This window comes from Parabacteroides sp. merdae-related_45_40, from assembly GCF_001915675.1.
Map to the genome: position 1 here is coordinate 1 of NZ_MNQY01000045.1, position 57,671 is coordinate 57,671.

Genomic DNA, 57,671 nt, shown 5'->3' on the forward strand with positions numbered 1-57,671 from the left:
GATTACAGATAGTGATAGAAGCGTGATATATAAAACAGGTATCTATCACTTTAGATACGCACTGATTATCAAGACTCACACGACATTTAGTGATAGAGTGACAGATGTTCATGAAAAAACATCCAAGAAATCACCCCATCCCGACTACTGAGCTTCAACAAAGTTGCACTAAAATTAGATAAATTAACACAGGCATTGTATTTCATTGCCTATTGCCCTTTTCCCAGTTTTTCGACAGATACAAAATCATGTTCTGTGCTGATGAGAATATGCATAACCACAAAACTTTCAGACAAATATGCAATATTATAAAAATAAGATTATTTTTTGACCACCCATGCACAGAAAGAGATATAAGTTCTATCAGAACTCATGTATTTATGAAGAAATGTATCTGATAAGTGTGAATATTGTACAAAAATAGAGTTGAATGATAAGCCGCAAATTACTTCTTGTGCTTAAAAAGGTTCAAAAGTCTGATATTGTCTGATGCTTGTTGATAGCCTGTAAGTCTGAATTGTTAAAAATGAGTGCCGTATGAACTTTTTTAATAAAAAAACATACAACGAAATGAAAATTTCATACCTTTGACCCGGATATGAGATAATTAAAAACCATAGTTCTGATAGAACTAAATTACAAAAACACAGAAAAACGCTATAAAAATATGCAAAATCTAATGAGCATGATCTAATAAAGACACTCAACAGATGTAAGCCGTTTTCGTGGTATGTATTATTTCTTTTAAATATATACTCTATGTTGAAAAAAACTAAATTAGTAAGTCTGATGCTACTGGCAGGAACTTTAGCTGTTCCAGAAAGTGCTTTTGCCGAAATTACTCCGGAAAGGCCGTCAGTAAGTCTATCCCAACAAAATGGGAAAGTAGTATGTGTGGTGGAAGATTCGTTCGGCCCTGTGATCGGAGCTTCAGTTGTTGTAAAAGGAACAACCAACGGAAATGTGACAGACATGGACGGCAAAGTTGTTTTGGAAAATTTGAAGAAAGGAGATGTTATTCAAATTTCTTACATTGGATACGCGACACAGGAAATAACCTATACAGGACAACCGTCAATCCCTGTAACATTAAAAGAAGATACCCAGGCGCTACAAGAAGTAGTAGTAGTAGGTTACGGTACACAGAAAAAAGAGAATTTGACAGGTGCTGTGGCAGCTGTTGCCGGTGATGTACTAGAAAACCGTCCTATAACAAATGTTGGACAAGGATTACAAGGTGTTGTTCCAAACTTAAACGTCACCATGAGTAAAGGTGGTGCTCCTGGTAGTAGCTCTGACTTTAATATTCGTGGTAACAACTCGATTAACGGTGGTAGCCCTTTAGTGTTAGTTGATAATGTTCAAATGGATGCCAACCTTGTTAATCCGGAGGACATCGCGTCTATTTCTGTTTTAAAGGATGCCGCATCTGCTGCTATCTACGGTGCCCGCGCTGCTTATGGCGTTATTTTAATTACAACAAAGAAAGGTAAAAGTGAACAAAAACCTCAGATTTCCGTATCAGCAAGTGGTTATTGGCAGAGCCCTGCATTAAGGATGCACAATATCAACTCTTTGGAGTATCTGGAAATGAGAGATATTGCTGCCGCCAATAGCGGGATGAGTTCCTTGATCACTCCGGGACAATTAGACTATGTAAAGAAATATATGGATGGCTCTTATAAGTATTCAGAATATTTCGATCAGTCGCAAGATCAAAGTCGATGGATTTATTGTGGCAACACTGATTGGTTTAATGAATTGTACAAAACAAGTTTCTCTCAACAATATAATGTAAACATTAGTGGTGGAGACTCAAAAACAACTTATTACGGCTCTGTCGGATTTGCTGACCAGAATGGTATTTTAAAAACAGCTGATGATAATTACAAGAAATTTAATGCGACACTGAATCTTTCTTCACAACTGACAAAGTGGTTGCAGGTCAGTGCCAAAATCGCAGATAATTATTCAACAGAGGATCACCCCATTACCAACTCTACAGCAGGAATCGATGCCTATGGAGGTATGTTGAAAAATGACTTAAGCCCGTTAATGCCTGTACGTTTTGGCCATACAGGAAGACTCGTTTATAGTCCTGGCGCAGCAGCCATCAATGATTCTAACTTAGGTATCCAAACTTCAGGCGATTATATCTATAAAGAAGAAGGTATTAACAACTATTCAGGTCAGAACGGGAACACAAATCCCGCTGCTGTAGGAGATTTAGGCGGATATACCAAATATAAAATCAACGATTTATGGTTGACAGGTGCTGTAAAAATCACTCCTTTGGAAGGATTGGTTATCAATGCTGATTATACATATAATATTTATAGCAAGAATGCATCAGAGGTTCAACGGACATTTACAGATTATACGGCTGTAGCTGGAACAGAAGCTCTTTATGGTTGGACAAAGCCAAGTTATGCAAATTATACTACAAATGAAGATTACTACTATGCATTCAATGCATTTGCAGAATATTCTAAATCATTTTTAGAAAATACGCATAACTTTAAGATTATGGCCGGTTATAACCAAGAAAAGAAATCCAACAAAAAATATAATGCAAAACGTACCAATCTGATTGTTGAAGATATTCCTGACTTGGATTTGGCGACAGGTGAACAAAGCATGTCTTCAGAAGATACATATTGGGCAATTAATGGTTTCTTCTTCCGCTTCAATTACAATTACAAACAACGTTATCTACTCGAAGTTAACGGCCGTTATGACGGTTCATCCAAGTTTGCAAAAGATCATCGTTATGCATTCTTCCCATCTGTTTCCGCAGCATGGCGTATCTCAGAAGAAAATTTCTGGCAGCCGTTAAAAGGTTGGTGGAATGATATGAAAATCCGTGGTTCTTATGGTTCATTGGGAAATCAGGTAATGGATGATCTAGGTAATTTCCCATATTTAGCAACATATGGGACGAATTCTTCCTACAATTATTTGATTAACGGCTCCAAACCTGTTATTGTAAAAGCACCGGGGCTTGTCGCTCCTGATTTTACTTGGGAAACAGTCACTCAAATGGACTTCGGTTTTGATGCTTCATTTCTGAATAATCGACTGACGGGAACATTTGACTGGTATCGTAGAAATACAAAAGACATGTTGGTAGCCGGAGCAACTTTACCTGCAACATTGGGCGCCAGTGTTCCTAAAAGTAACTCTGCTGACATGAAGACCATAGGCTGGGAACTTTCTTTAGGATGGAATGATCGATTAGAAAATGGATTTTCTTATTGGGTAAAAGGTGTTTTGTCTGACTATCAGGCGACTATTACCAAATATGCCGGAAATGACGCAGGTTTCTATTCACAAAGTGATGGTGATGGTAAATATTATGTAGGACAAAAGATTGGTGAGATTTGGGGATATCACTCAAACGGCCTTTTCCAATCAGACGATGAAGCTGCAACAATAGACCAAAGCGAACTTTATGCTGGAAAATGGGGTGCGGGTGATGTAAAATACGAAGACTTAGATAATGATGGTAAAATCACAAAAGGGGAAGAAACAATCTATAACCCGGGTGATAAGAGCATCATAGGTAATAAAACACCTCGTTATCAATTTGGTATTACCGTTGGATTTGATTATAAGAACTTCGATTTCGAGATGTTTTGGCAAGGAACAGGAAAACGTGACTATATGTTGAGTGGCGCTCAGTTCTGGGGATTCACTAGCCAATGGGATGTTCCATATACTCCGGCCCTTGATTATTGGACAGAAACAAATACAGATGCTTATTTTCCAAGACCAGGATGGCAAAATGGCGGTAACAGAGTCACAAGTGACCGTTATTTACAAAGTGCAGCTTACGGGCGTTTGAAGAATTTGACGGTAGGTTACACAATTCCGAAGAATCTAACGACAAAGTGGGGCATTTCTCGTTTGAGATTATATGTGACAGGAGAAAACCTACTCACTATCACTCCTCTGAACGATGCCTTCGATCCCGAAACATTGGGAGGAATGACATACCCGATTAATCGAAAAGTTGCAATTGGATTAAATTTAACACTGTAAAAAACGAAAGATGACAATGAAAACTAAACATATCTTATTAGGATTAAGTCTTGGATTGTTAGGAGGATTTACGGCTTGTGACGTGACAGACCTCAATCCAAAAGACAGCATTACCGACAATAGCTACTGGAATACAGTTAGCGATTTGGAAAATTATGCCAAAGGCTTTTACATGAACCTGACAGGAAAAGGTTTAAGGGCAGATGGAAGTGAAAATTTGGATGATTTAAATACTCTTGATGAAAGAAGTGACAATCGTCTGGTCGCTTCTCCCGACCAATGGTTGTTCAACGAATGGGTTATACCTTCTGAAGCAAATTTCGATTCAAAATGGTATTGGAACAATATTCGTAATCTAAACTATTTTATGACTCGTTACCAACGGGTAAATGCGACAGAATCTGAAGTAAATCCGGTTGTTGCCGTAATTCGCTTTTTCCGGGCTTTCGATTATTTCGATAAAATCAAGACATTTGGAGATGTTCCTTGGTATGAAAAGGATTTGACAACTGCCGATATTGACGAATTGTATAAAGCACGTGACGACCGTGACTTTGTACTAGGGAAAATTATCGAAGATCTGGAATTTGCAATTGAATGGTTACCGGAAAAAAGTGCAGCAGAGGTAGGTGCTTTACATAAAGATGCCGCTCGTACATTTTTAGCCCGTGTTTGCCTACATTATGGAACATATAAAAAGTATCATAATGTTTCGACATCACCTACATCTCAGGAATTATTACAAAAAGCGGCGACTCTTGCCAAAGAAGTGATGGATAGTGGTCTTTACGATATCGTACAAGGCTCGGATGCCGGAGCAAACCAGTCTGCTTTTGCCGATTATCCCTTGTATTATGCAAACCAGTTTACACAAGAGGATTTAACGACTAATAAAGAATGTATTTTAGCACGTGTTTTCGAAGCAGACGTATTGACTCATAATCTTGCTCGTGGTGGAGGAGTCGGCCTTTCTAAAGATTTTGCAGAATCATTCCTTTGCAAGGACGGTTTGCCTATTGCAAACAGTAGTGAATACAAGGGAGATGAAACACTGGATGATGAAATGGCAAACCGCGATCCTCGTATGTATCAGATTATAGACAGTAAATATCGTCCATATACGGTCAAAAGCAATGGTATGCGTGTAGTAAATTCCGGTATTGATGATAAAAAGGAATTTAGTCCGTCTGAAGAACCAGGAACAAATATCCATTCAGCTCCGGGATTAACCGGGACTGCCACAGGATACTCACCTATCAAACTGGTGTCAGCAAGCCAGAGCCAACAAGATGCAGTGAAAACATCTTCTTACGACTGGTTTGTTTTCCGTTACGCAGAAATCCTGCTGATCTACGCTGAAGCCAAATGCGAATTAGGAGAATGCACACAGGCTGTTTTGGATGAGACGATTAATAAATTGCGCGACCGTGTTGAGATGAAACATTTAACAGTATCTCCAGTAGCCGATCTGAATCCGGTTGATTATGGGTATTCTATAACTCCGTTGTTATATGAAATCCGCCGTGAACGTCGTATTGAGTTGGCTTTGGAAGGTTTCCGTTATGATGATATCATGCGTTGGAATGCGATGAAACTATTCGAAAATCCTAAAACATATCTAGGCATGCGTATTACAGATAAAGTAAAAGCGTTATACCAACCTGAAGTATTTGAAGGATCAACAGCCCGTGATTTAATCGAATATAATGGTAAAACTTATATCCGCATGTATTCTGGTAAAAGTTTGAACGAAGCCGGCCGTAAATGGACAGGAAACGACAAGCGTCTGTACTATCCTATCCCAACAAGTCAGATTACATTGTCTGCAAGCCATGGTTCTCTTCTAAAACAAAATCCGGGTTGGGAATAAATCTCATACAAGAGGGAAGGTTAGCCTTCCCTCTTTATTTCCCTCAATAAAATATAATGAGAATATATTACTTATCTTATTGTCTGCTGGCTAACAGGACGTTTATATTACAACCCTATAGAATATATAGAGAGTTACACACATCATAAATGTTCCGAAATCAGGCATGTATACAGTAGATGTTCAAAACGGGATTTTATATGAACAAGAAAGACTTAATATTAAATATTCTTTTATTTATTAGTCAAATAATAGTCTTTTATTATTTCTTCTGCTATTTATTCCCTTTTAAGGAACAGCTACAAATGTTTCAATTTACATCACAGTACCTAACTGAAACACTGAAGCAGGCTGGTGGTGTCGCTATTTATATATCGGAATTTCTCTCTCAATTCTATGTGGTATTTTGGACAGGACCTATCATTTCTGCTCTACTTTTAACTTTAGTGGCTTTATTATCATCATTAATACTGAAAAAGATTAACTCACGAAACGATTTACCTCTTATTTTCCTGTTACCCTGGCTATCTTTACTAATTATTAGTTTAGACTATGATTATTATGAACAAGGAACTATTGCTTATTTATTTTTATTGCTTTTTCTATGGCTATATACAAACATAAAAACACGAATAAAATTTATTTATGGCATTTGCATCATTCCTATTTTATATGGAATAGCAGGTCCTATCGTACATTTATTTGCTATATCGGCATTGTTCTTTGAGTTTTTAACCAATGGAAAGAAAAAATATATTAGTATTATTTATTTGTTGATTGCCGCACTTTCAGCAATTGCAGGTACTTACTTAGGATATAGTAGAAATTTAACTTTAGCGTTTTTACCAGAGGCTTATTGTAATCCACTACAAACAGTATCCGGGATATATTATGCATGGTATGCATTACCTATGACAATGCTTCTGGTTGCTTATTTGAAACGATACAAAGAACCCGTTTCTCTAAAAGGGAAATGTATATGGGAAGGGGCACAATGGGCAATCATGTTTCTATTGGTCTATCAAGGTATCTTTCATTTTGGGAAATTGGATGCACAGCATTCCATGAAGCAGGACTATTTGCTCCGGACGGAACAGTGGGACCTTGTTATCAGTGAATTTAACCATGATGTATTGTCTAAACGCCGAATGTGCGGTTTAAACTTAGCTTTGGCACATAAAGGCCAACTTTCAGAGAGATTGTTAGATTATCCTCAACACGGTATTGAAACCTTGATGCTACATTGGGATCAGTCGATCTATACAGCACAACTGCATAGTGATCTGTATTATTGTATGGGAATAATAAGCGCAGCACAAAAATTCGCTTTTGAAGCGTTTGTCAGTTCTCGTTCTTCCGGTAATCCCCGGATGTTGAAAAGGCTGATAGAGACAAATCTGATAACAGGGTCCTATCCGATTGCGGATAAATATATTCAATTGTTGGAAAAGACTTGGTTCTATAAGGATTGGGCTACTGCTCACCGTCGATTTCTTTACAATGATAAAGCAGTCGAGGAAGATAAAATTTTAGGAATGAAACGTCGCTGTTGGAAGGCCGAAGCCTCTGCTGCAAAACTATATACAGATCCTGTCAGTTCATTAATAAACTTGCTCCTGGCTTGTCCGGATAATAAAGCAGGATTAGCATATTTGACTTCGTTTTTACTGTTGAACAAAGATATTGAAACTTATAAAACCTTGCAGGAGAGCTTGTACCGTTCTCCCGCCTGGCGCGATATGACGGAATGCCAGCAGGAGGCAATCGTGATTTGCAGTCCCAATGATCCGCACTTCTGGTTAGAGCATGGGGTGAGCATCAAAGTAAGGAACAGAGCGATCGCTTTTATGCAGAAAGTGCAAGATATTTCCCGTTCGGGGCAGAATCCTGCGGTCGCTTTGGCTTCCGAGTATGGCAAAACGTATTGGTACTATTATATGTTTAATATGATGGACAAATGAAACAATTGTTTTTTTGCATATTCCTTTTGTTGTTGGAAGGATGTTCTTCCAACCAGCCACCTGTCGTCTCCGGGCAGATAGATGAACTGCTGGCCATCTATCCGGATTATATTGACGTAACCATACCGCAATCGATCGCACCTTTGAATTTTGCCGTGCAAACGGAAGGGAAAGCATGCGCGGTATTTACAACCGAAGGATATGCATTTACCGTTTACGCCTCCAACGGAGCCTTTTCCATTCCCGATACAGACTGGGAAAAGTTATTGACTGCGGCAAAAGGGAAACAGGTAGAGGTATCTGTCCTGACAGAAGAAAAAGGGAAATGGAATGCCTTTCTTCCGTTTCATATCCGGGTTTCCGAAGACCCGATCGATCCGTATATCGCTTACCGCCTGATCGATCCCGGTTACCAGCTATGGAACGAGATGGGAATCTATCAACGCGAATTATCCTCTTTCGATCAGGAACCGATTCTGGAAAACCGCCTGACGGATAATAATTGCATGAACTGCCATTCGTTTTGCATGCAGGACCCGGACAAAATGCTGTTCCATGTCCGTGCAAAGTATGGCTGTACCGTGTTTGTGGATGGCGACCGGATAGAAACGTTCGATACGAAAACCGATCGGACGATATCGGCATTGGTCTACCCTTCCTGGCATCCTTCGGGAAAGTTTGTTGCTTTTTCCATCAATAATACAACCCAGGATACGCATCCGGTACATCGTACAGAAGTATATGACAAGGCATCGGATGTAGTCGTCTACGATGTAGAAAAACAGGAAATCGTCACGACTCAAGCACTATTCTCAAAAAAACATTTTGAAACATTCCCGACTTTTTCACCGGATGGAAAACAACTTTACTTTTGTTCCGCCCCGGCATTGAAAGTTCCGGGCGAATTGCGTGACCTTCGTTATAGCCTTTGCCGCGTTTCTTTTGATCCTGAAAGCCGGACTTTCGGTTCTGTTGTCGACACGATCTTTCAAGCGGAAACAGAAGGGCAAAGCATTTTGTTTCCCCGTGTCTCGCCAGACGGAAAATATCTGCTTTGTACAACGACATCTTACGGAACCTTCCCTATCTGGCACAAAGATGCGGATCTATGCATGTTCGACCTGAGCACGGGTGCGCAAGTTCCAACAGAAGAAGCGAACAGCCCTGATACGGACAGTTATCATTCCTGGTCGTCCAACAGCAAGTGGGTGGTATTCAGCAGCCGTCGTTTGGACGGCTTGTACACACGTCCTTTCATTGCTCATGTCGGTGAAAGAGGCGTTCTCTCAAAGCCGTTCGTCCTGCCTCAGAAATCAACGGAATATTATACATTTCTCACCAAATCGTATAATATCCCGGAATTTGTCAAGGGGAAAGTGAAAACGGATACATACAAATTAGTTTCCCGAATAAAAGAAGGGAAAAACCAGCAGATCTCATTTACAAAATAACAACATGAACACAAAGAATCTTTTAATCACCGGTATGTTTGCCGGGTTATTTCTTTCCTGCAAGGAAGTAGAGCCGCCCGCACCTGTTTTGCCGGTTCCGACGCCGGAGCAGATCAAATGGCAGAAAATGGAGAATTATGCATTCGTGCATTTCGGGTTGAACACATTCAATGATTTGGAATGGGGCTATGGGAATACACCTGCGGAAACATTCAATCCGACAGACCTGGATTGCGAACAATGGGTACGTATCATCAAAGCGGCCGGCCTGAAAGGGGTGATCCTGACAGCTAAGCACCACGACGGCTTTTGCCTTTGGCCGACCAAAACGGTCGACTATAATATCTCTAACTCGCCTTATAAAAACGGAAAGGGCGACATGGTTCGCGAATTGTCCGATGCCTGCAAGAAGCACGGCTTGAAGTTCGGGCTTTACCTCTCTCCCTGGGATCGTCATAATGCCGAATATGGGCGGGAAGGATACCAGAAGACCTATCATGAGCAAATCAACGAACTGATCTCCAACTACGGTCCGTTGTTCGAGTTCTGGTTTGACGGGGCGAACGGAGGAAATGGCTGGTACGGTGGAACGAATGAAACGCGTTCGATCGATCCGAAAACCTATTACGGCTACGAGACGGCCCGTGAAATGATCAAAGCGAAACATCCGGAAGCGATGATCTTCGGCGGAACGGTTCCCGATATCCGCTGGATCGGCAACGAGTCCGGTTGGGCCGGCGAAACAAACTGGTCGCCCTATTCGTTGGACAAGGAGACACATTATACACAAAACCAATGGGGAATGAAAGACGGAAACCAGTGGTTGCCGGGAGAATGCGACGTATCGATCCGTCCGGGGTGGTTCTATCATCATCGTGAAGATCATCAGGTTCGTACTGTTCCGAATCTGGTCGATTTGTATTATCGCAGTGTGGGGCATAATGCCAACTTCCTGCTGAACTTCCCAGTAGCACTGAACGGCCAGATTCATCCGGTCGATTCGGCACGTGCCGTCGACTGGTATCATACGATCCAAGCAGAGTTGAAAGATAATCTTTTGGCAGGTATCCAGCCAAAAGCAAGCGAAACCCGTGGGGGTGTTTATAAAGCATCGAATGTGACGGACGACAACTGGGATTCTTATTGGGCTACTTCCGACGGGATGACGTCGGGCTCGCTGACTTTCCCGTTACCGACAGGGACTTCGCTGAACCGGGTGATGATTCAAGAGTATATACCTCTTGGACAACGTGTATGCGCCTTTACGCTTGAAGTGGAAAAGGATGGCAAATGGCTGCCGGTGGAAACAACCGATACGCTTTCGACAGTAGGTTACAAACGGATCGTCCGTTTCAAAACGACTCCGGCAGATGCTTTGCGCATTCATTTCACAGAGGCAAAAGGCCCGTTATGCATTAATAATGTGGAAGCCTTCCTGGCTCCTCCGCTGTTGGAACAGCCGCGTATCGTGCGAAATGCGAAAAATGAAGTCCGTATAGATGTGGAAAGCGAAGGAGCCGACATTTATTATACAACAGATGGAACGGAGCCGACGGCACAGTCTGCAAAATATGAAGTTCCGTTTATATTGGACAAGAAAGGAACCGTCAAAGCGATTACTTATGATGCGCAGTCCGGCAAATCCGGTCCTGTAGCCAGCCGCCGTTTCGACTTGCCAGCCGCCGATTACAAGGTGACCAGCCCTGCCGATGAGCGGACAAATCTCATGTTTGACGGAAACGGTTATTCCACCTATTATCTGCCCGAAGGCAAAAACGAAATAGTAGTAGAGTTGGCCGCCCCTCATACGATAAGCGGTTTTGTTTACACCCCTAATCAGGGACGCGATTCGCAGGGACATATTTCAAACTATCAATTGTCAGTGGATGGAAAGGTCGTGGCTTCGGGCGAGTTCTCAAACATCAAACATAACCCGATTGAACAAGAAATACATTTTGCTCCTGTCAAGGGCAAAAAATTAGTTTTTAAGGCAACACGAATTGTTGATAACGTAAAACGTGTTGGAATTGCTGAGTTTTCAGTTATCACGGAAGACTAAACGATTTTCAACATAATTTGTGTTTGGCAGCAAGTGCCTGTGAAGGTCCTTGCTGTTTTTTTTAGGGCCATTCGGTCCTTCCGCAAAAATCGCCCTTATGCTCCTGAAGTCATACACCGGATTCTCCGACAGGCAGCTGGTGGAACATCTGAACAGGAACATACACTACCAGATGTTCTGTGGAATCATGAGAGCCACATGCGTTTTCCTACGGACATGAAACTCCTTTGGGAAAGCATCGAATGGCTCTACAGCCATATATGCCGGCATTGCAGGGATCTCTGGGCATAAGACGTCCGCGCAACAAATACAGGAATGTGGCGGAATCCTATCTGTCCTACTGCAAGAAAAGAAAGAGGAGAGCTTCAAGGACAAAAGTGATTATACTCTATCATCTTCATATGCCATGTATTTTGTGGGAACATTTACTGAATATCCCTAAATAGACATTTTATTTAAATATTGTTTATTGAAAATCAACTAAACCTAAACAGCTTTTGCAGTGATAGTTTCAAAAAAGATGCATGAGTTCGATAAGAACTATGGTATTATGAAATCTCATATCCGGGTCAAAGATATGATTTTTTTTATTTCGTTACGCGTTTTTTATAAAAAAATCACATTGATTTTATTTTTAACAGTTGATTTTTATAAATTCTTAGCGATCATTGGGGAATACTATGAGTTAAAATTTGTTTGTCGCGATGTCGACTGTAAAAGTTTTAAATTTATCACAGATTATGTTTTACATAATACCATAGTTCTTATCGAACTATGTAAAAACACAGATTACTATAAAGTATACTTAAATCAAATAATAAGCAAAGTCCAATAAGGCACTTAACAGATAAAAGTAATTTTCATAAGATGTGTTTTAATACATAATTTATATAAGAACAAATTTATCAGTCTGATTTTATTTTACTCATGAAATAAACTCAATAACAATCTAAGCCTCAAATGATGTTTAGATTCAATATTAACAAAATAATTTTATTATGAAAAAGGAACCTGTATTTGCCACTTTAGTGCTATTATCGGTCATGACCTCACCGACCATAATGGCTACGCCATGGCATTCTAACACAAAGGTTGGTCCAGAATCAATCGTAACAAAAACGAGTTCTAAACAAAACTATGTCAACGCTAAGACAGTAAAAGGCACAGTTGTCGATGAAAACGGTATCCCCATTATTGGAGCGAATATTGTCGTAGCAGGTACAACACATGGTACAGTTACAGACATCGATGGTAACTTCACCTTAGAGGGAGTAAATAATGGTGACAAACTGACAATATCCTATATCGGATATATTGAACAATCACTCGTTGTTAACCAAAATTCGGAGTACAAAATCGTCTTAAAAGAAGACTCGCAGAGTTTAGACGAAGTTGTAGTCGTCGGTTATGGTACACAAAAAAAAGTAAACCTGACAGGTGCCGTTGCAGCAATTGGTGCAGATGAAATCATCCAAGCCCCGGTAGCCAATATCTCGAATGCCTTGGCTGGTCGTCTACCGGGTATCCGTGTACAAAACACAGGCGGTACGCCGGGTGCCGAATCTAGCGTGGATATTCGCGGATTCGGGAAACCTCTGATTTTGGTAGATGGAGTTGAACAACCAGGTTTCCAAGTAGACCCAAACGAAATCGAAAGCATTTCCGTATTAAAAGACGCCTCCGCAGCCATCTATGGAGTGAAGGCAGGTAATGGTGTCGTATTGATCACGACCAAAAAAGGTGCAGAAGGGAAAGCGCAGATCACATACAACGGATCTATCGGCTGGCAGAACTTCACAAGCTATCCAGATATGGTAGATGCTGCCGGATACGCAGAGTTGACCGATGAAGATGCGATCAACCGAGGGAATGCCCCCGTTTATGGACCGGATAAATTAGCCTTGTTCCGCGAAGGCACTCAAGAAGGATACAAAAGCTACGACTGGAAAGACATCCTAACCCGCAAGAATGCTCCACAGACTCAACATAATATCAATGTGAACGGAGGAACCGAAAAAGTGAAATACTTCATGTCAGTAGGTTACTTAAATCAAGAAGGCTTGTATGCCACAAAAGATATCAATTTCTCTCGTTACAACTTCCGTTCCAACATCTCTGCGAAAATTTCCAAGTATTTGACCGCAGATGCGCAGTTAAGCGGACATGTACAAGACAAGATGGCACCTTATGACGACGATACTTATATCATTCACGGTATCACCCGTATGCACCCTTACTATTCTCCATACGCCAACGACGAAGAAGGTAAGCACTATGGATTAACCAACTTCCAAAATCCCCTGGCACGTTCAGATGCAGATGTTTCTGGCTATCGAAAAGAACGTAAGAAATTATTCAATGGAGTTTTCTCCTTAAAATATGATATGCCGTTTATTCCAGGACTGTCAGCCAAGGTTTTATTTTCCTATTTGACAAAAGTAGAAGAATTCAAAACCTTTGCGAAAGAGTTCAAACTCTATTCATACGATAAGGAATCTGGTAAATACAATACGGTTTTCACAGGAAACTCGCCGTCCAACTTGACTCGCAAAGATTACACACAAGAGCAGAACATGCTTCAGTTCTCTCTGAATTACAATCGCACATTCCTTGACAAACACAATGTGCAGGCTTTGTTCTTGTATGAACAACGTGAAGATTTGGATGATTATTTGCAGGCCTACCGTCAATTTGCAATTGATGCCCTTGACCAAATAAATTCAGGTTCGGACAAGAACAAAAATAACGCAGGTGTAGCAAGCGAATTGGCCAACGCATCTTTTGTAGGACGTATCAATTATGATTACGCAAGCAAATATTTATTCGAATTCTCTTTTCGCGAAGATGGTTCCGCAAAATTCTACAAAAACAACCGTTGGGGATTCTTCCCGAGCGTATCCGTAGGATGGCGTTTATCCGAAGAATCATTTATCAAGAATAACACCCAAATTTTTGACAACTTAAAGATCAGAGCATCATATGGCGTCATGGGGGATGACCAATTCTTGGACTCTAGCGGTAATCCGCAAGTTCTTCCGTTCCAATACCTGACAGGTTACAACTATCCGGGTGGAACAAATTATATCTTCGGTAGCGATGTAGTCAATTCATTGATAACAAAAGGATTGGCTAACACAGAATATTCTTGGTTGACATCCAAGATACTAAATGTCGGTTTCGATGCATCTTTGTGGAATCGTAAATTAGAAGCAAGTGTAGATGTTTTCTACCGGAAACGCGACGGCTTATTTGCATACCGTTCCGGTTCATTACCCAACACTTTTGGAGCTTCTTTCCCACAAGAAAACTTAAACAGTGATGATTTCCGAGGTTTTGAGTTGGTATTAGGACACACAAATACAGTAGGAGACTGGACTTACTCGGTCAAAGGTAATATGTCGTTCACTCGCGCGAAAAACCGCCACATTGAACAAGCTGATCCAATCAACTCCTATAAGAACTGGACCAGTAACTTTAGCGATCGTTGGAATAATATGTCTTTCGGTTACAAATGTGTAGGTCAGTTCCAAGATCAAGAAGACATCAATAACTGGGCAATCCAAGATGACGCCGGCAACACGACTATGATGCCGGGCGACTTGAAATACGAGGATTTCAATGGCGATGGCGTAATTGATAATAACGATATTCAACCAATTACCCGTAGCAACACGCCAGAAATTTATTTCGGTTTGGACCTGAGTGCCTCTTGGAAAGGTTTCGACTTCTCCCTGTTGATGCAAGGAGCAACCAATTACAATGTATATATGTCTGGTTGTTTGGGTAATGCCATGTTCAACGGGTCCAATACATTGGAATGCTTTATGGACCGATGGCATCGCGAAGACTTGTATGATCCTGAATCGGCATGGATTCCGGGGAAATATCCGTCAACATGGAACTCCGGGAAGCCATCTAACACTCGTGTTTCTACCTTCAACCACATCAGCTCATATTACCTGCGTGTAAAAAACATCGAGTTCGGCTACACCTTCCCCAAAGAGTGGTTAAGCAAGGTTTATGTTGAAAGATTACGTCTGTATGTATCCGGAAATAACGTACTGACATTTGATAATCTGCCGTTTGGCGACCCAGAAGCACCCAGTAGCGATAGAATCTTATATCCGCAGTTGAAAATTTGGAATATTGGTGTAAATGTTACATTTTAAGAATTTGATTAAAATATGAAAAGCATAAAATTATTAGTACTGTCTTTGTGTGGGCTATTTAGCATGTCGTCCTGTGTCAACGACTTCTTGGACCGTGATCCTATGGATATTATATCTGAAGACTTGGTTTGGTCCAATGAGAATGCGGTCAACGCTTATATGGCCGGAATGTACGAAGATATGTTCGTCGAACCTCATGCATGGTTGATTAACTGGGGTACCTTGGGGCATTACACAGACGAATCCATGCGTAGTTATTCATGGGGCTATCCCTACACCCCGGTATTGGATCTCTCCAGCTTGCAACAATGGGAATACAATAAAATACGTATCGCCAATGTGTTCTTGCAAAACATCCAAACCTCTACATTGAACGAGGATTTGAAACAACGTTGGACAGCGGAAGCACACTTTGTACGGGCATTCCACTATTTCACAATGGCAAAACGCTATGGTGGTGTACCTTTGATAAAAGAGGTACAAGAATATACCGGAAACAACGTAGAAGAACTAAAGATTCCGCGCAATACGGAAGAAGAAGTCTGGAACTTCATTGCTGAAGAGTGTGATTTAGCGATCGCCGGTTTGCCTGAATCCTACGGATCTACAGATCAGTTCCGTGTAACCAAATATGCCGCAGCCGCTTTGAAAGCAAGAGCTCTGCTTTATGCAGGCTCCATCAGTCGCTATGGCACCGTACAGTTGAATGGCTTGGTAGGTATTCCTGCAGATAAGGCAAACGACTTTTTCAAAAGATCCATGGAGGCCTCTGACATGATCATTAAATCAGGCAAGTTCGCTCTATTCAATCAAGATCCGGATCCTGCTGCCAACTACCAACAACTGTTCTTAGACAAAACAATGAACAGCGAAGCTATCTTTGTAAAAGCTTTTGCATCTCCTGACAAAGCGCATAATTTCGATTATGCTATGGCCGCTCCCTCCTTCAAAATTGACTGGGGAACCAATACAAGTCCGACGTTGGAATTAGTAGAATCATATGAGTATATAGATGGAACACCTGGTACGTTAAAAACAACCGATGCAAGTGGAAATCTGATCTATTACGAAAACGCAGAAGATATTTTCAAGGATAAAGACCCGCGTTTCTTCGCCTCTATTCTTTACCCAGGTTCTCCTTGGCAAAACGGAGAGTTGGAAGTAAGACGCGGCATTATCAAAAATGATGGCTCCAAAGAGGCTGCCTCGGCATTCACGGATGTGTTCAGCGAAGATCCGTCTATGAAAACCGGAGGTAAAGATGGGCTCGTCATGGCAGGTGATTGCAGTCGTACAGGATTTTATATCAAGAAATTCATGGATCCTACCAATCGAGTAGAAATGGACCGTTCCGAAACGAACTTTATGGTGTTCCGTTATGCAGAAACCTTGCTGAATTATGCGGAAGCCGCTTTCGAATTGGGACTAAAAGACCAAGCTCTCCAAAAAGTGAACGAAGTACGTAAACGTGCTGGTATCAAGGAGAAAAATAGCTTGACAATGGATGATATCCGAAACGAAAGACGCGTAGAATTGGCATTCGAGAATTTACGTTACTGGGATTTGGTCCGTTGGCGTGTTGCTTCCAAAGTAATGAACAACACAACTTTCTCGGCATTAATTCCTTGGTTGGACTATAAGACCAAAAAATATGTTTTCGAGAAATCGGTCAATACCTTGAATCTGCCCAAAACGTTTTTGGACAAACAATACTACTTGGAGATTCCGGGTGTAGCTCAAAACGATTTATTAGAACAAAATCCGGGTTATTAATCTTTTCATATTTAAAGACATGAAAAAAATATTTTTATATGCAACACTAATTTGTGGCTTGTGCTCCTGCGGGCTTGACAACTATGACGCACCTACCGCTTCCCTAAGTGGAGCGATCATAGACAAAGAGACAAAAGAAAATGTCCCCGGACAAGCTCAAAACGGGACAAAAATACGTATGTATGAGTTTTATAATGACGAATGGTCTGTACAACCCAACGATTCATGGGTGAGCCAAGATGGCACATTCTCGAATACAGCAGTATTTACCGGTAAATACAAGATTTTAGCCGAAGGGCCTTTTGAGACAGTAGAACCGATCGAAATGGAAGTCTCAGGTTCAAAACAGATGAACTTTGAAGTAACACCGTTTTTGCGCATATCGGCAGAAGCGACATCCAACGAAACAGGCAAAGTTACGGTTAAAACTTCCGTAGACAATGTTTTAGATAAAACAATACAAGCAGTAGAATTCTACTACTGCAAGACTCCGTATGTGGATAAAAACACCTTTACGGCTAAAGAATCTGTAAAACTTGGTACGGAGACCGAATTAGACATTGCCACTTATTCTCATACGTTCGAGAATCTCAAAAGCGGAAAGACTTTCTACTTCCGGGTAGGAGCCTTAGCTGTTAACCCTGGCGGATTCTATAATTATAGTAAAGTAATAGAAGTTACCGTTAAATAAATCAGATCTATTTAAGGACTGTTTTTGCATTTTTCATTAACACAAGAAAATGCAAGACAGTCCTTAATCATCACAATGTAAACGGCCTAATATGAGTAAAACATCCAAATATCTGCTGATGATAGGTATCTATCTATTTCTTTCCTCGCTTTTTCTTATCGGAATAGAGTGTGGATTGAGAGCTTTCGGATATGGTGTAGATTTAGACCATCTTTTCTTGCAAACAGCGAATGGCAAATATTTATATCTCAACAAAAACATCAGTAGAAGGTACTTTACTCAATCACAAGCCACAAACGGAAATGTAGAGTTTTTTCGGAAAAAGAAACAAAAAAACACATTCAGAATTTTTGTTCTGGGCGAATCAGCAGCAATGGGATTTCCCTATCCCAATAATATTTCGTTCCAACGAATGCTGAAATACCAATTGCAAAAGACAAATCCAGACAAAGATATCGAGATCATCAATTTAGCTCTGACTGCAATCAACAGTTACACTTTTTACGATTTCGCACAAGAACTCGTTCATTTTGAGCCAGATGCGATTTTTATTTATGGTGGACACAACGAGTATTACGGAGCTTTGGGTGTAGGCTCCAATAATACACTCGGTAGCCATCCAACATTTATCCGTTGGGCAATCCGTTTGCGTCAGTTACGTCTTACTCAATGGCTCGATTCTTTAAAAAGCCACTTAAGCCCTCAAAAAGAGTTCTCAGACAACTTGATGAAATATGTGGTCAAAGAGCAAGTGATCCCCTACAAAAGCAAACTATTTCAACAAGGACTGGAACAGTTTCAAAACAATATGAAATTAGTACTTAATCTGTTCAAAAAACACCAAATACCAGTTTTCTTCTCAACTGTCGGAGTTAATTTAAAAGACTTAAAGCCTTTCAAAAGCATATCGTCTGACGAACATAGCGCCGATGAATATTATCAACTGGCACAAGAACAATTGCAAGCACAAGATAGCATAGCAGCATACACATCCTTCAGTCGGGCACGAGACTTGGACGCCCTTAGATTTAGAGCATCCAAAGAGATTAATGAGATCATCCGAGAATTAGCCAAAGATGACGATAATATTTACTTGGTAAATACCGAAGAGGAATTTAACCGAAAAAGCCCGTTCGGTATTCCCGGACGAGAATTATTGCTGGAACATGTACATCCTACTATCGAAGGGCATCGGGTGATCGCAAATTGCTTTTTGGAAGTTCTTCGACAAAACCAATCCTGTTTTTCCAACAAAAGACTACAAATCGGCACTTCAGAAGATCTATACAACTTTCCTGTTTTAGAGTTTGACTCCTTAGCTGGAGAATATGCTTGCTTACAACTGCGTAAAGGATTCCCATTCTATGAGAAAGATCTCTCTACAATTACCCCTAAAACAGAAGTAGAAAAGATCGCAGCAAACTACGTACGACAAAAAAACTGGTATCAATCCATGGATCAACTGTATCAGTACGCACTTAATAGCAAGAATGAAAAATTATGTTTGGATATTCTCCGGGTTCGTATCACGGATAACCCTTACGACCTCACCTTCCTTGGTCAAGGAGGAGAATTCGCAGAGATCCGAAAAGAATATCCTTTAGCTATCTTCTTCTACACACGAAGTTTCCGCCTGTATCCCACGGTTCAAACAGCACAGAACTTAGTTGCAATCCATTTACGGCTCGATCAACCCGATCTGGCTCTTCCTTACATTGAATATATACTCCGAAACGGAAATCCGAAATTTAACGGACTCAAAGAGCTTTGCCATAAGATCATCCAGCACAAACAAGAATTAAATTGGCAATCGAATGATTCAATCCGGCAAGCAATCCGATCGATCTATCTACAAATGGGTAATCAGGATGCAGCCGACCTATACAATTAATAATAAAATGAGCTATATTTTAGGTATATCCGCATATTATCATGATGCAGCCGCAGCTTTGATAAAAGATGGCGAGATCATAGCTGCCGCACAAGAAGAACGCTTTACCCGAATCAAGAACGATGCATCTTTTCCTGCAAATGCAATCCGTTATTGTTTACAGCAAGCGGGAATTTTATTGTGTGATATCTCCACAATTATCTATTACGAAAAACCCTATCTGAAATTTGAGCGAATTTTAGAAATCTTTTATCGATACGCACCATGGGGGATGGAACAGTTCATTAAAGGAATACCAATATGGATTGAAGAAAAACTTTTTTGCAAACGAATGCTCAAGCGTGAATTACGCAAGTTAGGAAAATTCGATGAACAACATTGTAAACTTTTGTTCTCGGAACATCATTTGTCACATGCGGCTTCCGCATTTTTCGGTTCAGATTTTCAAGAAGCTGCGATTATAACAGTAGACGGTGTAGGAGAATGGAATACACTATCTATCGCTCATGGGAAAGCCAATCAAATTCAATTAATAAAAGAAATGCGATTTCCTGATTCTATTGGATTGTTCTATTCTGCATTTACCTATTATTTAGGATTCAAGGTGAACTCCGGGGAATATAAGATGATGGGATTAGCCCCTTACGCCGATCGATCTGACCGACAAACCTCAAAATTTGTCGATCAGATCAAACAACATCTACTGACGATCCATCCCGATGGTTCTATATCATTGAATATGTATTATTTCTCCTTCCACAAAAAAATGCGAATGGTTCATGAAAAGCGTTGGGAACAATTATTTCAATTGAAACCTCGAAAGGCAGAAAGCGAAATACGCCCAGAACACGCAAGTCTAGCACTTGCAGCTCAAATCGTATTGGAAGAGATACTATTGAGAATTGTTCAAACAGCCCAAAAGCTCACTGGCTGTTCCAACCTATGTCTAGCCGGAGGAGTCGCTCTAAATTGCGTAGCAAATGGTAAAATCATTCGTTCACAATTATTTGAGCATGTCTTCATCCAACCTGCCGCAGGAGATGCAGGAGGAGCATTAGGAGCGGCTTGGGCCACTTATTATATTTACCAAGGACATTCACGAAAAGCCGGGATGAACGGAGACAAGATGCACTTCGCCCAAACCGGTCCTCAATATACAGAGCATGAGATTCAAGATTTTTTGGACTCGAATAACATTTCTTATCACTATTTGGATGAAGCATTTTTATATGAAGAAGTGGCTAAACACATAGCTTCCGGTTTATGTATAGGTTGGTTTCAAGGGCGTATGGAGTTTGGCCCACGTGCATTAGGAAACCGAAGTATCTTAGCAGATCCCCGTGATAAAGAGATGCAAAAAAGATTAAATTTGAAAATCAAGTTCAGAGAAAGCTTCCGACCATTTGCTCCAGTTATATTAAAAGAAAAAGTCGGCGATTATTTTGAAAAGCTGAACGAATCCAATTATATGCTGATAACAACCAACATTTCTCTGAAACATCGGATACCATTGCCAAAGCATTATCAAGATTTAGATGCCGCAGAACGATTGGCGTTACCAAAATCAGATATTCCGGCAGTTACCCATGTGGATTTTTCCGCACGCGTACAAACTGTTGATGAACAAAGTAATCCCAAATTAACGAAGCTTTTACGGGCATTCGAACAATTAACAGGCTACCCTTTGCTTATCAATACAAGTTTTAACGTACGTGGCGAACCTATTGTCTGCACCCCTCAAGATGCATACCGCTGTTTTATGACAACCAACTTAGATCTCTTGGTTTTAGGGAATTATATAATCAATAAAAATAACATACAAAAATCATAAAATATGGACACATTGAAAGACTTACTACTTTTTATAAAAGAACGAAAAAAATGGTGGTTGCTACCTGTATTAATATTCTTGCTATTGATTGGCTTGTTGCTAATCTCTACAAGCAATACAGTGATTGCCCCCTTTATTTACACTCTATTTTGAATGTCCTATGAATTGGATTCACATATACAAGAAAATACGTACGGTTTGGATTCGTTTCGGAAACCTGTTAAACAAGATCACCTCACCAATCCTGTTGGGAATTACTTATTTTTTGATCCTCACGCCAATTGCGTGGTTATACCGCCTGTTCAACCGGACAGAAGAGGAACAAGATAGTACAATGAACGAACGAGTTAAGACTTATTCTAAAGAAGATTTTATTCATCCATGGTAAATATGAAACAACTTCATACATTTTCCTACGGGCTACTACCATTCGTCCTATTTACAGTAATCCTTTATGCCTTTTTCTATAATCATCATCTGCTCTTTGCCGAGCAGTTACGATTGTTTGAATGGAACAAAGACTATTTCAACGAAATAGTTTATAATCCAGGAGGATTATCTGCCTATATAGGGGAGTTTTTCACACAGTTTTATCATTTAAATCATTTTGGGGGATGGATTTTAGGAGCCGGAGTCGGACTAACCGGTATATTATATCGCAACCTGATCTGCCATTGGAAAATTGGAGGAAATGTCTCATGGGAACTGATTCCTATCACTTCACTGGTTTTCTTCTATTTAAGCCCTAACGCATCATTGGGACTCATTTTTGGACTTCAGATTACCCTTTTACTTGCAAGAATAACTCTTCATGAAAAGGAAGGCAAACGCAAAAGACTTCTGATCCTAATCAACTTACCGATTTGCTATTTCTTTACTGGAATAGGCTGTTATTTATATCTTATTCTCATCTTCCTCGATGAAGTTTTTTCGAAGAAAAAACACTCACTTCTTGCTTGGATTCTATATACACTCGTTACAATCCTACTGCCTATCTTAACTTATTATAAATTCGACATCAATGAAACACAAGCTTGGATAGGTATAGCTTGTTTTATTACACAAGACTTACTTCATCCACTTGGTATCGTTATCACTTCATTTTTAATATCTCCCTTATTAGCTTACGGGACATATCATCTTTTACAGCGATTAACAGACAAAAAACGATTCGCTTTAAATCTGCTCATGGCTTTCTTCGCTATCGGGATCATCTTAAGCCAACTCAAAAATGAGGATGAACGACTTTATCAACTACATTATCTAATCACCCACGAAAAATGGGACGAAGCGATTACCTTCATGCAAAAAAAGCCTGTCCAAAATGTTCTGATGTCCTCCTATACCAACATTGCCCTGCTTCATCAGCAACGTCTTTCAAAAGAGCTATTCTCGTATTTCCAAGTAGCTCATGTCAACGAATTTTGGTCTTCCAACCATCTATTAAATTATCTGACTGCTGAGACTTATTTTCAGCTAGATATGCTCTATGCTGCCAGAGCCTATATGTTCATGGCGAACACGCAAACTCCATCCGGACGTTCCCCGCTCTATCTGACACGATTGGCGGAGATCGAATACAGAAGGGGAAAACGGGCTGCCAGCCTCAAATATGTGGCCTTACTGGAGTCTACCTTATTCTACAAAGACTGGGCTTACAAATTTAGGCAAAAGATGAACACAGACTCCTCGACAAAAAAAAGTCAACTTTCACCCAAAACCAATAAGCTTTTTCTTGCCAAAGAGATGCTTTTCAACGTGGAACAATTTGAGACACAAGCAGGAGCCAACAATCAAAAAGTCATCGATTTCCTGCTAGCAAAATATATGCTCAACAATCAATATAACGCATTTATCCAATTAGCCGCCCGGACTCATCTCACAATACATAGTAGCAAGCATTATCAAGAGTTTTTGCTAATGTATGCTTATCTACTGAAAGATAACTCATTGATTTCAAAATGGCAAATTGAACAAACTGTAATAGAGCGTTTCTACCGATATTTACAAATCAACCAGTCGGGAAAATCTCCGGAAGAAATCCAGGAATTACTATGCCCCTATAAAGACACCTATTGGTATTACGTACAATATAATAAAAAACAAATATGAGACTTAACATTTTTTACATACTTCTAATCGCCTTATGTGGCCTCTATGGATGCAAAAATCATCAACAACCAATCATTAAAGAAAATCTTAACATACTCCCAACAATTTATCCGGAGTATCAAGGTGCTCTTTTGCCCGTCAATATTGCTCCTTTGAATTTTAAGATACAAGATGAGGGTGATGAATGGATGATCCAGATTCAAGGGAAAGGAAATCCGATCACGATTACGGCGCATGACGCAGTAGAGATTCCGATTAAACGCTGGCGACAATTACTTCATCAAAATCAAGGAGGGAGCTTAAGTATCACCGTATCCAGTCGAAAAAAAGGAGAATGGTATCAATATTCTCCCTTCACGTGGGATGTATCCACTGATTCCATTGATAGTCACTTAGCCTATCGTTTAATAGAACCGACCTATGCGAATTGGAACAGTATGGCCATTTGTCAACGTGAACTATCTTCTTTCAAGGAAACGGAAATCATATCAAACAAAAAAAGCGGGCAGAACTGCATCAATTGTCATACCTTTAACCAAGGAAACCCGAATGAAATGGTCATGCACATGCGCAAAATAAATGCGGGAACGATTCTGATACAAGGAGGAGCATGTCAAAAACTCAACACAAAGACTCCTCATACGATTTCCAATTTCGTTTATCCGGATTGGCATCCTTCTGGCAAACAGATTGCATTCTCTACAAACCTAACCCAAATGTCTTTCTACGATGCACACCCTAAAATCATCGAAGTATACGATACGCAATCCGATATAGTTTTGTATGATATTTCCAAAAACGAAGTCTATACCAGTCCCCTTTTAGCCAATGCAAACAAACTAGAAAATTTTCCATTCTTTTCACCAGATGGGAAACAGCTCTATTTTTGTACGTGTGACCGGATAGATAGTTTGCCTCAACAATTCTCTAATATAAAATATCGTATCTGTAGTATTGGTTTTGATCCCCAAAATAATCAATTCAGCAAGCAGGTAGACACTCTCATTGACTTAACAAATGCAGGTAAAAGCGTAACCCTCCCCAGCATTTCACCTGATGGACAGTTTATTGCCTGTTCTGCCGCCCCTCATGGGTGCTTCTCCAGCTGGATCCCCGAATCAGATCTCTATCTATATAACACAAAAACTAAGAAATTGATAGCTGCGACTGAGTGGAATAGCCCGGAAGCAGAAAGCTGTACAACATGGTCCTCTAACAGCCGTTGGGTTATCTTCAGCAGCCGACGGGAGGATGGCATTTATAACCGACTCTATATCGCTCATATCGATTCTGTAGGAAACTTAAGCAAACCTTTCCTACTTCCACAGAGAGATCCTACTTACAACCAACGCAACCTAAAGGCTTATAATCTGCCTCGCCTTATCAAAGGCAAAGTGACGATTTCACCAATTACAATTGGGAGATGTGCTGAAGCAAAAGGCAAAAAATCGGTCCGATTTAGCAAACATTCTTATAAACCGCTTATCAACGAAGCGACAGAGAATCACAGTGAAATCAATTAAGGTAACACAGATAGGAATAACTAAACGATTTTCAACATAATTTGTGTTTGGCAGCAAGTGCCTGTGAAGGTCCTTGCTGTTTTTTCTGCCGGACTAAAACAAAAGTTTGTTTCTTGTTAAACCTTTTTGCACCTAATTCGTCTATAATTTCGCGTACTTGTGTATATTTACGTGTCGATAAGTGTTTTTAAGTAGAATACCAGAAAAATATGACGAAGAGAGTGAAGTGGAGCGTGACGGCCGCAATTGTTTTGATGATTGCCGGAATGATCGCTTACCCGCAGATTAAAAGCCGTATGAAGGCATCCAAAGATGCAGCCGAAGTGGTTCCGCCAGCCGGAAGCCAAGTTCGGAAACAAGTTTTGAACATTAACGCGGAAGTGCTGAAATATCAGTCCCTTACCGACAAGACCATTGTAACCGGCAGTACGATCCCGGATGAGGAGGTAGACCTCTCGTTCGAATCGTCGGGCAAGATCGTGGCCATCTATTTTACGGAAGGTACGCATGTGAAAGCCGGTGACCTGCTTGCCAAGATCAATGACAAACCGTTACAGGCGGAACTGAAGAAGTTGGAAGCGCAAGTGCCTTTAGCCAAAGATCGCGTGTACCGCCAGCATACGCTTTTGGAAAAGGACGCGGTCAGTCAGGAGGCTTATGAACAAGTGGCTACCGAATATGAAAAGCTGATGGCGGACATCGAACTGGTAAAAGCCAATATTGCCCAGACCGAGCTCCGGGCGCCGTTCGACGGGATTATCGGCCTTCGTAATGTCAGCGAAGGAGCCTATGCCTCCCCCTCGACAGTTATCACCAAGCTGACAAAAATATCTCCCTTGAAAATCGAGTTCTCCGTTCCTGAACGCTACTCTGCCGACATCAAGGACGGTACGCCGATCGTATTCAGAATGAACACGTCCGTCGGCATGATGCAAGACTACAAAGCGACCGTTTATGCAGTAGAAAGCAAGATCGACGAGGCAACCCGCTCGCTGAAAGTGCGTGCAACCTATCCGAACCGGGACGAGTCGATCGTGCCGGGACGCTATACATCTGTCGAAATTACCCGCCGTGACATAAAAGACGCATTGGCGATCCCCAGCGAGGCACTGATCCCGGAAATGGGAAAGAACATCGTCTACCTGTATAAGAATGGCGTGGCCGAACCTGCCGAAATTATCTTAGGACTCCGCACGGAAAGCCAGGTCCAGGTATTGAAAGGGCTGAGCGTAGGTGATACGGTGATTACTTCCGGCGTGATGCAGCTTCGGACGGGAATGAAAGTGTCGATTGATAACCTGAAGTAACGAAGCAGCATGGCGAATATTTCCGAAATAAGCATAAAGAGACCGGTACTCTCGACCGTGATGACGATCATCCTTCTGTTGTTCGGGATGATCGGTTATAAGTTCTTAGGGGTCCGTGAGTTTCCGAGTGTGGACAACCCGATCATTTCGGTCAACGTAACCTATCCGGGAGCCAATGCCGAAGTAATCATGAACCAGATTACGGAGCCGCTCGAACAGAATATCAACGGTATTCCCGGCATTCGTTCGCTGAGCAGTGTCAGCAGTCAGGGAAGTTGCCGTATCACGGTAGAGTTTGAACTGTCTGTCGACCTGGAAACGGCGGCCAACGACGTGCGCGACAAAGTTTCGCGTGCTCAGCGTTACCTGCCGCGCGACTGCGACCCTCCGACGGTATCAAAAGCGGATGCCGATGCTACCCCGATCATGCAGATCGGTATCCGAAGCAGCAAACGCTCGCTGATGGAACTGAGTGAAATTGCCGAACTGACGGTGAAGGAACGGCTTCAGACCATTCCGAACGTGAGTGGCGTGGACATCTGGGGACAGAAACGCTACTCCATGCGCCTGTGGCTGGACCCGATCAAAATGGCCGGCTACGGAGTTACTCCGTTGGATGTGAAGAACGCAGTAGACGCCGAAAACGTCGAGCTTCCTTCCGGGAGCATTGAAGGAAACACGATCGACTTGTCTATCCGTACGTTAGGACTGATGCACACGGCAACGGAATTCAATGATTTGATCATCAAGCGTGACGGCGACAATATCATCCGCTTCCAAGACGTAGGGCGAGCCGAGGTGAGCCCGGAAGACTTGCGAAGCGTGATGCGCAAGAACGGCGAACCGATGGTTATCGACGTCATCATCCCGCAGCCGGGCGCCAACCAGATCGAAATTGCCGATGAGGCATACAAACGTATCGAGCAATTGAAGAAAGACCTGCCGGAAGACGTAACGGTCGAAATGGTGTACGACAATACACGCTTTATCCGGGCCTCCATCGCGGAGGTCGAAGAAACCATCTATGTGGCATTCCTGCTCGTGGTGCTGATCATCTTCCTGTTCCTGCGCGACTGGCGCGTGACGCTTGTCCCGGTGGTCGTTATCCCCGTATCATTGGTCGGGGCATTCTTTGTGATGTATGTCTCCGGCTTCTCCATCAATGTGCTGACAATGTTGGCGGTGGTGCTCTCGGTCGGACTGGTGGTGGACGACGCGATCGTGATGGCGGAGAACATCTACGTCCGCATCGAGCAGGGAATGGAACCGAAAGAGGCCGGTATAGACGGGGCGAAAGAGATATTCTTCGCCGTCGTGTCTACGACGGTAACACTCGTGTCCGTGTTCCTCCCGATCGTCTTTATGGAAGGTATGACGGGACGCTTGTTCAAGGAGTTCAGTATCGTGATCGCCGGTTCCGTAACGATATCTTCCTTTGTGGCTTTGACCTTTACGCCGATGTTGGCGACCAAGCTGCTGAGAAAACGCGAAAACAAAGGCTGGTTGTACACAAAGACGGAACCGTTCTTCGAAGGCATGAACAATATCTATGCAAAGTCGCTGAACGCGTTCCTGAACCACAAGTGGTGGTCCATACCGATTGTCGTGATCCTTTTCGGCTCCATCGGCTATTTCTGGCGAACCATCCGCTCCGAACTTTCTCCATTGGAAGACCGTTCATCCATTTCGATCAATATACGTGCACAGGAAGGAGCTACCTTCGAGTTCATCCGCGACTTTACAGACCAAGTGGCCGCCATGGCCGACACGTTGGCTCCCGAGCGGCAAGCCCTAACGGTTCGTGCGAATAACAGCAACGGATACATCACCGTTTTACTTCCCGACATCAAAGATCGTGAACGTTCGCAGATGGAGATTGCCGATGTGCTGTCAAAGAATGTACGGGGCAAGACAGAAGCACGTGCTTTCGTCCAGCAGCAATCCACTTTCGGAGGACGTCGCGCAGGTATGCCCGTTCAATATGTTTTACAAGCGACCAGCCTGGAGAAGCTACAGGAGTATTTGCCCGCCTTTATGCAGAAGGTAAGCGAAAGCCCGGTGTTCCAGATGGCAGACGTGAACCTGAAGTTTACGAAACCCGAAGCCCGTATCGAGATCAACCGCGACAAGGCTTCTTCATTGGGCGTCAGCACCCGCACGATTGCCCAGACACTACAATATGCATTGAGCGGCCAGCGTATGGGATATTTTTACATGAACGGGAAACAGTATCAGATATTGGGCGAAATCAACCGCCAGCAGCGCAACACGCCGTTGGACCTGAAATCCATTTATGTCCGCAGCGATGCAGGAGAGATGATCCAGCTGGACAACCTCGTCACGTTGAAAGAAGACGTTGCCCCTCCTCAGCTGTACCGTTACAACCGCTTTGTGTCGGCAACGGTTTCCAGCGGACTCAACAAAGGTTATACGATCGGTGACGGCCTGGACGAAATGGACCGTATCGCCTCGGAGACGCTAGACAACAGTTTCCGTACGGCCCTGTCGGGCGAATCGAAAGAGTTCCGTGAAAGTTCGTCCAGCCTGATGTTTGCCATGATCCTCGCACTGTTCATGATCTATCTGGTCCTGGCCGCGCAGTTCGAGAGTTTCAAAGACCCGTTGGTCGTGATGTTCACGGTTCCCTTAGCTATTGCAGGGGCGTTGATCTTTATGAGCTATTCAGATATAACTATGAATATATTCAGTCAGATCGGTATCATCATGCTGATCGGTCTGGTGGCGAAAAACGGTATTTTGATCGTAGAGTTTGCCAACCAGCGCCAGGAAGCGGGACTGAGCATGGCGGAAGCGATCCGCTCGGCTTCCACACAACGTCTGCGGCCGATCCTGATGACCAGTATTTCGACGATCTTAGGATTGGTTCCGCTCGTATATGCTTCGGGCGAAGGGGCACAAGGACGTATCGCGATGGGTATCGCCGTAGTGGGCGGTATGATCGTTTCGACATTCCTTACCCTGTTTATCGTCCCGGCGATGTACAGCTTTATTTCCACGGACAGACAATCGAAAATTAATAATCAAGAATTAAAAATTAAGAAATAAGGCTATTGAGGATGAAGAGGTTTCTTTTATTAATATGTATAGCATTTACGGTCGTCCCGGCCGAGGCGCAACGGGTGTTCAGCCTGGACGACTGCATCCAGACCGGATTGGAACGCAATTATTCCATCCGCATCATCCGTAACGAACAGCAGATCAGCGACAACAACGCCACTCCCGGCAATGCCGGCTACCTGCCGACCGTCGACCTGAGCAGTGGTTTTAGCGGCACGCTTAACAATAACAATAACAAGTTGTCCGACGGAACGACAGAAAAAACGAACGGCATCCACAACGAGACGGCAGACATCGGCCTGAATGTGAACTGGACCGTCTTCGACGGATTAGGCATACAGGCCACTTACGAAAAACTGAAAGAGTTACAAAACTTGGGAGAATTGAACACCCGAATGACAATCGAGGATTTCGTTGCCGACCTTTCGAGCGAATACTACAACCTGATCCGCCAGAAGATCCGCCTCCGCAACCTCCGCTCCACGCTCGAACTGTCCCGCGAACGTCTGCGTATCGTGGAAGAGCGGTATTATATCGGCTCGATGTCCCGCCTGGACCTCCAACAAGCGCAAGTCGACTTCAATGCCGACAGCTCCAACGTCCTGAACCAGTTGGAACAAGTGCATACTTCACGTATCCGCCTGAACCGGCTGATGGCATTGGAGGATGTGGAGGAACAAGTACTGATCAAGGACTCCCTGATTACCCCCAACCCGTTTTTAGATGAAGTGGAACTATGGAAAAGCACGCTTACCTCCAATTCATCTCTGCTGATCGCCAAGAAGAACCAGGTGATTTCCGAGCTGGACTACAAAAAGATCAAGAGCCGTAACTATCCGTATGTCAAATTGAATGCCGGATACGGCTACACGGCGAACTGGTACGAGGTAGGAACGACCGACCTCCAGCGCCGCCTCGGCCTCAACTACGGGGTGACGGTCGGCATCAACGTATTCGACGGTTTCAACCGGAAACGCGAACAACGGAATGCCCGGATACAGATTCAGAACCAAGAATTGCGCACACAAGAACTCGAACTGGGATTGCGGGCCGATATGAGCAACTTCTGGATGGCTTATCGCAACAACCTGGACTTGTGGAGCCTGGAAAAAGAGAACTTGGTCGCGGCACAGGAAAACTACCGGATTGCGATCGACCGCTATAAACTGGGCGACCTGTCCGGTATCGAATTGCGTGAAGCCCAGAACAGCCTGCTCGAAGCGGAAGAGCGCCAGTCCATCGCCGAATACTCCACCAAGATATGCGAAATCTCCCTTTTGCAGCTTAGCGGAAAGATCATGGATATGTTCCATGAAAATGATTAACTTTGCAGAGTTAACGATTTATGATTTTAGATTTATGATCGAGGTTCACAAATCATAAATCTAAAATCATAAATCTAAAATCATAAATCATGCGCATTATCCCCAAAGCTAATACACTAAGAAAAGGCATACTTTTATACAGAGGCATCCGTTACCGCAAAGGCTTCGGGGTTCATTCCCCCTTTGTCTTCAACCTGATCACGAAAGTGATTGAGGAGCGTTGCCAATACTATAGCTTCTACGACATCGAACTGATCCGCAAGCAGCTGCTTTTCCAAGATGACGAGATCACTTATCCCGACCGCCAGCAAAAGGGGAAGATGCGCCGCCGCACGATCGGCCGGATTGTCGAACGCGAAGCGATACGGCCCAAGCACGGCGCCTTACTTTTCCGTCTTGCCAACTATTTCAAATCAAAACACATCCTTCAGTTCGGCCCTTCCATGGGCCTGTCCACTTTGTATCTGACTTCATATGCATCCGATCTGAAATGTATCGCTCTGGAAAACGTACCGGAGTTTGCCTCCATCGCCCGTATCGCTTTCGGCAAAGCCGCCCGTAACCCGGTCGACCTGCGTGTCGGAAGCTACAAAGATTTACTACCGAAAGCCTTGAAAGACATGGAGCAACTCGATTTTGTCTTTTTCAACACCCTGTATGAGCAGCAAAACAATAGCTGGCTGTTTGAGGAATGCTTGAAACATGTGCACGGCGATACGGTCTTTGTTTTCGAAGGCATCAAAACCAGCCGCAAAATGCGCGAATTCTGGCGGGAAGTATGCTGTCATCCCGAAGTAACGGTGACGATCGACCTGTATTCAATGGGAATCGTGTTTTTCAACAAGAAGTTACACAAGAGGGATTATATCGTCTATTTCTGACTCTTTATCCAAAGATACAAACAAATTGATTTTTGACTTATACATCCGTCTATCACCTCATCGACTGCAATGCTCGATTTGATCTGTGACCGTGATAATAATAGGAAACAATAACAAATATGCAAATAAAAATATACAGACCATACGCTAACTTGAATAAAAGTATTATAGAGTGATAGAGGCCATACTTCTAGCTTTAAACTATAAGGTCATAGAGTTTTTGACCTAAGTCGAATACCTTTTCGACCTTAGTGAAAAAGGTTTTCGACCATAGGCAAAAAGGTATTTGACTTAGGCCGAAAATAAAAAAGGATATAGGACAAAACGTAAATATCTATATATTAGCACACAAAAGTTTTCCGCAATCTCCTTATTTATCACTTAAATATGTCGCTTTGGGTACAAGGACGAGGGGGAGGAACTATAATCAAGCTGGATCAAGACGAGACATTGGTAAAGATGCCTGCAATTTTTTCTTTCCCATCAAAATAAATAATCCGAATCCTTGCACAAATCCCGGAATCTGACGAATATTGTACTCCTTTTTGCAACATCTGGCAAGGATGTGCGATTATATAATAAAACGATAAGTTATTGTCATATGAAAAAGAGCATTATATACACAGGGACCGGCGACAAGGGAACCACTTCCTTAGTTGGCGGCGAACGGGTGTCGAAAGCGCACCAACGTATCGAAAGCTATGGTACGGTCGACGAACTGAACTCGTTTATCGGGTTGTTGATCACTTCGCTTGAAGAGAAAGCGGATCAGGACTTCCTGCTGTTTATCCAGCACAAGTTGTTTACGATCGGTTCCTATCTGGCAACCGATCAGGAAAACACGGAACTGAAAGTAGAAAGTAAGGTGATGCCGGAAACGATCACCCGTATCGAGCGGGAAATAGACCGCCTGGATAACGAACTGCCCAAGATGCGCAACTTTATTTTGCCGGGAGGAAGCCGCCCGGCCTCTTTGGCACATGTGTGCCGGACAGTCTGCCGACGGGCCGAACGCCAGATCTACCGTTTGGCAGAGACAATTCCGGTTGAAGAACCTGTCCTGGTTTTTATAAACAGATTGTCTGATTATCTGTTTGTTCTGGCACGTAAGGAATGCATACGGAATAATGGCAAAGAAATTATCTGGGATTATACTTGCATCTAAAGAATATTGTTTTATTTTTGCGGAAAATTTGAGAACCTGACCGCCGTAAGGTGGTTATTAATACTTGACAGCTATGTATTGGACATTAGAGTTAGCTTCAAAACTGGAAGACGCACCCTGGCCTGCAACCAAGGATGAACTGATTGACTATGCACAACGTTCTGGTGCGCCACTGGAAGTGATTGAAAATTTGCAGGAAATGGAAGACGAAGGTGAGATTTATGAATGCATGGAAGATATCTGGCCCGACTATCCAAGTAAAGAAGACTTTTTCTTCAACGAGGAAGAATATTAATGTGCGATAAAAACGTACAGGCATGAAATAATAACGAGGTGGCAGGGCTATGTCCCGCCGCCTCGTTTGCTTTTTATACAATTTATTCGGATTTATTCCGTTTCTTGATATATGAACAAATATCTCCTGCTTATTATCCTTTTGGTAACCAGCCTCACGGGAGCGCGGGCGCAATACGACTCGCAGCTAAGCCAGTATTTTATGGCGCTGGGTTACTATAATCCGGCGTATGCGGGTGTTACGGGAGACTTGAACATGTTGGCGCTGTCTCGTTTGCAATATGTCGGGATCGACGGGGCGCCGACCTCCTTTTTCATCAATGCGGATATGCCACTGAAGATCGGGAAAACCAATCATGGCATCGGGATGGTCGTCTTTACCGAAGGAATCGGGCTTTTCGTCAATACACATGTCAATTTGCAGTATGCCTATAAACAAAAACTGTTTGGCGGTACGCTCAGTATCGGAATGCAGTTCGGAATGGTAAACCAGTCGTTTGACGGAGAAAAGGTCTTTTATCCGACCAGCCAGTTCCACCAACAGGAAGACCAGGCAATTCCAAAGACGCAGGTGAGCGGAATGGGCTTCGACTTGAACGCCGGGCTTTACTATCACCGCAAGAACCTCTATGCCGGTTTGGGCGTCACGCACTTGAACAAGACGGAGATCATATTGGACGAATATTCTTCCATGTATCTCGCCAGCACATATAATTTGATAGCCGGATACAATATTCAGTTTCGAAATCCGTTGTATGAATTACAGCCGTCTGTATTCCTGAAAACAGACATGCAGAGCTTCCAGGCGGACATAACCGCCCGGCTGTTTTATAATAAGATGTTTAACGGAGGTTTTTCCTGGCGTGTGAATGAGTCGCTGATCCTGTTGTTAGGAGCCAAGATCGGGAGTTTTCAGGTAGGATATGCGTATGATTTTCCGATCTCTACCATACCCATCTTGAAAGCCACGAGTGGAAGCCACGAGTTGGTAGTGAGCTACAAGTTGAAGTTGAAAAAATCGAAGTCAGGAAAGAATAGACATAAAAGTGTACGTATATTATAGTATATGAAAAAAGTATTGTTAGTACTTGCGGCAGTAGCCCTGTTTACCTCATGTGGCAAAACCCTTTCCGGTGGCGGGGGCGAAGTGACAGGGGTACGATCGGTGGCGTTTAACGAACCTGCCCCTTACGGGATGGTTCTGATCAAAAGAGGCTCATTCGAGATGGGACCCGCAGATAAGGATTCCTTGTGGGGGATCAATCCTGAAACGAAAGGCGTCTCTTTCGATGCTTTCTGGATGGACGAGACAGAGGTGACGAATGCCAAATACCGTCAGTTCGTGTATTGGGTGCGCGATTCCATTATCCGCGAACGTCTGGCCGACCCGGCTTATGGCGGCAATGACCTGTTTAAGATTACTGAAGATAAATATGGCGAACCGGTGACTCCGCATCTGGACTGGAGCCGCCCGATTCCTTGGAAACGTGCCAATGAAGACGAGATACGGGCAATCGAAAGTGTCTACACCGTAAATCCGGTGACCGGCGAAAAGACGTTGGATCCGAAACAGATGGTCTATCGCTACGAATGGTACGACTATACGTCAGCAGCCCTTCGCAAACACAACCTGGACCCGGCAGCCCGCGTGCGTAACACCGATATCCAGGTCGACCCTGACGAAGTGATCATGATATCCAAAGACACGGCCTACATCACCGAGGAAGGCGAGATCGTGAACGAAACCATCACACGACGGCTCAGCGGGCCGTGGGATTTCCTCCACACCCGTATCGTGAATATCTATCCGGACGAAAGTTGCTGGGTGAACGATTTCAACAATGCTTACAACGAACCTTATATGCGTATGTATTTCTCGCATCCGGGCTATGACGATTATCCTGTGGTAGGCGTTTCCTGGGAACAGGCGACAGCATTCTGCGTATGGCGCACCAACCTGTTCAAGGAATCTCTGAACTTCCCCAGCGGACAGGCTCTCGAACCGTTCCGCCTGCCGACCGAAGGCGAATGGGAATATGCGGCCCGTACAGGCAAGAACGAAAACAAATATCCGTGGGCAGGCGACGAGCTGGTGAGCGGAAAAGGTTGCTTCTTGGGCAACTTCAAACCGGGCAAAGGCAACTATACGGAAGACGGTCATCTGATCACTTCGCGTGTCGGCTCTTTCGCTCCGAACGAATTCGGCCTCTATGACATGGCCGGCAACGTGGCGGAATGGACATCGACTTCTTATTCCGAATCCGGACCGAGCCAGATGAGCGACATGAATCCGGATCTGCGCTACAATGCCGCGAAGGAAGACCCGTATGCCATGAAGAAGAAGGTCGTACGCGGCGGTTCCTGGAAAGACGTGGCACAGTTTATCCGTTCGGATATGCGCACCTTCGAATACCAGAACGAAACGCGTTCATACATCGGTTTCCGTTGCGCCCGTACACAAATCGGTTTTTCGAGAGCAAAAGGTAAAAAATAACGCAGGGGCGGAGTTCGCCCGCCCTCTCTAATTAACGAATATACATTATATCATGGGAAAATATAGAAGATATAAAAACAGAGTAGAAATGTACCTCGCCAGTGAAAAAGGCAAGCGGGTACTGAATTTCTGTTATAGCTGGGGAGCCTCCATCGTTATTATAGGCGCCTTGTTCAAGTTGTTACACTTGCCGTATGGTAACCAGATCCTGTTTGTGGCCATGACGGTAGAAGCATTGGTATTCTTTATCTCCGCTTTTGAAAAGCCATTCAACGAATATCACTGGGAAGAAGTGTTCCCGGTTTTGAAATCGAAGAACCCGCTCGACCGTCCGGATTTCGCCAACACGCCTATGTCCAATCTGGTCAATTCGCCTGAGAATACGACCGACGACGAGGTTGCTGGCGGATTGAATATCAACTTAGGCGGCAAGCAGGCTACCGGACTGGGCAATCTCGGCCTGGATGTGAGCGAAGAAGATACGAAAAACCTTTCCGACAGTATCAAGAAACTGAGCGCCGCCGCCGAACAGATCTCCAAGATGGCGGAACTGACGGAAGCGACGCAGAAATATCTGGAACAGCTTTCGGGTATGTCCGAGAATATGGAACGTTTCAGCCAGGTGACGCATTCGCTGACCGACGTTTCCGACACACTTTTGAATTCGTATAAGAGCATTACGGATAATTCGGATGGCATCAACCAGAATTCCCGCGGTTACGTGCAGCAGATGGAAATGCTGAACCGCAACATCTCCGGCTTGAACACGATCTACGAAATACAGTTGAAGAGCATCAGCTCGCAGATCGAATCGATCGAACATATCAACAGTGGCTTGAGCCGCATTCGCGAAATGTATGACGGCTCCGTTGTCGACAGTTCCGTGTTCCGCAACGAAACGGAAAAGATGACGCGACAGTTGGCCGAATTGAACCAGGTATACAGCCGCCTGTTGCAGGCTATGACGGTCAATATGGGGTATCAGCAACCGGCGCAGCCCGCACAACCTGTTTACCAGCAGCAACCGCAGCCGGCACAGCAGCAGAATTACCAGCAGGCCTATCAGCAACCGTACGGATATCAGCAGCAGGCTCCGTATACAAACAACCCAATGAAGTAATCGGATATGGCAGGAATAGCAAATAATCCCAATTCGCCCCGTCAGAAGATGATCAACCTGATGTATCTGGTGTTCATCGCCATGATGGCACTCAACGTGTCGTCGGAGGTACTCGACGGTTTCGAACTGGTGGAAGGCAGCTTGCGTACTTCTATCGATAATACCTCGACCCGTAATGAGATCGTTACAGAGGAACTGAAGGCTTATTATCAGACAAATCCCGAAAAAGTACGTGAATGGTACGAAAAGGGGACAAAGGTGAAGGAGGCTTCCGACAGCCTGTACAATTACGTGCAGGATCTGAAAGTGCGTATCGCGCAGATTGCCGATGGTAAGGATGCCGATGTCAATAATATCGATCATAAGGACGACCTCGAAGCGGCTTCCCGCGTGATGCTGTCTCCCGTTTCGGGCGAAGGCAAGAAATTGCGCCAGAGCATCGAAAAATACCGGACACTGATGGGCGAGATGGTGGAAGACTCGGCCAAGACGCGCATCATCGAAGCCAGCCTGTCGACAACGCCGCCTCACAAGGCCGGTATCAATACTCGCACTTGGGAAGAGGCTTTGTTCGAGAATATGCCGGTGGCGGCGGCTGTTACCTTGCTGACGAAATTGCAAAGCGATATCCGCTATGCCGAAGGTGAAGTGTTGTCCAACCTGCTGAGCAGCGTCGACATGCGCGACTATCGTGTGAACCAGATCACGGCACAGGTGATTCCGGAAAGCCAGATCGTCATGCGCGGCAGCCAGTACAAGGCCAATATCGTCTTATCGGCTGTCGACTCGACGAAACGTCCGACCGTCTATGTGAACGGCAAGGAATTGCCTTATGATGCAAACGGCATGTTTACGGCTGTAGCCGGTACTCCGGGCACTTATCCGGTCAAAGGATATATCGAAATGCCGGGCAGCGACGGCAGCGTGATGCGCCGCGAGTTCGAAAGCGAATACTTCGTGACGGAACCGAGTGCGACGGTAGCGCCGATGCTGATGAATGTGTTGTATGCCGGAATCGCCAACCCGATCCGTATCGCCGTGCCGGGTGTGCCCAGCGGCAACGTGACGGCAACGATGACGAACGGGACACTGGTCCGCAAAGGCGACCAATGGGAAGCCCGTCCGACAACGGTTGGAACAGACGCCATCATTTCCGTCCATGCTAAAATGGCGGATGGGCGCAGCGTCGAGATGGCGAAAACGACTTTCCGCGTACGTGCCCTGCCCGACCCGATGCCTTTTATCGAATATAAGGACCAGAACGGCAATATGCGCAAGTTCCGTGGCGGTCAGTTCTCCAAACGCAATTTGGTGGAAGCCGACGGCATCCAGGCGGCTATCGACGACGACCTGCTGAACGTGCCGTTCAAGGTGTTGAGTTTCGAGCTGACTTTCTACGATTCGATGGGCAACATCATTCCGGAAGTCACGCAAGGCAACCAGTTCTCGCAGCGTCAGAAAGATTATATCCGCCGTCTGGCAAGAGGCAAACGCTTCTACATTACGCATGTGAAAGTATTAGGTCCGGACAATAAGGAACGTATCATTCCGACCGTCGAAGTAATCGTCAATTAACATAACGTAGGGACGAGGTCTGCTCGTCCCGTAATGTATAAAGATATATGAAACGTTTATATTACATAGCAACCCTCGCCATCGCCCTGTTCGCCTCCCTCCCCATACAGGCACAGGAAGAGGCCGGCAATACACAGCAACAGCAGCAGAGACGTCGCGGTCCCGAAGCAAGCCGTGGCGCCCGTGAAGAAGAGAAGAAAGAGAACGGCATGCCCGAACTGACCGTCCGAGCACAGGATATGAACGAGCGAATGACGCAGCATATCGGCAACGCTCGCTGGATGCGTGTCATCTACCGCCAGATCGACCTTACGAAAGAACAGAATGCTCCTCTATACTATCCCACCCAACCGATGAACGGGCAGATGAACTTGTTCTCGATCATCTTCCAGCTGGTATGCGAAGGCAAGTTGTCCGCCTATGAATACCTGGACGGTTACGAGGATTTCAGCGACAACCGCAAGCTCGACTTGAAAGTCATGCTGGACCGTTGCCGTATCTTCTACGAAGAGACGCCAGGCAAAGACAACGAACCTGCCGGTTTCGTCGTGAACGAAAGCGATATTCCTTCCGGCGATGTCCGCTCCTATTACATAAAGGAAGCGTGGTATTTCGACCAGAACAACTCCGTATTCGATGTCAAGACATTGGCGATCTGTCCGATTCTGACAATCGTGGACGATATGGGACAGAACACCATGCCGATGTTCTGGATTCCTTATGAAAATTTGCGTCCCTATATCAATACCGCCTATATCATGACGTCCAACATCAACAACGCCATGACTTTCACGCTCGACGACTATTTCCGTCGCCGGATGTTCCAGGGCGATATCTTCAAGACGCAGAATCTGATGAACCAACCTCTGCAAGCCTACTGCCCGACACCCGATTCGATGAAACGCGAGCAGGAACGTATCGAGAACCAGCTGATTACTTTCGAAAAATCTCTCTATCTGCAACCGGACACAGCTCAGTTGGCAGCTGATACAAAAGGCAAGAAATCTAAAAACGCAACCGTTTCCGCCCGTGGCAGAAAGACGGAAGCCGCAAAAGAGAGCAAACAAAAAGAGGTCAAAATCAAAGCTCCAAAAGCCCAGAAAAGCGCTCCGGTCCGCAGCGTACGCCGTCGCCGGTAATTACCTCTACAATATCCAAAACATAAAAGAGGCGTAGATTAGTGATGACTCGAATGACATCTGCTAATCTACGCCTCTTTTATGTTTCGTCGAAGAGGGATTACAACTTATGTATCACCTTCATCAACTGATCTCCCAAGCCGATTGTGTAGCCTTGTGAAACGAACACTACACGGTTGAAAGTGTCGGCAATGATGAAGATTGGCAGTGTGTTGGCGTTCTGCAACTTCATAGCTGCGGCGATCTCCTTCTGAATTGTTTTGTCGATATCTATGCCATATGTGATGGTAGTTGGCAACTCTCCGAACTCCTTCGGATCGAAGTTCTGGAAGCCTTTTTCATCGGGGAACAACAAAACCATGCCGCGGCCCCATTCTTCAAGGTCCTTCTTTACGGCAGCGATGTCACGCATGGCATGGTTGGTCGGTTCCTGGCGCGCTCCGAGGACAGCGACAACATAATAGCCGCGGCCGGTGGTAGCCAACAGACTCGTTTCCTCGCCGTTATCAGCCCGTTTGAATTTGTTTTCGGAGTTGAAGTTGCCGATGACTTGTACATCGTCCTGGCTCTCACGCATCTCCAGTTTGATATCACTCGTCTTGCCTGGTTCTACGTTGAAGAAAGACATTTCGGCCAGTACGCTACCGTTTGCCATACGTGTTCCGGTTACCAGCATATAATGGCCCTCATCCATAGAAAGCGGCTTTTTCAACAGAGCACTCCAAGTATCACCGCCCCCCATATCCACATCGCCCGATTCGAAGTTAAGTGTCTGCAACTTGCCGGTCGGCAACACTTTCGCAATCGTGAAATGACTGTAATATTTCGGGTCCTGCAATGCTTTGATCGGCTGGTAAGAAGCGACGACCTTACCTTGCTTGGCAACCGTCTGCTCGGCAGCTTCGAAGTCTACATCCACCCAGTTCAGACCTTTCGCATATTGCACTTTTCCCGCCACTGGTTCGATACGTGCCGGAATACCGATGCTACGACATACAGCGACGAAGAATATATCGCGGGAACCTTTATCGGCCACGCGCGATTTCCATACGCCCATCGGCATAATCGGAATGCGTTGCGGATTCAGGCTGTCATTGATACTGATATTTTCCTTCACCCAGTCTACAATTAATTGCGGATCAGCTTTAGCCTTCTTCACTAATGCCGAATCGACGTTGGCGGCGAAGAACTTCCTGTACGGCGTCAGGAACTCGTTTGCCACACGCGGATTGAGGATATATTCGGTAAACAGGGAACTTTGCACAGCCTGGGCATTGTTCAGATGGTCCGCTAACACGGAGGCCGGCGTATCACGCAGGTCCTTGGCAGAGATAACATTCAGCAAATCCATCGCCATCGGACGTTTGTCGGCAGGCGCATCGCGAAGGAACTTCTCGATCTCACGCCAGTTTCCCCGGCTGCCGATCATGAAATCGGCTGTTTTCAGCGGGTCGATACCTAATTCTTTGGCAAGTGCTTCCGCTTTCTCTTCCGTATAAAAAGTGCCCACATATTTATTACGGATCACATCCTCTTCGTGCAAACGCTTGGCGTTGGCCTCTTTCTGTTCGTCCGTCACGCAGGCGGCAATGGAACCGTCTACCGGAGGAATGACATCAAGCGTGACGGTTTCGATGTCACCCGGTTTCTTGTCGAGAGTGATTGTCACGTTATTGTCTTTTCCGAACGACACCTTGCTATATCCGAACTTGCCGTCCTTAGTCGCCCATACCAGCATATCACCTTTACCGGCGGAAAGGAATGCCTTCCCTTCTGCATCCGCCTTCTTATTGGCTACGGAATAGAACTCGGCATAGTTATATATTTTGAACTCGACATCGGCTCCGGCAGCCGGCTGGCCGTTTTCATCCACAATGGTGATCGTTGCTTTGGCCGTCGGGGCATAATTGTCGATCACGTTGATCTCGGTGTAACCGTCGGTTACGTCCATGACTTCTTCCGGTCCGTTGTATTTGCCGAATACTTTCGTGTGCATCAGCATACCACGGTAAGCCGGTCCGTTGAACCACCCCAAGTTAAGTACCGGTTCCGGTTCACAGGCTCCGAGGAAATACCATTTACCGTTTACCCAAGCTTCCACCCAAGCATGGTTGTCGTCGGTATGCGCCCAACGCGGCGTATAGACCTGACGGGCCGGTATGCCGACCGAACGAAGGGCGGCTACGGTAAACGTCGACTCTTCGCCACAACGCCCGTAAGCGGTCTTCACGGATGCCAAAGGCGAACTCGTCCGGGCATCCGACGGCGTATAGATCACTTTCTCGTGGCACCAATGGTTCACTTCCAGCACGGCGTCATACAAGGACAAGCCCTTCACCCGGTCTTTCAATTCTTCATAAAAGACCATGCGGCTCTCGTCCAGATTCTCGTTGTTGACCCGCACGGGAAGTACGAAATGGCGGAAGATGTCTTCCGGTATGCTGTCTCCCCAAGGCATTTCCACCCGTGCACGAAACGAACTGCGGATATTGTCGAGATACAGTTGCCCGTCATAATCCGTGATATCTCCGATCGGCATATAGGCATACAAGAAAGTAAGCGCCTCTTTTTCGTCGGACGTCATCTTTTGGTTAAAGACTGAAAAAAGGTTTCCGTCCGGCAGAGCGGCCTGCTTTGCCCGGAAGTCATTCTCCACTTCGGCGCGGAACGTATCGTCCGAAATGAAATGTTGCTGCCTATTGCACGAAGTTCCCGCGAGGAGAACGAACAATAGTAGGAATAGATTTGTTTTAATCATAGCGTTAATTTTATCAGCACAAATATAGTGAATATATTTATTAGTCAGTAGATAACCTTGTCTTTTAAGTGTTAAGCTGTTGTGCATATCGTTATTTTTTCTTTACTTTGAAGTGACAAAGTATAGAGTAAACCGTTATTATCAGCCTATGTTCCACGAATTACAAATCTTCGAGAATCCGGAAGCAATCCTGTTGGTTGCTTCGATTATCTTTTTCTTCAGTATTATTGCCGGTAAAGCCGGTTTCCGTTTCGGCCTTCCCGCCTTGCTTCTCTTTTTAGGTGTCGGAATGCTGTTCGGCAGCGACGGCTTAGGCATTCAGTTCAGCAATCCCAGTGCAGCACAGTTCATAGGTATGTTGGCGTTGAGTATCATCCTGTTTTCCGGTGGTATGGATACTAAAATGTCCGAGATCAAGCCGATAGCCACGGAAGGAGTTGTCCTTGCAACAGTGGGAGTATTGTTAACGACGCTTATAACGGGAGGTTTTATCTATTATGTATTTTTGTGGTCTACAGGTTATGAAACGCTTACGGTAGCCGAATCTATGCTGATGGCGGCAGTGATGTCGTCTACAGACTCTGCTTCCGTCTTTTCCATCCTTAGGAGCAAAGGGGTTTATTTGAAACAACGCCTGCGTCCGACCCTCGAATTGGAGAGCGGTAGCAACGACCCGATGGCATATATGCTTACCTTGCTTATTATCGCTTATATACAGGTCGGGGGTATGAACTTGCAGGAAGCTGTCCTGCAATTGCTCGTCCAGCTATCCGTCGGTGCGATAGCCGGTTTCCTGTTAGGTAAGCTGGCCGTTCTGATGATCAACAAGATCAATATGGACAACGAGTCTTTATATCCGATCTTATTGTTGACAACTGCTTTCTTCACTTTCTCGGCGACTACTTTATGTAAAGGGAACGGCTATCTGGCCGTGTACATTGCCGGCCTGGTCGTGGGGAACGCTAAGATTGTGCATAAAAAGAGTATGGGAACTTTCTTCGACGGTTTTGCCTGGCTGTGGCAGATCGTCATGTTCCTCACGTTAGGTCTGTTGGTGAACCCGCACGAGTTGCTGCCAGTCGCTCCAGTAGGCCTTTTAGTGGGAGTATTTATGATACTGATAGCTCGTCCAGCAACGATTTTCCTGTGTTTGCTTCCATTTAAAAACTTTACAACAAAAGGAAAGCTATATATCTCGTGGGTGGGACTTCGTGGAGCAGTTCCGATAATCTTCGCAACTTATCCTTGGATTGCCGGAGTCGATCATGGAGGCATGATCTTTAATATCGTGTTTTTCATCACGATCCTTTCCCTATTGATACAAGGAACAACCGTAACACAGGCTGCCAAATGGCTCGGACTTGTCGACAAGCCGGAGCGAAAAGATGTGTTCGGTATCGAATTGCCGGAAGATATTAAGAGTGCCATGAGTGAAATAGACATCACTCCTGCTGTCCTTTCTCATGGAAACAAATTGATGCAACTCACCTTGCCCGACCACACCCTTGCCGTTATGGTGAAAAGAGACGGACATTATTTCATCCCGAAAGGCAACACGGAGCTGAAAGAAAATGACAAACTTTTGATGATTTCCGATAACGACGAGGCCTTGTTACAGGCATACGATTCGTTAGGGGTGAAAAACTATACGATGAAAAAGAACTGAAGGATTCTCAATCAGGGCTGCTTCGATGCTACAATGGAATCACGTAACACCAACAGCCCTTCCGGTCCCATGTTGAACAGTAAATCCACAATACTCATATTCGGAAGAAATCCGTGCTTGCCCTGAAAAACCTGATAATAGGGTTTCGGGGAGAAGGACGGATCTTCTCCTTCATGTTTCGGCCGGATGATCTCACGGAAATCGTTCGGCACTTCGGACTGGTATTCTTCCGTATAAATAACATTCGGATGCAGGTCAAGCAGGCGACAGATCAACTGACGCAATTCCTCATTGTAATCGAATAGGAACTCATATTTTTTCTCGTAAAAAGGAGCGAAGTCCTCTTCGTAATATTCGAAAAACGGACTCATATTATAAGCCGAAACCAAAGCATTCCAATGCAGGTGACGCCAGTTCCCATGATCGGAGATACGGATGTCCTTGGTCGGACACTTCAACGTGTCCGGCTTCACGATGGGGATAGATAAAGCTAACGGACCGTTGGCGGCGGCAATGGTACAACGGTTCCGGAAGGTTTGCTTGAGGTAGTTTTCAGCTGTTTCCAAGTGTACTTCCGGATATTGGAACAGTTTGCAATATTGCTGGACCGGCCCCAAATAGGTAGTAGAAATATAAACGGGTTGCATCATTCAGTTTACGGGTTTAAAGATTCGTTGTTTGTCACGGCTGAACCAACATAACCAGGCATTTCCGATGATATGGTCACGCGGAACAAAGCCTAAATGGCGGGAATCGACCGATTCGTTTACATTGTCGGAAAGCATCCAGTAATAATCTTGTTCGAAGAAGAAAAACGCAGTTTCCCTTCCATCTAAATATAGCTTTCCGTCACGAAAAACAGCCTTTTCTCCGGCCTCGGCCAATATCGCTTCCTTGCAAGCGACAAGGGCAGCTTCATCCAGGCGGTATGCCCGGCCTTTACGGGGAACAACCAGCTTGTACGGAGCAGACTGATTCCGGATAAAATGAATATTCATCTCTTCCGTCAGTTCTTCACGCAATTGATATTCTTCGAAAGAAGTCAGGGAAAAAGAAAAACCGAACGTCTCGCTCTTCCAGTTCCGCACAGGTATGCTCAACTTTTGCAGCGCTTTCAGGAAATCGGCGGCACTCTTCTGGGTAATGAAACAGGTGTTAAGCGCACGAGGAGAGTGAGGTAGCAGCTTCCCGTTCACCTCATACCCGTCGCCACTCACCAAGATAGTATCCCCAGGCATACCGATACAACGGCTCAATAACAATGGGTTACTCACCGTGTCTTTCAGGAGCGGACTGGTAAACAGCACGACCTTGTTCCGTCCCGGATTTCCTTCAAGCGGCAATTTATTTACCAAGATATAATCGCCTTGATGCAATGCATCTTCCATCGCACTCGTTGATATCCGGTAAGATTCGATACAGAAACGGCGGACAGGTATAACAATGAGAAAGGCGATAACAATCGTTACCACCCAACTCACGTAGAGGCGACTTTTACGTCCACCCGCCCCGTTTATGTTATTATGAATCTTTTTCCCCATAGAAATTTGCTTAATCCGGGTGTACCCAACGGAACATACGGTTCCAGCGAATACCGCCGTCAAACAAGCTACGATCCTTATCCAGTGACAGCCAGATCATGATCGGCTTACCTACGATATGGTCTTCCGGCACGAAACCCCAGGAACGGCTGTCGGCACTGTTGTGGCGGTTGTCACCCATCATCCAGTAATAATCGTATTTGAACGTATAGGTCGTTTCCGGCTTGCCGTTGATGTAAACCTTACTATCCTTTACTTCCAATTTATTATGTTCATAATTGACGATACAGCGTTTATAAAGGGCTATATTACGTTCCGTCAACGGGATCGTGGTTCCCTTCTTCGGGATCCATAGTGGTCCGTAATTGTCACGACTCCATCCGGTCTGGTAGTCAACCGGATAATAGGAATCGGTTCCTACGGGATCCGGTTCGAGAACCACACGTTTCACGACCGGAAGTTTTTTAGCTACTTCCAATGTCTTTTGAGTCAGCGGGAAATGGTAAATCGGGTTATACTGCCCGTTGGCATTCGGCTGAATATTCAACATAGACATATATTGGGGATTATAGCTTCCATCGATCAATACACGGTCGGCTTTGCTGACATCCAGTAAACGGAACTGCTCCTCACTCAACATGGAGCCATCCGTCTCGACGAAGTAGTTAAGCTGCATCTTTTCCGGATTCTTGGCTGCAACACCATCGATGTAGACCTGGTTGTCACGAATCTCGATCGTGTCGCCCGGCATACCGATACACCGTTTGACATAATTCTCTCGTTTATCAACAGGGCGATAGATCACATCACCGAAATCCGCTTTATTCAACAGGATGGCTTCCCGTCCGTATTGTTCTACCAAATGATAATAATCCGGATTCTGAACTTTTAGTGCAACCGTATCGCCGGCAGGGAAGTTGAACACCACAATATCATTCCGTTTCACATGACCGAGGCCTTTCACCCGTTTGTAGTCCCATTCCGGCCAGTCCAAATATGACTTGCAGTTGAAGAAGGGTAATGTGTTTTGTACCAGTGGGAAAGCGACCGGCGTATTCGGCACGCGCGGTCCATAGCTGAGCTTACTCACAAACAGATAGTCACCCACTAACAAGGACTTCTCCAGCGAGGAACTGGGAATCTGGTAATTCTGGAAAATAAAGATATTGATGAAATAGACGGCAACCAATGCAAACAGGATATCATCCACCCATTCCAACACATTGCGTACCTGCGGATTCTTGGTACGTTTCCAGGCTCCCCAAGGGATATACCCGGTCAGAAAAATATCGACAAGGACAATCAGGCCCAACAACAACCAGGCATTCTGCATCCAAAGCGTGAAAAGCAGGTAGAGAACGGCTGCTATGCTGAATTTAATCCATTGTTTCTTGGAAAACTTCTTCATTTGTTTCTGTTATTAATTAAAATTTAAGCATATCATCCATTCCGAGGAAACCTTTCTTTCCAGCAGTAAATTCGGCGGCAATAACAGCGCCCAAGGCAAATCCGGCACGACTCTTCGCATCGTGCTTGATGCTGATCGTGTCGACATCCGACTCGTATGTGATTTCGTGGATACCCGGAACTTCTCCTTCACGAATGGCATGGATAGGTATATCGGTTGTTTTCTCAGCCGTTTCCAAAGTCCAGCGGTCTTTACGGTCCACGTTTTCAATGATTCCTTCCGCCAGTGTGATAGCTGTTCCGCTAGGAGCATCCAATTTATGGATATGGTGGGTTTCCATCATTTTGATATCGTAAGCGGAGAAATTATTCATAATCTTTGCCAGATATTTGTTGATAGCGAAGAATATATTTACACCGATGCTGAAATTGGAGGCATAGAAAAAAGTTTTACCCTCTTTTTCGCACATATCTTTGACTTGCCCAATCTTGTCAAGCCATCCTGTCGTACCGGAAACAACCGGAATGCCTGCTGCAAAACATTGCATATAATTGTTGAATGCTGTAGCCGGAGTCGTAAACTCGATCGCGACGTCAGCACTCTTGAATTTGTCGGAGTGTATTTCTTCAGGGTTATTGATATCTACGATAGACACGATTTGGTGTCCTCTTCCAAGTGCTATCTGCTCGATAGTTTTTCCCATCTTTCCGTAACCGATAAGTGCAATCTTCATACTTATATATTTAACTTTCAATTTTAATTTTTCAACTTTCAACTGATAACGTGCTGCAAATATAAAGAATAATGCTTAGATTTGGGACATAAATCTTAACTCTGAAAAAAGATGGAACGTTTATTACATTATGTTTGGAAATACAAACTTTACACGGCCACACCATTGATAACAACAGAGGGACGTCCCGTCCAGGTAATCGATCCCGGAATGCAGAATACGGATGCAGGTCCCGATTTTTTCAATGCGAAGATCAAAATAGACGGAACGCTATGGGTAGGAAGTGTCGAAATTCATGATAAATCTTCTGACTGGCTGCTCCATCATCATGATACGGATAAGGCATACGACTGTGTAATCCTTCACATTATAGGCTTTAATGATTTCCAGCCAGTTCGAACGAACGGAAACCCGATTCCACAAATGCTCCTGACTGTTCCGGAAAATATTCTCCGCAGTATAGACTGGCTGCTTTACCGGGAGGCGGCTCTTCCGTGCCTCGATCACATAACCGGGATCGCTCCTTTGCATATAGCCTGTTGGATGGAAGCCTTGCTAAGCGAGCGGCTGGAACGGAAAACACATGACATATTCCTCCTTTTGGATGCGTATCAGACAGACTGGAATGAAGTTTTTTATATTACTTTAACCCGAAACTTCGGCTTTGGTGTGAATAATGATGCTTTTGAAAGGCTGGCAAAGAGCTTGCCGCTTCGTTGCATTCAAAAACAGCGGAACAGCCATTCGCAGATAGAAGCAATGCTTTTCGGACAGGCAGGAATGTTAGAGGAGGAAAACGACGATCATTACTACCGCTTGTTGCAACGGGAATACGATTTTTTACGCCATAAGTTCGGCCTGTCACCAATGGAAGATTTCGTATTTAAGAACCTACGGACACGGCCTGTCAACTTTCCGTACCTGAAAGTGGCACAGTTAGCCGCACTTTGGGTACGGTACGACACTCTGTTTTCTGCCATTCTTGAAGCCAGGAGCACTGGAGAGATCAAAAAGTATTTCAGGATTCCTCCATCCGGTTATTGGGAGACACATTATCATTTCCGGTATGCTTCTCCCCGAAAGGAAAAGACCATAGGCGAAAACGCCCTGAACATCCTACTGATAAACACGGTCGTTCCGATGCTCTTTGCCTACGGCCTACATAACAAACGTCCCGAATATTGCGAACGTGCTACCCGCCTTTTAGAAAGTATTCCTCCGGAAAAGAACACTATCGTCACCACCTTCTACAACGCCGGTATCACCGTCCGCCACGCTGGCGACAGCCAGGCTTTGATCCAATTAAAACGCGAATATTGCGAAAAGAAGAAATGTTTGTATTGCAGGATCGGGTTCAGGATGTTAAAAACGACAATCGGACAAAAGTCCGTTTAAATGCAAAGATTGATTAATGGCAGGATACCCTACTAATTTTCACCGGATTTTTCCCTATTTTTGCACGTGTTTGTCGAATGTATTTGAAATAGACATAAATGGATACTAAATATATACGAAATTCATTCCGCTTGTTGTATGGAATGCTGCTGTTGACTGTCATTTATTCGTGTGCCAATATCGGTAGTCCGAACGGAGGACCCTATGATGAAACACCTCCCAAATTCGTAAGCAGTACACCGGTCCCAAATCAGATTAATTATACAGGTAAAAAGATAGAAATCCTCTTTGACGAGCTGATCCAGATCGAGAAACCTTCGGAGAACGTGATTATCACTCCGCCCCAGATGGAACTACCGGTTATCCGCTCTGCCGGAAAGAAGGCGGTGATCGAATTGAAAGACACGTTGAAACCTAACACGACCTACACGATCGACTTCACCAATTCCATCTCCGACAATAATGAGAAAAACGTGTTCGAAAACTTCTCTTTCGCTTTCTCTACCGGAGACATCATCGACACACTCGAAGTTTCGGGAGTCTTGCTGAATGCCGAGAATCTAGAACCGATGCCAGGCATTACGATCGGCCTGCACAACAATTTGGAAGATTCCGCATTCGTGAAACTCCCGTTCGTCCGTACTTCCCGTACGAATGACAAAGGGCAGTTCACGATTCGTAATATCACTCCTGGAACCTATCATATTTTTGCCTTAAACGATGTGAACCGCGACTATAAATTCGACCAACCCGGCGAAGACATCGCTTTCTTGGATTCCGTCATCGTCCCTTCCTTCGAACTGACGACCCGGCAGGATACGACCTGGAAAGACAGCCTGACGATCGATACGATCCGGACGGTCGGTTACACCCGTTTCTTCCCGGACAACATCGAACTCCGCCTGTTCAAGGAGAAATTCGAACGCCAGTATATGGTAAAGCCCGAACGCCCGGACGAGAAATACTTTACGCTGCGTTTCAATACGAAGCTGGACACCGTACCGGTGCCTGTCCCCATCAATTTCACCCCGGAAGACAGTACCTGGTATTTTGTGCAGCAGACGGAAGGCGGCACGGCCGTTAACTACTGGCTTGCCGATTCGACCGTCTGGAAGCAGGACACTCTGCAGGTGCAGGTCTCCTATCCGAAGAGCGACTCCCTGAACATCCTGCGCCCGCAAACCGACACGGTCCAACTGGTATTGCGCCGCCGTCCGGCAGAAAAGAAAAAGAAGAAAAAGAAAGACGAACCCGATCCGATCGTGTTCTTAGGCATGCAAGTAGACGCTCCCAGTTCGATGGACTTGTTCGATACGATATCCGTAACCTTCAACGAACCGGTATTGGATATCAACAAAGAGATGTTCTTCCTCGACCAAAAGATCGATACCGTTTGGAATACGGTAGATTTCGACTTCTTCCCCGATTCGACTAACAGCCTGAACTATTTTATCAGACGTCCGTGGAAGTATGGGGAAGAATACCGCATCGAAGTGGACTCCGCCGCCATTCACAGCCTTTACGGGAAGTGGAACGACTTCTTTACCGGTGAGTTCAAAATCAAGAAAGAAGACGAATACGGCCATCTCTATCTCAATATCAACGGTGTGGACACGACTGCTTTCGTCGAATTGCTCAGTAGTGGAGACGCCCCTGTCCGCAAAGCGAAAGTAAAAGACGGCGGAGTACTCTTTATGGACTTGAAGCCCGATAAGTATTATGCCCGTATCGTGATCGACACAAACAGCAACGGAGTGTGGGATACCGGTAATTATATCGAAAAGCGACAGCCCGAAGAAGTTTATTATTCTCCCAAAATGTACGAGATCATGCAGAACTGGCAGGTCGAAGAGACATGGAATGTCAACTCCACCCCGCTGGCTAAGCAAAAGCCTCTTGAGATAACGAAGAATAAGCCGAAGGAAGCAACCAAGAAGAAAAGAAACTACAAAGATGAAAGTCAACAATCATCGTCAAGGAATAATAGCGGCGGCAACATGGGAATGCCGTTCTGACATCGGCCGCCTGTGGCTGATATTTTTGCTATTGCTATCGGCCGTGTGTGCGAAAGCGCAGGAAATCCCGGTCCGCCACAGGTTCAGCCCCGGCGAGGAAGTGCAGTATGAGTTATACTTCAAATGGGGCCTTCTGATGCCCCGTGCAGGCCACGCCACCCTTTCCATCCGCGACGCGGAATACGAGGGCGAGCCGTCCTATCACTACCGGCTCATCTTCCGTACCTCCGGCATTATCGAGAAGGTCTATAAGATGCGAGATACGATCGATTGCCATTTTACCCCCGACATGCTGCTTCTACGGAGTGAGAAGCGGGTAAACGAGAATGACTATTATCTGATAGACGACATCCGTTTCTCCTACGACCGGAAGAAGATACTCGCTCATTCCCACCGTTATACGCCCACCCGCACGAAGATCGACACGATGCTCGTGACGGAAGACCCACACATGTTCGACATGCTGGGAGCAACGATGTATCTGCGTTCCCTGGACTGGGACAAGATGAAAAGCGGTGAGAGCTTCCCTTTCCAGGTGGCGATCGGGCGCGAACGCATCAACATCAGTTTCCGCTATACCGGGCAGCAGATCGTGGAACGGAGTGAGACGTTGAAGTACAGGACCCGCCATTTCTATATCGACATCTACGACGACGCCTTTACCCAAAGCAAGGAAGCCGCCGAGATCTGGATCGGCGACGACGAGAACCATATCCCGATCAAGATACGCGCCAAGCTGAAGATCGGTGCGGCCGAAGTCTATTATAAGTCCTCCAAAGGCTTACGCTATCCGCTCACTTCGCGGGTAGAAATCAAGAGACGGTAATTCTTAAGGCTTTACAGGTAAAGAAACCGTGAAGCAGGTTTCCCGGTAAGGTTGCGAAGCCACCGACAATTCGCCGCCATGCATCCGTATGATCTGCCGGGAAAGACTCAACCCGATGCCGCTTCCCGTAGCCTTAGTCGTGAAGAAGGGGACGAAGATATCTTCTATCAGGTCGGAAGGGACGCCGGGACCGTTGTCCGTCACCCGGATAAGCAATTGATTCTTCTCCGCACCGACTTCCATGCGGATCTTTCCGTCCGCCTGCCCTTCGAGTGCCTGCATAGCGTTCTTCAGCAGGTTGATCAAGACTTGTGACAGCAGCTTTTCGTCTGCATGGACCGTTATCTCCGGCTGGAACAGCACGAGGGAGAAACCGATGTCCAGCCGTTGCATATCCGGCAAGTACAAGGTTTGCAGGTTTTGCAGCAGATACGTGAGCGGGAATGGCTTAGGCTCCGGCTGCTTCAGGTAAGCGAACTGCCGGTACGATTCGGTGAAATGCATCAGGGTTTGCCCCTGGCTTTTGATGGTGTCCAGTCCCCGTATCGTCTTGCGGATGGTGACGTCGGTGATCTCCCCGCTGCTTTTCGGCGCGTCTTTCGTCCGGAAATAAGAAAGGAGCGTGCCGGAGAGGGAGACGACCGGAGCGATGGAGTTCATGATTTCGTGTGTCAGGACATGCATCAGCTTATCCCACGATTCATATTCCTTGCGATGCAGTTCGCGGTCGAACGCCTTCCGTTTGTTCTCGGTCATCAACATGTGTATGCGGTTGAAGGCGGCATGCAGGCGACGCTGTTCCCGGCTACCGATGTCTTCGGGGAAATAGAGCATCGATTCGTCGTCCTCGATGGCATCCAGGAAAAGCTGTATCCTCCGGTTCGAAGCGTTGAGATAATAGACAAGGAGACTGATCAGCCACGCTGCGATAAAGAGGGCCACGAAACCCAGTATGACTGCCCGCCCCGTAACGATGCCGGCCACGCCCAAGCCCGCCACCAGTACGATGGCGACCACTTGCAAAAGAATGCGTATGTATAGACGGGCACTGAACATATCGGCGGGGGATCAGAGGTTGAAACGCTTCATCTTATTATACAAAGTCTGCCGGCTCACGCCCAACTGCTCTGCCGCAGCCGTCAGGTTCCCTTCATTCTGGGTGATAGCCGCCAAGATCGCCTGCCGCTCCACCTCTTCTAAATTGGGTACTTCGCTAAAAGAGAGCGCCTTTCCCGGACGGATAAAGAGGTCGGAAGCACGAATCACATTCTTTTCCGCTAGGATCACCGCCTTCTCGATCGTATGCTGCAATTCCCGGATGTTGCCGGGCCAGTCATAGTTCGCGAGCTTCTCCAACGCCTGCGGATGCAGGGTTAGTCCCGGCCGACTGTAAAGGTCTGTATATTTTTTCAGGAAATAATCGACAAACAGGGCGATATCTTCCCGCCGGTTCCGAAGAGGCGGAATCTCGATCTGTATCGTATTGATGCGGTAGAACAGGTCTTCACGGAAAAGCGACTGCGCCACCATCTCCGGCAGGTTGTGGTTCGTGGCGGCAATCAGGCGTATGTCGACCGGAATCTTCCGATTGCTCCCAAGGCGGGTGACCTCGCGGTTCTGCAAGGCTGCCAGGAGCTTGGCTTGCAATCCTAACGGCAGGTTCCCGATCTCGTCGAGAAACAGTGTGCTCCCGTGTGCCGCCTCGAACTTCCCCGGACGGCTCTCGCGTGCATCCGTAAAAGCCCCCCGTTCATGTCCGAACAACTCGCTTTCGAACAGCGATTCACTGACTGCTCCCATATCCACGTTGACCATCTCTCGGCCGCTGCGGAGCGAAAGGCGGTGTATCTCACGTGCTAGCATCTCCTTACCTGTACCGTTCTCTCCGGTGATCAGGACATTGGCGTCTGTCTTAGCTACTTTTGTCACCACTTTGATCAGTTTCATCATCACGGGAGAATGCCCGATAATCATAGCCGGCTCGCTCGGCCTCGCCACTGGATGCACTAGCTGACTGGATTTCCGTTCGTGCAGGGCGGCACGTATCTTCCCGATCAGGCTATCGTTGTCCCAGGGCTTCAATACAAAATCGGCTGCCCCACCCTTCAACGCCCTAACTGCCAACTCGACATCCCCGTAGGCAGTCAGCATGATAACAGGAAGTTCCGGTGCGATCTCCCGTATGCGACGGAGCCAGAAAAGCCCTTCATTACCGGTATTGACTCCGGCAGAGAAATTCATATCCAACAGGACAAGATCAACCGGCCGACTGTCCAGGACCGAAAGGATACTGTTCGGGTTCGAGGCAGTCTCCACCCCTTCGAACTCATCTTCCAGAAGCAGTTCGAGAGAGGTCAGTACGCTTTTGTTATCATCAACGATCAGGATAGTTCCGGCTTGCATAAGATCTTTTTCCGGTAAAGTTATCCGCTTCCCCGTTACCTTGCAAGCGAGCGTCAAAATATTTGACACTTTTGGATTATTATTCTGCACGAACCACTTATCCCTTACCAGACATTCACCTTCCCTCTACGATCCTCTTTCCGGCTATATGGAAAGATCATAAATGGGTAAAACTGGCAGAGAGAAAGCGTAAGTATAATCCTAAAACAGGTTTGACAATCGAGGATTATCATAATCTTTGGCCAATCCCCTACTCGGAAATCGAACGGAATGTATATGCCACGATCGAACAAAATCCGGGATATTAATTCATTTTAAATCTTTAAAGTGTCCGGATGATCTTCTATAAAATCTGGACCAACCGGGAAACGATCTCAAAAGTAGATTCTTTTAAGGCCTATCTCTTCCGCATGGCCCGCAACATGATCTATGATTATTACGAACACAGCCTGATCGAAGAAAACTACCAGCAAAAAGAGCAAAGAAGATCGACCTACGACGATCTGATAGAAGAAGAACTCTACGCCAGGGAGCTATCGCTGCTCATTGACATTGCTGTCGAGAAGATGCCGCCTCAACGCCGGAACATCTTTATTATGAGCCGGAAAGATGGCCTGAGCAATGAAGAAATCGCCCAACGGCTGAATATCAGCAAACGGACAGTAGAAAACCACATGACACAAGCCCTTGCCGAATTGCGGAAGATCGCATATTCCACTTTGCTGCTTTTTTTCTGAAAAAAATGCACTTCCGGCTGTGTGTGCTTCCCCACTCATCCGTTAGCTATAATATAAAGACGAAAAATGGGCAAAAGAAACATACATATATTAATAGAGAAATTTTTCGAGAACGACCTGTCCCCGGAAATACAGAAGAAGTTCCATGCCTGGCTGCTTGACCGGAATTTTCAGGAAGAGAAAGAAAAGGCGATGGTTACTTTATGGGAAGAGAAATCTGCCGTGGCAAACGAATCCACTTTCCAGGAATTATCCCGACTACATAAGCGGATCGAAGCATCCGATCGGATGCTTCACAAGCCAATTGGCTTATATATCAAGAGAATTGCCGCCATACTACTTTTGCCGTTGCTTGGTGCTTTCGGTACCTATTATTATCTGACAAAAGTAAATCCGGTTGTGGAAGAAGCTCAATTGAAAGAATGTTTCGTCGCAAATGGAGAACAGAAACAAGTAAAACTGCCCGATGGGACGAAAGTTTGGTTGAACTCCGGTTCTTTACTGGTCTATGACAAACATTTCAGGGGAAAAAGACGTCTCCTGTTCCTCAACGGGGAAGCCCGCTTCCAAGTCGCCAAAGATCCGACAAAACCCTTTTTGGTCAAAACCGCCCATATGACGGTCAAAGCACTCGGCACCGTATTCAATCTAAACGCTTATTCAGACCAGGATGTTACGATTGCCACGTTGGAAGAAGGGAAAATCCAAGTCTATCCCTGTTTGAAGCAAGACACAAGCCTGATTTTATCGCCAGACGAACAAATCATCTACAATCACCGCCTGGAAACACTGGCACTCAATACTGTCGACGCCGGACGCGTGATGCAATGGACCGACGGGTATCTGATATTCCAGACGGCCTCGTTCGACCAGATCGTAAAGACCATCGAACGTAAATTCGATGTAACGATCAATTACGAGACGGAACGGTTCGCCGGCAGAAGCTTTACAATGAAGTTTAATCCTGACGAGGGCCTGAAACAAGTACTGGAAGTCATGAAAGAGATGATAAAAGGACTGAACTACAAAATAAAAGAGGACAAAGTGTACATAAACTAAAAAAGAGGAGATACTAATATGAAAAAAAGAACCGGGAAGATGACGCCAATCAGATCTCCCCGGCTTGAAATCGAGCAACACCATTCATTCTAACTAATTATCCGGCAGGATAAAAATCATGCATAGTATTTACTTAAATATCTAATTTTACAAAAATATGGAATTAAACCTGAAAACACAACAGAATAAGCTAATTAGTTTATTCCGCGTTTCGTTAATGTTTTTTCTTTTCTTTTTTGTGCAACAGACAGTTGCCAGTAGCCAGTCGATCACACTGCCATCCCACAACATCACAATCAAAGATGCTTTCTCCGAAATAGAGAAACAAACAGGTATGTCGGTCGACTATGATGAGTCGGTCATTAATCTGAATAAACAGGTCAATGCCTCTGTTAACAATAAATCTTTGAATGAAACACTCGCACTGATCCTGAAAGAGAGCGGATGCACATTCGTCATCCGGAACAATCACATCATCATCTCTGCCCAATGACAATTTAGGCCCTATTGCCGGTGCTAATGTGGTAGAAAAAGGCACAACCAACGGGATCATCACAGATATGGACGGCAATTATACCCTCTCGGTTCCCCAGGGAGCGGTGATCCAGTTTTCCTATATCGGATACGTGACCAAAGAGATTACAGTCGATAGCCAGAAGAACATCAACGTGCAGTTGGCGGAAGACGCACAGAAGCTGGACGAAGTCGTCGTCGTCGGTTATGGGACGGCCAAGAAAAGCGACCTAGCCGGGTCTGTTGTCCGTGCCGATCTGGGAACTTTGCAGGAATCACCGAATATCAGCTTGGGTTCGGCATTACAGGGGACGGTTCCCGGACTGAACGTAAGCTCGGTATCTGAAGCCGGTAAAGATCCGGATATGTCTATCCGCGGCCGTACGTCCATCAGTGGCGGTAACAGTCCGTTGATCGTTCTGGACGGCATCATTTTCCGTGGGAACATGGTCGATATCAATATGAACGATGTCGAATCCATCGATATCCTGAAAGATGCAAGCGCCGCCGCCATCTATGGATCGGAAGCCAGCAACGGTGTGATCCTGATCACTTCCAAAACGGGTAAGGTGATGAGTAAACCGACAATCGAATACAGCGGTTCGTTCTCTTACCAGCAACCGACCAACAAAGACATGTATCCCGAAGGACGCGACGGGTTCCTTCGCAAGATCGCAGACCGCTTCCTCGAAGAAAGCCGTATTGGAGACGATATGCTCCAACCGAATCCGAATTGGGATCCGACTTCGCATTTGATGGACCGCAACGCACTGGACGGATATGAAAACGGGACGGAAACCGACTGGTGGAATATGCTGACAAACAAAACCCCTTATATCCAAAATCACAATCTGAGTGTAAGAGGGA

At 45.1% G+C, this 57,671-nt stretch carries 41 protein-coding genes and 1 pseudogene (1 of these 42 running past the window's edge); 35 read left to right on the plus strand and 7 right to left on the minus strand.

Going from position 1 to position 57,671, the window contains the following annotated elements:
* Nucleotides 1-759: 759 nt before the first annotated feature.
* From BHV83_RS05510 to porN, 26 genes and pseudogenes are all read left to right on the plus strand, one after another.
* Nucleotides 760-4,041: a SusC/RagA family TonB-linked outer membrane protein gene (locus tag BHV83_RS05510; RefSeq protein ID WP_122115619.1), complete on the plus strand. Its 3,282-nt coding sequence runs from the start codon at nt 760-762 to the stop codon at nt 4,039-4,041.
* A gap of 10 nt (nt 4,042-4,051) precedes the next feature.
* Nucleotides 4,052-5,911: a RagB/SusD family nutrient uptake outer membrane protein gene (locus tag BHV83_RS05515; protein ID WP_122206191.1), complete on the plus strand. Its 1,860-nt coding sequence runs from the start codon at nt 4,052-4,054 to the stop codon at nt 5,909-5,911.
* 200 nt (nt 5,912-6,111) lie between these two features.
* Nucleotides 6,112-7,872: a DUF6057 family protein gene (locus tag BHV83_RS05520; RefSeq protein WP_122206193.1), complete on the plus strand. Its 1,761-nt coding sequence runs from the start codon at nt 6,112-6,114 to the stop codon at nt 7,870-7,872.
* Nucleotides 7,869-9,323 carry a TolB family protein gene (locus tag BHV83_RS05525; RefSeq protein WP_286756735.1) on the plus strand — a complete coding sequence of 485 codons (1,455 nt, stop codon included), beginning with the start codon at nt 7,869-7,871 and terminating at the stop codon, nt 9,321-9,323. The genes BHV83_RS05520 and BHV83_RS05525 overlap by 4 nt, the downstream gene beginning before the upstream one ends.
* Before the next feature lie 4 nt (nt 9,324-9,327).
* The gene (locus BHV83_RS05530; protein WP_286756737.1) at nt 9,328-11,382 is read left to right on the plus strand and encodes an alpha-L-fucosidase; all 2,055 of its coding nucleotides are present in this window, start codon (nt 9,328-9,330) and stop codon (nt 11,380-11,382) included.
* Nucleotides 11,383-11,452: 70 nt separating this feature from the next.
* A pseudogene (locus BHV83_RS05535) lies at nt 11,453-11,765 on the plus strand (transposase family protein); the annotation flags it as partial.
* Between the two features lie 615 nt (nt 11,766-12,380).
* Nucleotides 12,381-15,551, plus strand: coding sequence for a SusC/RagA family TonB-linked outer membrane protein (locus BHV83_RS05540; protein ID WP_005633317.1), 3,171 nt, complete (start codon nt 12,381-12,383; stop codon nt 15,549-15,551).
* Between the two features lie 63 nt (nt 15,552-15,614).
* Nucleotides 15,615-17,324 carry a RagB/SusD family nutrient uptake outer membrane protein gene (locus BHV83_RS05545; protein WP_353743772.1) on the plus strand — a complete coding sequence of 570 codons (1,710 nt, stop codon included), beginning with the start codon at nt 15,615-15,617 and terminating at the stop codon, nt 17,322-17,324.
* A gap of 19 nt (nt 17,325-17,343) precedes the next feature.
* Nucleotides 17,344-18,015 carry a DUF3823 domain-containing protein gene (locus tag BHV83_RS05550; protein WP_122121547.1) on the plus strand — a complete coding sequence of 224 codons (672 nt, stop codon included), beginning with the start codon at nt 17,344-17,346 and terminating at the stop codon, nt 18,013-18,015.
* A gap of 91 nt (nt 18,016-18,106) precedes the next feature.
* Nucleotides 18,107-19,906, plus strand: coding sequence for an SGNH/GDSL hydrolase family protein (locus tag BHV83_RS05555; RefSeq protein ID WP_286756743.1), 1,800 nt, complete (start codon nt 18,107-18,109; stop codon nt 19,904-19,906).
* Nucleotides 19,907-19,913: 7 nt separating this feature from the next.
* Nucleotides 19,914-21,737 (plus strand): carbamoyltransferase family protein, encoded by a 1,824-nt coding sequence (locus BHV83_RS05560; RefSeq protein ID WP_286756745.1) that lies wholly within the window; start codon nt 19,914-19,916, stop codon nt 21,735-21,737.
* A gap of 3 nt (nt 21,738-21,740) precedes the next feature.
* Complete coding sequence (locus tag BHV83_RS05565; protein WP_005633324.1) at nt 21,741-21,890, plus strand: DUF5989 family protein; 150 nt, start codon at nt 21,741-21,743, stop codon at nt 21,888-21,890.
* Between the two features lie 7 nt (nt 21,891-21,897).
* A complete protein-coding gene (locus BHV83_RS05570; protein WP_005633325.1) occupies nt 21,898-22,125 on the plus strand; it encodes a hypothetical protein in 228 nt (75 codons plus the stop codon).
* Between the two features lie 2 nt (nt 22,126-22,127).
* Nucleotides 22,128-23,849 carry a DUF6057 family protein gene (locus BHV83_RS05575; RefSeq protein ID WP_229032891.1) on the plus strand — a complete coding sequence of 574 codons (1,722 nt, stop codon included), beginning with the start codon at nt 22,128-22,130 and terminating at the stop codon, nt 23,847-23,849.
* Entirely contained in the window at nt 23,846-25,372 is a 1,527-nt protein-coding gene (locus BHV83_RS05580; RefSeq protein ID WP_005633328.1) for a TolB family protein, read from the plus strand. The genes BHV83_RS05575 and BHV83_RS05580 overlap by 4 nt, the downstream gene beginning before the upstream one ends.
* A 209-nt stretch (nt 25,373-25,581) precedes the next feature.
* Entirely contained in the window at nt 25,582-26,679 is a 1,098-nt protein-coding gene (locus tag BHV83_RS05585; RefSeq protein ID WP_005633330.1) for an efflux RND transporter periplasmic adaptor subunit, read from the plus strand.
* 9 nt (nt 26,680-26,688) lie between these two features.
* Entirely contained in the window at nt 26,689-29,745 is a 3,057-nt protein-coding gene (locus BHV83_RS05590) for an efflux RND transporter permease subunit (RefSeq protein WP_122115555.1), read from the plus strand.
* A gap of 11 nt (nt 29,746-29,756) precedes the next feature.
* The gene (locus tag BHV83_RS05595; RefSeq protein ID WP_005633337.1) at nt 29,757-31,082 is read left to right on the plus strand and encodes a TolC family protein; all 1,326 of its coding nucleotides are present in this window, start codon (nt 29,757-29,759) and stop codon (nt 31,080-31,082) included.
* 89 nt (nt 31,083-31,171) lie between these two features.
* Nucleotides 31,172-31,963, plus strand: a complete 792-nt coding sequence (locus BHV83_RS05600; RefSeq protein ID WP_005633338.1) for an O-methyltransferase — start codon at nt 31,172-31,174, stop codon at nt 31,961-31,963.
* A 601-nt stretch (nt 31,964-32,564) separates the two neighbouring features.
* The gene (locus BHV83_RS05605) at nt 32,565-33,128 is read left to right on the plus strand and encodes a cob(I)yrinic acid a,c-diamide adenosyltransferase (RefSeq protein WP_005633341.1); all 564 of its coding nucleotides are present in this window, start codon (nt 32,565-32,567) and stop codon (nt 33,126-33,128) included.
* A 73-nt stretch (nt 33,129-33,201) separates the two neighbouring features.
* The gene (locus BHV83_RS05610) at nt 33,202-33,423 is read left to right on the plus strand and encodes a DUF2795 domain-containing protein (RefSeq protein WP_005633363.1); all 222 of its coding nucleotides are present in this window, start codon (nt 33,202-33,204) and stop codon (nt 33,421-33,423) included.
* A 111-nt stretch (nt 33,424-33,534) separates the two neighbouring features.
* Complete coding sequence (locus BHV83_RS05615) at nt 33,535-34,485, plus strand: PorP/SprF family type IX secretion system membrane protein (RefSeq protein ID WP_022321529.1); 951 nt, start codon at nt 33,535-33,537, stop codon at nt 34,483-34,485.
* Nucleotides 34,486-34,488: 3 nt separating this feature from the next.
* Nucleotides 34,489-35,916, plus strand: a complete 1,428-nt coding sequence (gene porK / locus BHV83_RS05620) for a T9SS ring complex lipoprotein PorK/GldK (protein ID WP_005633367.1) — start codon at nt 34,489-34,491, stop codon at nt 35,914-35,916.
* 52 nt (nt 35,917-35,968) lie between these two features.
* A complete protein-coding gene (gene porL / locus BHV83_RS05625) occupies nt 35,969-37,036 on the plus strand; it encodes a type IX secretion system motor protein PorL/GldL (protein WP_005633369.1) in 1,068 nt (355 codons plus the stop codon).
* A 6-nt stretch (nt 37,037-37,042) separates the two neighbouring features.
* Complete coding sequence (porM, locus tag BHV83_RS05630) at nt 37,043-38,611, plus strand: type IX secretion system motor protein PorM/GldM (protein WP_022321531.1); 1,569 nt, start codon at nt 37,043-37,045, stop codon at nt 38,609-38,611.
* A gap of 47 nt (nt 38,612-38,658) precedes the next feature.
* Nucleotides 38,659-39,750, plus strand: a complete 1,092-nt coding sequence (gene porN, locus BHV83_RS05635) for a type IX secretion system ring subunit PorN/GldN (protein WP_005633373.1) — start codon at nt 38,659-38,661, stop codon at nt 39,748-39,750.
* 100 nt (nt 39,751-39,850) lie between these two features.
* On the opposite strand, the gene BHV83_RS05640 is transcribed toward porN, so the two are convergent.
* On the minus strand, nt 39,851-42,508 hold the full coding sequence (locus BHV83_RS05640; RefSeq protein ID WP_182387890.1) for a transglutaminase family protein: 2,658 nt from the start codon (nt 42,506-42,508) through the stop codon (nt 39,851-39,853).
* Nucleotides 42,509-42,656: 148 nt separating this feature from the next.
* On the opposite strand from BHV83_RS05640, the gene BHV83_RS05645 reads away from it, so the two are divergent.
* On the plus strand, nt 42,657-44,174 hold the full coding sequence (locus BHV83_RS05645) for a potassium/proton antiporter (protein WP_005633377.1): 1,518 nt from the start codon (nt 42,657-42,659) through the stop codon (nt 44,172-44,174).
* 11 nt (nt 44,175-44,185) lie between these two features.
* Here BHV83_RS05645 and BHV83_RS05650 read toward each other — a convergent pair whose 3' ends face one another.
* Genes BHV83_RS05650 through dapB form a run of 4 tightly spaced genes read right to left on the minus strand, consistent with a single transcriptional unit; the run spans nt 44,186 to nt 47,856 of the window.
* The gene (locus tag BHV83_RS05650) at nt 44,186-44,821 is read right to left on the minus strand and encodes a WbqC family protein (protein ID WP_036658208.1); all 636 of its coding nucleotides are present in this window, start codon (nt 44,819-44,821) and stop codon (nt 44,186-44,188) included.
* A gap of 3 nt (nt 44,822-44,824) precedes the next feature.
* A complete protein-coding gene (lepB, locus tag BHV83_RS05655) occupies nt 44,825-45,715 on the minus strand; it encodes a signal peptidase I (RefSeq protein ID WP_005633381.1) in 891 nt (296 codons plus the stop codon).
* A gap of 10 nt (nt 45,716-45,725) precedes the next feature.
* On the minus strand, nt 45,726-47,123 hold the full coding sequence (gene lepB / locus BHV83_RS05660) for a signal peptidase I (protein WP_005633383.1): 1,398 nt from the start codon (nt 47,121-47,123) through the stop codon (nt 45,726-45,728).
* 16 nt (nt 47,124-47,139) lie between these two features.
* Nucleotides 47,140-47,856: a 4-hydroxy-tetrahydrodipicolinate reductase gene (gene dapB / locus BHV83_RS05665; RefSeq protein ID WP_005644872.1), complete on the minus strand. Its 717-nt coding sequence runs from the start codon at nt 47,854-47,856 to the stop codon at nt 47,140-47,142.
* Nucleotides 47,857-47,967: 111 nt separating this feature from the next.
* Between dapB and BHV83_RS05670 the strand changes: the two genes are divergently transcribed.
* From BHV83_RS05670 to BHV83_RS05680, 3 genes are all read left to right on the plus strand, one after another.
* Entirely contained in the window at nt 47,968-49,251 is a 1,284-nt protein-coding gene (locus BHV83_RS05670) for a DUF2851 family protein (protein WP_005633386.1), read from the plus strand.
* Nucleotides 49,252-49,349: 98 nt separating this feature from the next.
* Complete coding sequence (locus tag BHV83_RS05675) at nt 49,350-51,266, plus strand: Ig-like domain-containing protein (RefSeq protein WP_286756783.1); 1,917 nt, start codon at nt 49,350-49,352, stop codon at nt 51,264-51,266.
* Complete coding sequence (locus BHV83_RS05680; RefSeq protein ID WP_122115559.1) at nt 51,205-52,092, plus strand: DUF3108 domain-containing protein; 888 nt, start codon at nt 51,205-51,207, stop codon at nt 52,090-52,092. The genes BHV83_RS05675 and BHV83_RS05680 overlap by 62 nt, the downstream gene beginning before the upstream one ends.
* Nucleotides 52,093-52,095: 3 nt before the next feature.
* Here the strand turns inward: BHV83_RS05680 and BHV83_RS05685 are convergent, their stop codons facing one another.
* Both BHV83_RS05685 and BHV83_RS05690 read right to left on the minus strand, forming a co-directional pair.
* Nucleotides 52,096-53,148: a sensor histidine kinase gene (locus BHV83_RS05685; protein ID WP_122206185.1), complete on the minus strand. Its 1,053-nt coding sequence runs from the start codon at nt 53,146-53,148 to the stop codon at nt 52,096-52,098.
* A gap of 12 nt (nt 53,149-53,160) precedes the next feature.
* Nucleotides 53,161-54,495, minus strand: a complete 1,335-nt coding sequence (locus BHV83_RS05690) for a sigma-54-dependent transcriptional regulator (protein WP_122206184.1) — start codon at nt 54,493-54,495, stop codon at nt 53,161-53,163.
* A 71-nt stretch (nt 54,496-54,566) separates the two neighbouring features.
* Here BHV83_RS05690 and BHV83_RS05695 point away from each other — a divergent pair, with 71 nt between their 5' ends.
* The 5 genes from BHV83_RS05695 to BHV83_RS05715 all read left to right on the plus strand — a co-directional run.
* Entirely contained in the window at nt 54,567-54,803 is a 237-nt protein-coding gene (locus BHV83_RS05695) for a RagB/SusD family nutrient uptake outer membrane protein (protein WP_259324979.1), read from the plus strand.
* Between the two features lie 27 nt (nt 54,804-54,830).
* The gene (locus BHV83_RS05700) at nt 54,831-55,232 is read left to right on the plus strand and encodes an RNA polymerase sigma-70 factor (protein ID WP_286756786.1); all 402 of its coding nucleotides are present in this window, start codon (nt 54,831-54,833) and stop codon (nt 55,230-55,232) included.
* A 66-nt stretch (nt 55,233-55,298) separates the two neighbouring features.
* Nucleotides 55,299-56,291 carry a FecR family protein gene (locus tag BHV83_RS05705; RefSeq protein WP_022321537.1) on the plus strand — a complete coding sequence of 331 codons (993 nt, stop codon included), beginning with the start codon at nt 55,299-55,301 and terminating at the stop codon, nt 56,289-56,291.
* Between the two features lie 238 nt (nt 56,292-56,529).
* Nucleotides 56,530-56,784 carry an STN domain-containing protein gene (locus tag BHV83_RS05710; RefSeq protein WP_286756788.1) on the plus strand — a complete coding sequence of 85 codons (255 nt, stop codon included), beginning with the start codon at nt 56,530-56,532 and terminating at the stop codon, nt 56,782-56,784.
* A gap of 28 nt (nt 56,785-56,812) precedes the next feature.
* On the plus strand, nt 56,813-57,671 hold the start of the coding sequence (locus tag BHV83_RS05715; protein ID WP_286756790.1) for a SusC/RagA family TonB-linked outer membrane protein. It continues 2,072 nt past the right edge of the window; only the first 859 of its 2,931 coding nucleotides appear in the window; it begins with the start codon at nt 56,813-56,815; its stop codon lies beyond the right edge, outside the window.

Coding starts and splice junctions, on each gene's coding strand:
- BHV83_RS05670 (WP_005633386.1), top strand. CDS start 47,968: ATGGAACGTTTATTACATTATGTTTGGAAATACAAACTTTACACGGCC.
- BHV83_RS05570 (WP_005633325.1), top strand. CDS start 21,898: ATGAATTGGATTCACATATACAAGAAAATACGTACGGTTTGGATTCGT.
- BHV83_RS05690 (WP_122206184.1), bottom strand. CDS start 54,495: ATGCAAGCCGGAACTATCCTGATCGTTGATGATAACAAAAGCGTACTG.
- BHV83_RS05515 (WP_122206191.1), top strand. CDS start 4,052: ATGACAATGAAAACTAAACATATCTTATTAGGATTAAGTCTTGGATTG.
- BHV83_RS05595 (WP_005633337.1), top strand. CDS start 29,757: ATGAAGAGGTTTCTTTTATTAATATGTATAGCATTTACGGTCGTCCCG.
- porM (WP_022321531.1), top strand. CDS start 37,043: ATGGCAGGAATAGCAAATAATCCCAATTCGCCCCGTCAGAAGATGATC.
- BHV83_RS05700 (WP_286756786.1), top strand. CDS start 54,831: ATGATCTTCTATAAAATCTGGACCAACCGGGAAACGATCTCAAAAGTA.
- lepB (WP_005633381.1), bottom strand. CDS start 45,715: ATGGGGAAAAAGATTCATAATAACATAAACGGGGCGGGTGGACGTAAA.
- BHV83_RS05705 (WP_022321537.1), top strand. CDS start 55,299: ATGGGCAAAAGAAACATACATATATTAATAGAGAAATTTTTCGAGAAC.
- BHV83_RS05575 (WP_229032891.1), top strand. CDS start 22,128: ATGAAACAACTTCATACATTTTCCTACGGGCTACTACCATTCGTCCTA.
- dapB (WP_005644872.1), bottom strand. CDS start 47,856: ATGAAGATTGCACTTATCGGTTACGGAAAGATGGGAAAAACTATCGAG.
- porK (WP_005633367.1), top strand. CDS start 34,489: ATGAAAAAAGTATTGTTAGTACTTGCGGCAGTAGCCCTGTTTACCTCA.
- BHV83_RS05560 (WP_286756745.1), top strand. CDS start 19,914: ATGAGCTATATTTTAGGTATATCCGCATATTATCATGATGCAGCCGCA.
- porN (WP_005633373.1), top strand. CDS start 38,659: ATGAAACGTTTATATTACATAGCAACCCTCGCCATCGCCCTGTTCGCC.
- BHV83_RS05615 (WP_022321529.1), top strand. CDS start 33,535: ATGAACAAATATCTCCTGCTTATTATCCTTTTGGTAACCAGCCTCACG.
- BHV83_RS05685 (WP_122206185.1), bottom strand. CDS start 53,148: ATGTTCAGTGCCCGTCTATACATACGCATTCTTTTGCAAGTGGTCGCC.
- BHV83_RS05675 (WP_286756783.1), top strand. CDS start 49,350: ATGGATACTAAATATATACGAAATTCATTCCGCTTGTTGTATGGAATG.
- BHV83_RS05565 (WP_005633324.1), top strand. CDS start 21,741: ATGGACACATTGAAAGACTTACTACTTTTTATAAAAGAACGAAAAAAA.
- BHV83_RS05610 (WP_005633363.1), top strand. CDS start 33,202: ATGTATTGGACATTAGAGTTAGCTTCAAAACTGGAAGACGCACCCTGG.
- lepB (WP_005633383.1), bottom strand. CDS start 47,123: ATGAAGAAGTTTTCCAAGAAACAATGGATTAAATTCAGCATAGCAGCC.
- BHV83_RS05645 (WP_005633377.1), top strand. CDS start 42,657: ATGTTCCACGAATTACAAATCTTCGAGAATCCGGAAGCAATCCTGTTG.
- BHV83_RS05520 (WP_122206193.1), top strand. CDS start 6,112: ATGAACAAGAAAGACTTAATATTAAATATTCTTTTATTTATTAGTCAA.
- porL (WP_005633369.1), top strand. CDS start 35,969: ATGGGAAAATATAGAAGATATAAAAACAGAGTAGAAATGTACCTCGCC.
- BHV83_RS05580 (WP_005633328.1), top strand. CDS start 23,846: ATGAGACTTAACATTTTTTACATACTTCTAATCGCCTTATGTGGCCTC.
- BHV83_RS05590 (WP_122115555.1), top strand. CDS start 26,689: ATGGCGAATATTTCCGAAATAAGCATAAAGAGACCGGTACTCTCGACC.
- BHV83_RS05510 (WP_122115619.1), top strand. CDS start 760: ATGTTGAAAAAAACTAAATTAGTAAGTCTGATGCTACTGGCAGGAACT.
- BHV83_RS05605 (WP_005633341.1), top strand. CDS start 32,565: ATGAAAAAGAGCATTATATACACAGGGACCGGCGACAAGGGAACCACT.
- BHV83_RS05640 (WP_182387890.1), bottom strand. CDS start 42,508: ATGATTAAAACAAATCTATTCCTACTATTGTTCGTTCTCCTCGCGGGA.
- BHV83_RS05525 (WP_286756735.1), top strand. CDS start 7,869: ATGAAACAATTGTTTTTTTGCATATTCCTTTTGTTGTTGGAAGGATGT.
- BHV83_RS05540 (WP_005633317.1), top strand. CDS start 12,381: ATGAAAAAGGAACCTGTATTTGCCACTTTAGTGCTATTATCGGTCATG.
- BHV83_RS05545 (WP_353743772.1), top strand. CDS start 15,615: ATGTCGTCCTGTGTCAACGACTTCTTGGACCGTGATCCTATGGATATT.
- BHV83_RS05680 (WP_122115559.1), top strand. CDS start 51,205: ATGAAAGTCAACAATCATCGTCAAGGAATAATAGCGGCGGCAACATGG.
- BHV83_RS05555 (WP_286756743.1), top strand. CDS start 18,107: ATGAGTAAAACATCCAAATATCTGCTGATGATAGGTATCTATCTATTT.
- BHV83_RS05550 (WP_122121547.1), top strand. CDS start 17,344: ATGAAAAAAATATTTTTATATGCAACACTAATTTGTGGCTTGTGCTCC.
- BHV83_RS05530 (WP_286756737.1), top strand. CDS start 9,328: ATGAACACAAAGAATCTTTTAATCACCGGTATGTTTGCCGGGTTATTT.
- BHV83_RS05585 (WP_005633330.1), top strand. CDS start 25,582: ATGACGAAGAGAGTGAAGTGGAGCGTGACGGCCGCAATTGTTTTGATG.
- BHV83_RS05650 (WP_036658208.1), bottom strand. CDS start 44,821: ATGCAACCCGTTTATATTTCTACTACCTATTTGGGGCCGGTCCAGCAA.
- BHV83_RS05600 (WP_005633338.1), top strand. CDS start 31,172: ATGCGCATTATCCCCAAAGCTAATACACTAAGAAAAGGCATACTTTTA.